Source organism: Gemmiger sp. An50 (assembly GCF_002161595.1).
In the GTDB taxonomy this organism is placed as follows: domain Bacteria; phylum Bacillota; class Clostridia; order Oscillospirales; family Ruminococcaceae; genus Allofournierella.
Window position 1 is genome coordinate 223,384 of record NZ_NFID01000002.1, and the last position, 56,924, is coordinate 280,307.

Here is a 56,924-nt window from a genome sequence, read left to right on the forward strand (position 1 = left end):
TCATTGATGCTGTTGCCATCCAAGGCGCCGGCATAGATGTTCCGTTCGCGGGAGTCCATTTTGGCAATGATGCTCGAAAGCTGATTCAGCTGTGCAAGCTGCGTTCTGGAATCAGGATCGAGTCCGCCGAGGTACGACGGCAGATTGGCGATCACGCTTTTGATCTCGACGATCTCTGTTTTTCCTGCTCTGCTGGCCTCATCAAGCTGGCTGGCCGCTTCTGTCATGGCGTCATGAGATGCGGGCAAATTGAGTGGGACAATGACAGGACTCCCACTTCGTTTCATGAAAAGTTGGATCATGTCATTCCTCCCATTTGAACCCCCTGTTCCCGCTGGCACTGATCTACCGGATCTTCTGCCATCAGTTCCTCCAGATCTACTGTGCCAACATAGGCGATGTAGCCTCGGTCGGTAAACACGCCCGACTGATAGTCCATGTGCTGCAGGCCATACCGCTCGTAGTCATAAAACTCGTCCAGATTGGGGTCATACTCAAAATGGCCGGATCTCTGAATCATGTATTTCCCATATTCTTCGGGGGTATGAGCGCCGGGGGCGAATTCAAACAGATCCATGTTTTCCGCCAAACGACGGATCTGGCTGGCGTTTTCCGGCTTGGCCATGCTTACTGCCGCCCCCAACTTCTTGCGGTCATGAATCGAAAACTTCTCCACAGCCAGCGCCAGCTCATTGAGTTCGTGGATGTTATTGCACTGGAAGTCCAGTGCTACATCCACTTCCTCTGGGAATGAACTGTCAGCTATAAAGAGGCGCATATCCTTTGGGTCAGCAATGCCGGAACGCTGCATGGCGCGCTCAATTTGTCCTTTTGATGCAGGGAGATAGATCCAGGTCACATTCCTGCTGTTCTCCGGCTCCCACCGGGAGGATATCCCGACAGCAGTCATATCGGCCTCATAGTGGTAGCAGGGCAGGTGCTTCCCATCATAGAGCTGTGAAAGCTGCATACCGTTGTCATAGACCACGCCATAGCGGGTGACGGTTCCCTCATTGTCCTCAATCAGCAGAATGGCGGTTTCCACTCCGTCCAGCTGTTCCAGTTCTTCCATGCTGGCACATCCGCCGTGGATGTTCATGTAGTGATCATGGCCAACCTCTTTCAAATTTGTGAAGTCCGTGATCACCGTCGCCTGCTGGCAGCAGAAGGTCAGGTTGATGAGATCCTTCATGCGAGTGAGATTCAGCTTTTCAGCCATCGCCTGAAATTGCGAAAACTCGCCCACAGTAAAGCTGTCCAGCCGCTTTGCCAGATAGTCCAACTCATCAAGGTTGACCTTGGTGCATACCAGCCGATTCAGCACAGGCCAGGCACTGTCGAGCGAGTCCAAGCGGCAGTCGGCTTCAGAGGCATCGCCGATCTCCAGTGCCTCCAACAGCGAAACGCAGTGGTCGTACTGATTTCTGGGAATGGGAAGAGGGATCGTCGCAACACCGTATTCCGGGTGGTCGGCGTTGCTCAGAACTGCTTCCATCATCACATTGCATCACCTTACTTTCCTTCAAAATTCAAAATCGCATCTCCGTACTTGGCCAGAAGCAGAGCGCAGACAATCAGGTGGAACGCCTCATCTGTGACCAATTGGGGGGATGCGAGATCGGCAAGAGTGATATTGCGGCTACCGGTGGAGATGGCTTTGGCCGCTTGATAAACACTGTACAGCTCCGGTTGGATGCCGGCGAGCTGGACAGATTGGAAGTCAAACCCACTGGCATCAAACTTCCAGATCATCCTGCGCCAGATATCCCCATACGCCGTGAGGAGAAACAGCGCGGCCAGATCACGGTCTGACATTCGATAGCAACGCGCACGCCAGTGCTGCCAACGCTCCCGATGACTATCGCTCAGGAAAAATCCAATGGAGCAACCATTGAAACTCCTCTCTAAGCGGGCCTGAAGCTGCACTCCCGCTTCAGGGAAGAAGCAATCCCTGACAAACTCGTTGAGGTCAATCGCACCGGCCACGATCCGTTCATCCAGACAGACGCACTGCTCCAAAGGGCAGGGATGCTTTCGCCTGAAGTTCATGCAGTATGGGCATTCCATGTCATCTCTGCTATATTTGAAACTGGGATAGTATCGGCCATGGCCCCTGGGCTTGAAATAGGGCGGGGTCATCATCTGCTGTTCCATCTGGCACAGCGGTGTATCCCGCATGAAGTAGCGTGTCATAAGGTCATACTCATCCCTTCCTGCTTGATTTCGCAACCGTCTTCTCTGATTTCCTCATCCTCCTCCATATCGCTTTTCTGGCCGGGAATAAGGCATTCGCCCGGATAAAGCTCCATTTCGTACAGCACGCTGCCATCACCGCTTCTGCGGTCAAGGACTTTGATGGTCGTGCCCTCAAATAAATAGTTGGATGCCTTTTCGAAATCAGAGCGGAATCCCTTCCCGTAATTACAGGTCGAATACTGATGAGACGGCTGATCCTTGACCACGGAATAGTAAGCGTTGGTCTGAACCTCAGTCACCACCCGCACAAGCCCGACCAGGGCAGGGTGCTTGCTATGGCTGGTTGCCACCAACTCTGTCCCGGGGCGGATACAGCGTTTCAACTCAGCCAGATTTTTGATGCGCAGCGGCGCTTTTTGTTCGTTCTTTTGATCCAATCTTTAATCCTCCTGTCTGGTTTGAGGCAATAAAAAAGCGCCGGAGTCTTATTTCTAAAACTCCGGCGCCTGAATATTACATGATCGGTTTCTGACTGTAGGGTTCCATGGGGTGCTGCTCCTGCTCCCTTATGCGATTCAGAGCATCGGGAGCTGCAATGGCAATCTGCTCCTGAACGCCCCGGATGCACTTTTCCTGCTCAGCAGTCAAGTCAAAACCAGCGTCCAAGGTGTCGGAGCAGCAGTGGTAGATTTCGATAAGCTGTTCCTGATTGAAGATTTGCTGTTTGGAAATGAGGCCGGCGCGGATGGCGAAGTCCTGCTTGGCACCTGCATAGTTTTCCTGAAAGTAATTGCCCTGGTTGAGACCTGTACGGTCGAAGCTCCAGTCCCATGTGACGAATTGGACGCCAAGCCGGGTGGGATGGGCAGCCAGCACGGCTCCGTTGAAGTCAGCCAGCAGGCGGTAGTCACCGGTCAAGCTTTGAGCTTGCAGGGGCGGAGCCTGTTCCAGCAGCGTCATGTACTCCCGCACGGTGCAGGCCAGATCGGTGGCTCGCTCACAGGCTCGTTCCCGTTCTGGTGTCGCTACATCCTCCTGCCAGTAGCGAACGCCTCCGTCCGCTGTGATCCGGCAAAGGGGGAGACCATCCCACTCCACAGGAAGCAATTCATCCTGTTCCGGCTGCGGAGTGAATCCCTCACGGTGAAGAGCGGTGCGAAGCTCCTGAAAAAACTGTTCTTGATTCATTTACTACCTCCTGATATTTAGTGCCCTTTTTGAAATTGCCTGAAAACGAAAAAGGGCGCCAACCTATTGGTCCATCACGACCAACAAATTGACGCCCCAAACTTTGTGTATTCTATTGGCAGAAAAATAGCGCCCTTTTTGAAGCATCAATTTTCAAAAAGGGCGCTACATGGTTTCTGGTGTTGCCAACCTTCGAGAAGAGGGGGTTCGAATCCCACCAGTTAGGGGGAAACAGCGGTTGGCATCTATGGAATCATCCGTAAATTTTCGAGCTGAAAAAGCCCGGAAACGGTTGATGCCACTGGCTTTTCTCCAGTGGCATCTATACCGTTTTGATTTTATGGTGCAGTTGAGCAATCCAAATCCGAACCTGTTTTTTCCTTATCCAGCGCCGCTTTCAGGTCATCAAAAGAGATGGTGTCCGTCCCGTCCTTGTAGTTGAAGGTTATCACCATCTTGTCATCATACAGGAAAATGGCGTTGACAAAGGTATCAATCAACATCTTCCTGTGGGACTTCTGCCGCACATCCAGCTTGCGGAAACGGTGGAGCCAAAAGGTCATAAACTCGGCGCTGACTTTGGGCTTCGCCAGCTTCTCACAGGCAATCTTGGTTTCCAGTTCCTCTTTCGTGGCTTCCAGTTCTTCCAGCCGCCCTTTCGTGGACTTGGTCAAGATACCCTGCTGGATGGCGTTCAGCAGGTTTTGAATGGCTGTATCCGCCTCCCGCAGCTGCTGTTCATAGAGGGGCAGGTTGACATTCTCCCTTTCCTGCAAATCCATCAGCATGGACACAATGGCTTCAATGGCGGTATCGTCCATCACCATCTTCATGGTTTCGCTGACCACCAAATCTTCAATCCATTCTTTCCTGACGGACTTCTTGTGGCACTCGGTGCGCTTCTTCTTCACCGACACGCACTTGTAGTAGTGGTGGACATTCCCCGTGTGGCTGGTGCCGCTCTCGCCGCAGAGATAGGCCCCGCAATAGCCGCAGAACAGCTTGGTCGTTAGTAAGTAATCGTCCTCGGCCTTGTGGCGGGCCGGGGCTTTCTTGTTCTTCGCCAGCTTCTCCTGCACCCGGTCAAAGAGGTCTTGGGGGACGATGGCGGGAATACCGTCCGGCACTACAATGTCCCGGTAGGTGTATTCCCCAATATAGCGGCGGTTGTTCAGAAGGTGCTGGACGCTGTTATAGGTCATTTTCTGGCCTCGTGTGTTCTTTACGCCCTGCTCATTGAGCCAGTCCCGGATTTGGGTCATGGTGGCCCCCTCGTCATACCGCTGGAACGCCTCCCGGACAAAAGGGGCGGTGAGCGGGTCAAGCTGGAAACACTGGTCACTGTCGATCTGATAGCCGATGGGCAGGGTGCCGCCGTTGTACTTGGATTTCAAGGCGTTCTCCGTCATGCCCCGGACAACCTTTTCGGACAGGTCGGCGGAGTAGTATTCAGCGTAGCCCTCCAGCACGCTTTCCAGAATGATACCCTCGGCCCCGTCTGAAATGACCTCGGTGGCAGACACCACCTTGACCCCGTTCTTTTTCAAAGCGGCCTTGTAGCGGGCGCTGTCGTAGCGGTTGCGGGCAAACCTGTCCAGCTTCCAAACGATAATCATATCGAACAGGCGCTTGCCGCTGTCCTTAATCATGTTCTGAAATTCCGGGCGGTTGTCGGTCTTGGCGGAAAAGGCCCGGTCAATGTAGTGGCGCAGGATGGTAATACCGTTCTTCTCGGCAAAGGCGGTACACTCCCGGATTTGTCCTTCTATGCTTTCTTCCCGCTGGTTATCGGAGGAATAGCGGGCGTAAATCACAGCTTTCATTTCTTCCCCTCCCGCAGCATGGTCAACAGGGTTTCTTTCAAGCGGCTGTTCATGGGGGACTTGGGGTCAAAGCACATCTCCACAAACTTTTCCAGCTCCGGGTCGCTGTCGGCAAACTTGGGCTTGCACCCGTACAGCTTGCCCCGTGGGTCATCGGTACGGCCCAGAATATAGTCCAGCGACACATCAAAATAATCCGCATAGCGCACAAGGGTTTCATAGCTGGGGGAAGTCTGGTCTTGCTCATAGCGGTTTAGGCTGGACTGCTTCGCCCCTACGATTTCACCCATTTTCACCTGTGACAGCTTCGCACTCTCCCGCAGGCTCCGTATTCGTTCCGCAACTATTTTCAAAAAATCGCCCCCTATCTGTTACTATGATTATACCACAATACGACATAACACGCAACAGCAAAACGCCATAATTAAAACGCAAATTTTGCACTTCAACAGTCCACGTAAAACTCCCGTCCCGGCCCGCAGGCCGAACAAAGAAGCGGCGCAGATCAGCCCGTGGGGTTGGGCTGGTCTGCGCCGCTTCTTTGCGTTTTGGAGGGGTGGGGACACGGGCGCAGGATTGCGGACTGTGGCCACACTCCGACAAAACCGGGGGTTTCCAAAGGGGGGCAACGGCACCCCCTTGGCACACGACCTTGCTTGCAAGGTGTAGTGTGTTATACCTGCTGGCGTGGCTGACGGGGGAAGCGGGGGGGCGGTGCTGTTTGCGCCCCGCTTGCACCGGCAGGGAAACGGGCGGGGTTTTTGTGACCGGGAGGGAACAAAAAGCCCGTTCGTTTTCAGAGAGCGGCGGCAGGTATATAAGCCCCCGTCCCCCGTCTTTCGTCCCCCGCTGGTGGGACAAAGTGTCCCGAAGTAGCGGAGCGCCGGGCGTCCGTCAAGGCTGAAACAAGCGGGCTTGCGCCCGGCCTTGACCGCCGCCCGTCCCTCCGCTTGCAGGTGGGCAAGGGCGGACAAGCCCCTTGTCGGCGCTTGTCCGCCGCCTCTTTCAGCTTGGGGCCGTTCCCTCCCAAAATCCAAAAGGGGCTTGCCCGCCTTGATTACCCTAAAGCAAGACCGGGCGGGGCGGTCAATGGCGGCGCACTTGTGCGCCGTTCATCTTGACCATTGACGGCCCCGGCTGGGATTGCTGCCCCGCCGCTGTCAGTCCTCCCACTCGCCCTTGTGGGCCTCCCACCATGCCGGGAACGCCGGGTCTTTCGGGGAGAGGGTGGACTTCAATCGTTCAACTCCTAAAGAAGTAGCGTCAGTTTTTGCATTAAATGGTGAGATCAGGACAGTTTCCATCGTACAGCCTAAGTATAACAATTCCAGCATATGGGCTCTATTGTCTGTCCACTTTCTTCCCTGATACTGGTAGACAGCATTCTCCATACGCATATATTCGTTTTTCTCATGGGCGTTTTTCAACTGTCCAAAAAGATATTCAATATTCTTCTTGTTGCCCAGTAGTTTGTCTTTATCAAAGTAGAACACGATTTCATCTTCCGGTTTATATCCCATCGTTCTGGAGAATAAAATGCTGCGGGATACTTGTTCTTTCGGTGTATGGTCCGTCGCCAAGCACCGATTGAAGATGGCCTGGACATTGCCCTCGTTGAGTTCTGCAACGCAAGACGGATATTTCTTTACAGCGTCAAGCAAAGCGTCTAATTCCAAATCATCATCGTCAAACAGTCCCACGATACAAGCCCCCTTGTCGCGCCAGAACGGCGCAGAATTTTAGTCAAGTTCATTATACCGGCTGCCGCCCCAAAAGACAAGGGCAGGGGTGGGATTTGCCGCCCATCCCTGTCAAAAAGTTTTCCCCTGTCCAGCGGGCTGGGGCAAGGCCCCGCCCCGCCGGACAAACTTTCTCCAAAATTCTTTTTGAGATTGTGGAACAAAAGGTATATACTTATGCCGTAAATAAATATAGAGATAGAATAATCTGCTCGGAAAGGAGGTTTCTTTCGTGTCCACTATCTACCGTTTCCCCTATGACAGCCCCGTCCGCTACCTGCCGCTGGTCTACCTGCTCCCCTGTGACTTGATTTCCCGGTTTCCCACCCTCCGCCGCCTGCCCCGGAGCATGGGGGCGCTGAACGCCTCCCCGGAATGGGGCGAGGTCATTTTGAGCCAGCAGTTTCTCAACGAGGTCATGGACGCCGTGGCCTCGCTGGTGTTCCCCCACTTCGGCTTCGGCGGCTGGAAGGAGCATTACACGGGCTATTCCCCGGTGTGGCGCTTGTCCTACGCCCTGCCCCTGTGGGCCAAGGGGGTGGAGCAGGTGGGAAAATGGGGTGCGCAAACGCTGTTCAGTCTGCCCGCTGACTATATCATCCCGTTTCCAGACCCGGAGAAGGTCAGGGGGCTGATGAAGCTGGTGGTGGAGCAGACCATCCAGGAACAGGGCTGGGGGCCAATGCTGGAGGTCATACGGGAAATGCCCTGCGACGAGGACTTCGAGAAGTGGGACACCAATGTCCGCAAGGACTTCCTCCGCAAGTGGTATCACACCCGCTCCAAGCGGGTGCAGACCGTTTCGCTGGAGGAATGTATGGAGGACGAGGACAACAAGATCCATTCCCTCCCCGCCCCGGAGGGGGACTTCACGGGGCAGGTGGAGGGGGAGGACTTCTGCCAGCGGTTCAAGGAAACCTTGTCCCAAAAGGACATGGCGATTTTGGAACTGCGGGTGGAGGGGTACACATTCGGGGAGATAGCGGACAAGCTGGGGTATAAGACCCACAGCGCCGTGGTCAAGCGCATGGAGGCCATCAAAAAGCGGTTTATCCAGTACGAGAACGAAACAGGGCGGTAAAGCCACGCAAGCCGGGAAACGGCAGGCGTGGCTTTTCTGTACCCTAAATGCGAACAGGCCAGCGTTACCATTTAGGGGTTGAAAACGCCCTGTTTTCAAGGCTTTCCGGCCTCGGAACAGAGGGGGCCTGTATCCTATCATTCCCACCCCCGGAAACGGGGAAACGCTGTCAACAAGGAGGTAAAATGGCACAAAAGGCACAGCACGCAATCCTACGCTTCGCCAAACACAAGGCGGGGCCGGCCGGGGCGCTGGAGGCTCACCACGAGCGCACCAAAGAGCAGTACGCCAGCAACCCGGACATTGACACCAGCAGCAGCAAGGACAACTTCCACATCATCCAGCCAACGCAAAAGTACCGGCGGGAGATCGACAGCCGTATCAGGGCGGCGGGGTGCCGCACCCGGAAGGACAGCACCATGTTCGTTGATACGCTGATAACCGCCAGCCCGGAGTTTTTCACGGGCCGGAGCAGACAGGAGGTACAAGCCTACTTCACCGAGACCGTGGCCTTTATGGAGAAGAAGGTGGGCCGGGGGAACATCTTTTCCGCCGTGGTACACATGGACGAGAAAACGCCCCACCTCCATCTGTGCTTCACCCCTATCACGGAGGACGGGCGGCTGTCGGCAAAGGAGATTTTGGGCAACCGGGCGCAGCTCTCCCAGTGGCAGGACGAATTTCACGCCCACATGAAAAAGGCGTTCCCCGTCCTCAAGCGGGGCGAGAGCGCCCTTGTCACCCGGCGCAAGCACATTCCCACATGGCTGTTCAAGCAGTCCGTAGACCTCACCCGCCAGCAGCAGGCCATAGAAAAGGCGGTGTCGGAAATCGGGGTGCTGAACGCCGGGAAGAAGCGGGACGAAATTTTGGAGATGGTGGGGCCGTACTTCTCCCGGCTGGAAAAGCACTTGGGGCAGATGAAGAAGTATCAGGCCACCATTGACTATCTGACGCAGGAGAACGAGGGCTTGAAGGAGAAGGTCAACAGCGAAAAGAGCATACAGAAGCAGATGGAAGTCCTCATGCTGAAAAAGGAAAACGAACAGCTCCGGCGGTTTGTCCAGCGCATACCCCCGGAGGTCAGGCAGGCGCTCAAAGAACAGCAACAGGGCCAGCGGCGGGGCAAAGACCGCCAGCGGTAAATCTTTAGAAACACGGAGGTACATTTGGGAAGAAGAAAAAAGCTCATCAACAACTCCGACATTCCCCAGCACCAGATTGAAGCAATCGCCCGCTGTATCATGCCGGACATTCTCGCTTTCTATGAGAGCGAGGAGGGACAGCGGGAATTTGCCGAATGGAAGAAGCAGCGGGAGGCGGAGAGGCAGGAGGCTGAAATGAAGAAGTGACGAAAAGGGCGGGCGCACCGTGCAAACGGCTGCGCCCGCCCTTTTTGCGTTTATGGGGTTGCTTTCTTCTTCCGTGGGCCTCTCGGCTTGGAGGTGGGCTTGCGCCGCACCCCGTTGCGAAAATAAATGCTTTCGTAACGGTCAAAGAAAACAAATAATCCGAACCCATCACCGATTGGAAATAGGTTCGGATTATATTGTTTTGGTGCCGGTGGTGGGACTTGAACCCACACGGTGTTGCCACCAACGGATTTTGAGTCCGCATCGTCTGCCATTCCGACACACCGGCTTATTTGTAACAGGGTTTATTATACTATAGCACCGCAAAAAAAGCAAGCCCTTTTTCTCGGTATGCAGCGGCGGACCAGCTTCGCTTTGCGCAAAACTGGTCCGCCGTTTTTCTGTCTGTTTCTATTTGCTTGCATCTGCTTACCGCCGGGCGTTTTTCAGGCGGTTTTCCTCCAGGATTCGTCGAATCTCCCCGTTAGTGCGCTCCACCTCTTCCTGGAAGGAACGGGCCGAGATGCGCAGTGCGCCATGGCCCAGGATGATCAGCTGCTCCGCGCCGTCCGAGGTGACCACTCGCACCCGACGCTTTTTTGCCAGCTGATAGGTGGTCTTTTCGATGTACATATCGGCAGTTTCTGCCTCCTTGGTATAGACGATGTGGATGTTATGATACCGGCTCACCTCACCCGTGCCATGGGGCACCTTGTAGGCGTCAAACACCAGGATCACCTGGCAGTCGTGGAAGCCCTTATAATTGCACAGCAGGTCCGCCAGCGCCTGACGGGCACCCGCCAGATTATCCGCCGCCAGCTTTTTCAATTCTTCCCAGGCGAAAATCAGGTTATAGCCGTCCACCAGCAAATACTCGGGCCCGCTGGGCTCAAAGTGATACTCCGCCTGCTTCACCGGCGCGGGACGGAACAGCTCCCGCCCCTTGGAGGGGCCATAGGTGCGCTCGAAGATGGCTGCCAGCTGCTTGTCCTCCTCCAGCGAGGATACCGGCGCACTCTGCCGCCGGGTCTGTCGGGGTGCGGGCTGTTCCTCCGGTTCCGGCTCGTTCAGGTGCACACCGCTCTCCACATGGGCATGGTCGGGCACCTCGTTCCACTTCACAGTATAGCCTGCGCCGTGGGCACAGAACACCGAGTCCGGCGGGTTTTCGGTATCCCGCTCGGGGTCATAACCCATCGCCTGGATCACGGCGGGGGCATCGTGGCAGGGCCGGTAGCCCGCCAGCGTACAGGACAGCCGCCCTTTGCCCCGGGTATACCCGGCCAGCTCCATGGCATAGCCCCGCATCTCGGCCACCGGTACGCTGCCGGTGAGCACCGAGGTTTCCCCCAGCAGCTCGGGCGGCTCAAAACTGCCGCCCATCCGCTGCACATCCGCCATGGCCCGTCCCACCTGCTCGGCCGGCACCTCCAGCCGGAACTCATACCAGGGCTCCAGCAGGATGCTGTCCGCCTGCATCAGGCCCTGACGCACCGCCCGGTAGGTGGCCTGGCGGAAATCACCGCCCTCGGTGTGCTTCAAATGCGCCCTGCCCGCGGTAAGAGTAATCTTCATATCGGTGATGGGGCTACCGGTGAGCACTCCCAGATGCTCCTTCTCCTCCAGGTGGGTGAGGATCAGCCGCTGCCAATTCCGGTCCAGCACGTCCTCGCTGCAAATCGTATCGAACTGCAGACCTGCACCCCGGGGCAGCGGCTCCAGCAGCAGGTGCACCTCGGCATAATGACGCAGGGGTTCAAAATGGCCTATGCCTTCCACCGGGCCCGCGATGGTCTCCTTATATACGATGCTACCGGGACCAAAGCCCACAGCCAGGCCGAACCGCTCCCAGATCAGCCGTTTGAGCACGTCCAGCTGCACCTCGCCCATCATCTGCAGATGAATCTCGGCTAGCCGCTCGTTCCACACGATGCGCAGCTGGGGGTCCTCCTCCTGCAGCTGGGTCAGCTTGGGCAATACTGCGTGGGCATCGCAGCCCTCGGGCAGCAGCAGGCGGCAGCTCTGCACCGGCTGCAACACCGGGGCCCGGCCCATGGTCTCCTCGCCCAGGCCCTGGCCCGCCCAGGTACGGGTCAGACCGGTGACGGCGCACACGGTTCCCGCCGGAGCCTGTTCTACCATCTGGAATTTTGCTCCAGAATATACGCGCAGTTGGTCTGCTTTTTCCTGCCAGCTCTGGCCGTCCGGGTCCTCGCCGGTAAGCAGCGCCTTCACCCGCAGGCTTCCGCCGGTGACTTTGAGCCAGGTGAGCCGGTTGCCCTGCTCATCCCGGGAGATTTTGAACACCCGGGCGGAGAACTCCTCGGCCGCCTTGGGCTGACGGGTATAGGCCTGCAGCGCTTCCAACAGCTCATCCACTCCCTGCAGCTTCAGCGCCGAGCCGAACAGGCAGGGAAACACCTGCCGCCGGGCCACCATAGCGGTAATCAGATCGGCAGGCACCTGGCCATTTTCCAGATAGGCATCCATGGCCTCCTCGCTCTGCATGGCCAGTGCTTCCGCGAAGGCATCCGGGTCCAGGGAGCCGTCGAAGGGCACAATGCCCTCTTCCAGGTGGCCCAGCTGCTCCAGCACCGCCTGCCGGTCCGCTCCGGCCAGGTCCATCTTGTTCACGAACACAAACACCGGCACGCCATAGCGGCGCAGCAGCTTCCAGACGGTCTCGGTGTGGCTCTGCACGCCGTCGGTGCCGCTCACCACCAGCACCGCATAATCCAGCACCGAGAGCGTGCGCTCCATCTCGCCGGAAAAGTCCACGTGGCCGGGGGTGTCCAGCAGGGTGATCTGCACTTGGGGCAGGCTGAGCACCGCCTGCTTGGAAAAGATGGTGATGCCCCTCTCCCGTTCCATGGCATTGGTATCCAGAAAAGCGTCCTTATGATCCACCCGGCCCAGCTTTTTCAGGCAGCCGCCCCGGTACAGCAGCGCCTCGGACAGGGTGGTCTTGCCTGCGTCCACATGGGCCAGCAGACCAGCACAAATTCGTTTCATCGCGTTTTTCTCCTGTGATCATACTGCCTTTTATTGTATCACAGAATCCGCAAAATTCCGAGTCGCTTTTTCCCTCTTTACCTGATCACTGTCTTCGCTGCCGTTCCTCCCGGCGCTCTTCCCGGCCGGACACACAGGCCCCCGCATAGCACACCAGCGCGCTGCCCAGCATCGCTCCAAGCAGCACCAGCAATACAATCGCTCCCATGATCCCACTCCCCTTTTCTGCTTGTTGGTGACACCATGCTAACACGGGCGGCATGCTGTTTTTGCTGTAATATGCCGGGCAGCATTTTTCACAAAGAAAACGGCACGCCGGTCTTTCTGAAAGCTTCAAAAGCTTCGCAAAACCGGCGTGCCGCCGTTTATCTCTTTATTCGTACCGGTCGGCAAAGCAGACCCGGCGCAGGCCCAGCAGCTCCGCGCTGCCCGCCAAGGTGATGCCGAAGAACACCACCGGCACCGGCAGCTCCATGTAGTCCACAATGGTACCGTTGCACAGTGTGCTGCCGGTACACAGGATCAGATCCGCCCACTGCACTAGGTCTTCCTTTGCCCGGGCTCCGTCCTCCACCAGCGTATCAAAGCGGGTAGCCCCCACATTCTCCGGGTTCAGGTCCAGCACCCGCACCTGGCGGCCGCTGCCTGCCAACATCTCCAGCAGGGCGGGCTGATAGCCCACCAGCCCCACCCGCCGGGCATCCGGGTATTCCCGGTCCAGCCAGGTATGCATATCCGCCGCGCACTGCTCCGGCCCCTGGGTGCGGCAGTGCACTGTTCCCACGCAGCGGCCCAAATGTGCCATCACTGCGTTCATGCAGGCGATGAACAGGCCCCGGGCATGGGCATCGTGCAGGATGTCCAGTTCCAGCACCTGGGCCAGCGTACCGGAAAAAGCGGCAGGCGCATCGGTGAATGCCTGCCCCTTACCGCCCCGGTATTCCGCCTGAATCATCACGTCCTTGCCCTCGAGAATGGGGAAATCCGTGCGGCGGGTCCGGCCGATGGCTTCTTCCGGAGTCAGGGCGCGGCAACGCACCTCCACCGGCTCCTCCGCCAGCTCGTTCTCGTTCACAATGCGGGTAAATTCCATTTTCAGCCGTTCATACAGCTCGGTTTGCGTCATGTGCACTCTCTCCTTTCTGTTGTTCCACAAGCCCCAAAAATTCCCGGGCCGGGGCGGGCCAGGCCGCGCTGTAAAGCCCTGCGGCAGGGGCAACGCCGCACAGCCTTCCCCCTGCAAGCACACCCGCCCGGTCCGCCAGGCCCTGGGCTTCGGCAAAATCGTGGGTCACAAACAGCACCGCACAGCCAAATTCCTCCCGCACCTGGCGCAGCAGACCATATAGCTGCCGTTTGGTCACCGGGTCCAGGGCAGCAAAGGGCTCATCCAGCAGCAAAAGTGCGGGCCGCAGCGCCAGGGCGCGGGCCAGTGCCACCCGCTGCTGCTCACCGCCGCTCAGGGTACCCGGGTACTGATTCAGCACCCGTTCCAGACCAAATCGCCCGGCCAGCTGCTCTACCTGCTGGCGTATCTCCTCCCGAGGCATGCGCCGCATCCGCAGCCCGTAGCCAATATTCTGCGCCGCGGTCAGATGGGGAAACAGGCTGTATTCCTGATACAAATACCCAATGTTCCGCCGGTGCAGCGGGATGGAACATACCTCCCGCCCATAAAACAGCACCTGCCCGCAGGAGGGGGGGCAGAAGCCTGCGGCGGTCTCCAGCAGCAGGGTCTTACCCGCACCGGTACGCCCCAGCAGGGCCAGAATCTCCCCTTTGGCCAGAGCCAGGTCAATCCCCTCCAGCGAAAAGCTTCCCCGCCGCAGGGTCACATTCTTCAACTGCAATACCGGTTCACACATAGCGCCCCCACCTTTTGTCCACACGGGTAAAACGGGAGGCCGCCGCCAGCGACGCACCCGAAATGACCAGCAGCAGAAACGCGCTGGCCAGAGCGCCATCCAGATCGTTGGCACTCACGTTCAAATAGATGTTTGCCGGCAGCGTCTCGGTCTTCATCCGGGTCACGCCCACCAGCATCAAAGTTGCGCCGAACTCCCCCAGCGCCCGGGACCAGACCAGTACCAGCGCCCCGGCCAGGCTGTGGCGGCACAGGGGCAGCAGAATGGTGAAAAACCGCCGTGCCTCGCCTGCGCCCAGCAGGCCCGCCACATATTCCAGCTTCCGGTCCGCCCGGCGAAAGGCCGTGGATGCCAGCTGAACGGCAAAGGGCAGGTTCACCGTGAGCTGGGCCAATACGATGCCGTTCTGGCTGAACACCACCGGCAAACCGGCCTCCTTCAACGCCTTGCCCGCCGGGGAGGAGAACAAAATCAGCAAACTAACGCCCAGCACGATGTAGGGCAGCGACAGGGTGAGTTCCAGCAGCATCTCCACCGCTGCCCGACCGGGAAATTCCGTGCGGGTAAGCAGATAAGCGGTGGGCACCGCCAGCACAAAGCAGAGCACCGTGGAGATGCTGGCAGTCTTCAAACTGGTGACCAGGGCAAACAGGGTCTCCGGCTGGGTCAGAGCTTCGGGCAGGCTTTTGGCTCCACGCACCAGAATCACCGCCACATTGCTGCCGATCAGCGCCAGCGCGGCCAGGGCGGCCAGGCCGCAAAGCAGCCGGAATACACTGCGCCCGCTGTTCATTGCACCTGCTCGTAGCCGTATTCTGCCCAGATACCGGCCGCCTCCTGCCCTGCCAGATATTCCGCAAAGGCATCCGCCGCCGGGTCATCGGCCGCAAAGCTCAGCCGGGCCGCCGGGACGGTTTTCACATACTTGTCCAGATCTGTGGTCTGGCAGATTTCCACCCCTTCGGTGTTGCAGTTTTCCTTCCAGATGATGGCCGCATCCGCCTCGCCCAGCGCAATCACAGTGGCCAGCTGAGGTGCGGTGGTGGTAGTAGCCGCCAGGGTGACCTGATCGGTCACGCCGAAATCCTGGAAGGCCTTTTTGGCGATCTTGCCGATGGGAGTGGCCTCCGCATCGCCGGTCACGGTGGTCACATCCTCCCGGGCCAGGTCCGCAATACCTGTGATGCCCTTATGGTTGCCCTCAGCCACCGCCAGCACCGGGATGTGCTTGACCAGGTCGGTGCTGGAGACCACATATTCCTCCACCGGCTTCACCTCGTCGGCCGAACCGGCGATAAAGAATGCCCCCTCCTGGGACTGGGTGATCTGGGTCTGGAGCTGCGCCGCGTTGGCGTAGGTCACATTCATCTCGCAGCCGGTCTCCTCCGAAAACGCCGCGGCAATCTCTTCAAAGGGCTGCTGCATCCCGGCGCCGCAGTAGATCATCAGGTTCTGGCCGGTCAGATCCTGCGCTGTCTCGGCAGATGCCGCCTGAGAAGACACTGCCTGCGAGGATGCCGCAGATGTGGCAGTGGACTCCGCCGTGGATGCGGAAACAGAGGACGGGGCAGCGGAAGCGCAGCCCATCAGCGCCAGAACCAGACCCATGCACAGGGCCGTCATGCGAAACATGTTTTTTGCTTTCATCACCAAAACGCTCCTTTTCCGGCCTTGCGCCGGGACTTTTTTCGATTTTAACATTCTTTGACCAAAAAGTAAGTTGGCCTGCCAACTTTTTGTTATAATAAGAAAAAGTTGTATTGTACGAAATCGGAGGAACGAATATGGAGGAATGGCTGGAATATCTGAAGCGGGACCGGCTTCTGGGAAGCCTGGGGGAAGAGACTCTGCGCCGGAAACTTCTGCCCCTGGCGACAGAACGCTGTTATACCGCCGGGGAGGAGCTGCTGCGCCCACAGCAAACTGAAAATCGGCTGGGCCTGATTCTGGAAGGGCGGGTACAGATCCTGCAGCTGTTCCCCAGCGGAGCCAGCAGCCTGATGGCGGTGCTGCGGCAGGGCGGTCTTCTGGGGGTAGACCTGGTATTCACACGCACCCTTTCCTCCCCCTACCACGCGGTGGCCAGTGAAGATACCCGGGTGCTGTATCTGCCCGCCACGCCGCTTACCCGGCCGGACCCGCTCACCCCAGAGGAATGCCTGGCAGTGATGCGCCGGGCGCTGATGATCCTCTCTCATGATAACATGAAAAAACACTACCGGCTGACCATTCTTTCCCAGCGCGGGCTGCGCCAGCGGGTGCTGGCCTATCTGAGTATGCAGGCTGCCCGCCGGAAAAGCGCCAGCTTTTCCATCCCCTTTTCCCGGGAGGAACTGGCCAGCTACCTGTGCGTAAACCGCAGCGCGCTTTCCCACGAGCTGCGCCAGATGGAGCAGGACGGGCTGATTCGGTTTCAAAAAAACCGCTTTACCCTTCTCACACCACCGGAATAAACAAAGCCAGAGCCGCCGCAAGAAAAATTCTTGCGGCGGCTCTGGTTGCTTGAATGCTGATTTATTCGGCGGAATCCGCCTCACTTGACACTGCTTCGCTGGCAGCTGTTTCACTGGAGGTCACCTCACTGGTCACCTCCTCGCTGGAAGCGATGTCACCGGTGGCGTCGCTGGTGTCGCCCAGCTCCATCCGGCCCTTTTCAAATATGGTCACCTTGTTGGTGTGCACCAGATAAACGGTATCCTCGCCCTGCTTTTGCAGGTAAACGGTACCGGTCATATCATTGGTGGCACCGCAGCTCCAGGTGGTGGTCTCACCGTTTGCGGTCATCCAGAAGGTGAGGGTGGGCTCTTCCAGGCCGTATTCCTCGCTGGTCTCGGTCAATTGGCGGCTGGCCTTCAGATTCACAAACGCGGTGAGCATGCTGTTCACGGTGCTTTGATCCAGCTTGTATTCCGGGTCTTCCACCAGATACCAGACGGTCTCAGTCTCCGGCTCGGTCTCCTCCGAGCCCGCAGTGCTGGTGGAATCACTGGCAGCTTCGCTGGTGTTGTCGCTTGCGCTCTCGTCCTCCACGACTTCCTGCCGCTGCTCAAAGGTCAGGGTATCCCCCTCGAAGGTATAGCCGAAGCTTTCAATTTCAGAGGATGCGGTGATGGAGGTGAGGGAGATGGCGGCGTCCGCCGAAGCGCTGGCCGCTGCGTCCTTGTCACTGATGGTCTTGGCGGCGAACACTCCGGCGGCCAGAATCACCAGCAGGATCACCAGACCGATCATCAGGTTTCGCTTTGCTTTCATTATTGGCGCCTCCGTTTGATGGTGATGGCCGCACCGGCGATCAAGCAGATCACCGGCAGCACGATGGTGGTCAGGTTGCCCCAGAAGGCGGCATCCGCCGCGCTCACGCTGAGCACATCACTGCTCAGGCTCTTGGCGGCAATCAGGATGCTGCTGTCCTGCCCGCTGAGCCAGCTCACGCAGCCCAGCAGGAACTGGTCGTTGCCGCCGCCCACCGAAGCATTCACGTTCTGGTCCAGCAGGGCCACGCTGCTCACCCAGATCACCTGGGACTCGATGCCCTCGTCCTCATTTTCGGTTTTGGTGGCTGCAACCGCCAGATCGAAGGGGCCTTCCTGGTCGCCCTCCTCCTTGTCGGTGGTGGCCATATCATAACCAGCGGCCTTGTTGTAGGCGGAGGAACTGGTGATCAGCAGGCTGTCCACCGTCACGTTCTCCAGCTCACTGGTCTGGATGGCCTGGGCATAGGGCAGCATCACATACAGGTTGGAAAGGCCGCTGGTAGCTTCATGGCTCTGAATCTGGGGCAGCAGATAGTAATTGTAGCCTCGGGCATGGTAGGAGGAGTTGCCCTCCACCACCAGGCCGTCCAGCGTGGTCAGACCGTAATCCGCCATCAAGGCATTCAGGTTGGGGGTGCTGGCGGCGCTGTCGCTCATCAGGATCAGCTTGCCGCCGCTGCTCAGGTAATCCCGCAGGATCTGCACATCCTCGGTGGTGTAGTCCACGGTGGGGCCCGCGATCAGCACTGCCGCCGCATCCTCGGGGATGCCCTCGCTGGATACCAGGGCCAGATCCTCCACCTCGATGTTCTGCATATTCAATGCGCTCTCCTGGTCGCCGGTGAGCTGCTGCTCGCCGTGGCCGGTGAGGGTGTACACCTTCGGCAGATCCTGGGTGGTCACATAATACACCGCGCTGGTGAGCTGCTGCTCGCCGTCGAACAGCACATCGTAGGAGCCGGTGGTGTAGTAATTGCTGTAATCGTAGGTGTAAAGATCATTGGAGTCGATCACCTTGCTGCGGTCGCCGCTCACCACAATGATGTTGCCCTCGCTGGCATTTTCTGCGCCATACTGCTGGGCAAAGGTGGGGTAAACCGCCGGGTCCTTCTGTTCCCAGCGCAAATGCTTGCTCTCCTGGGTGTAACGGTCCAGGAAGGTGACCACGCTCTGGCTTTCGTAGCCGCTCTGGGCCAAATAATAGAAGATCACGTCCTGCTCAAGGCCTGCCAGCAGGTCCTTGGTGGTGTCGCCAATGGAGTAGATGCCGTTCTGGCTCATATCCCACTGGGTATATTTGCTGGGCAGCATGCCCACCATCAGGTTCACCAGAATCACTGCCACCAGCACCAGGGCGGTGAGCACACTGGCCATGGCGCCGTTTTGGAACACCGCCTTGCTGGCGGGCTGTCCCTTCAATGCGGACACCGCCATCGCCGCCTGCTGCCGGAGACTGCGCTTTTCCTTGGCGGGTTCTTCCTGCTTCTTTTTGAAAAACTTCATCGCTCGTTTCCTCCTCTCAGTTCCAGCGTCGCTTTTCCAGCGCCTGCCCGGTGAGGAACAGGAACAGCACGATCACGCCCAGATAATACACCAGCGCCGTAACGCTGAACAGCCCGTTCACGAATTCCAGGAAGGGCTCGAACAGAGCCAGCGCACCCAGCACGCTGGTGAAGGCACTGGTAAGCGCGGCGCTCTTGGTGTTGAACAGGATGGTCAGCAGCACAAAGCCCACCAGGAACACACCGGCGCCCAGGGTCAACGTGCGGCTGCGCAGGCCCACAATCACGCTCGCCGCCAGCAGGATCACCACAAAAGCGGTCATGGCAAGGCCGCTGCCGGTGGTGAACAGGGTCTGGATGCTGGCCAGCAGATAGGCCACCAGCAGCACACCAAAGCCGGACAGTGCCGCAATGATCTGGTTCTCGGTGAGGGTGGAAAGATACATGCACACGGCAATGCAGGCCGCGCCCATGAAGAAATAACCCAGAATACCTGCATAGCTGGCCACCAGGTCCACGCCGCCCAGCAGCAGCATGATCAGCGGGTAGAGGGAAAAGATGGCCACCGGCACCGCAAACATGGCCAGCAGCGCCAGATATTTGCCCATCACGATACCGCTCACGCTCACCGGGCTGGTGAGCAGCAGCTGGTCGGTCTTGCTGCGTTTTTCCTCCGCAAAGCTGCGCATGCACAGCAGCGGGATAAAAATCAGCAGCACGATCACAAAGCTGTAAAGAGAGATGGTAAAGTTGGTGTAGCCGCCCTGCAGGTTGGCCGCGGTAAAATACAAACCGCCGAACAAAAGCATCACACCGGTGAGCAGCCAGCCCATCATGCCGCTGTAATAGCTCTTAAATTCCCGTTTAAAAATCGCGATCATTTCTCGTCCGCCTCCTCTTCTTCCGCCTGGGCGGACGCATCCTCCTGCCAGGGTTCTTCCTCGTCAGGCTGCGCGGTGCCCTCCACCGCGTTCTGCACAAAGTCCAGGTCCTCCGGACGCAGGGACTCTTCCTCCTGACTTTCCAGGACCTCCATGGCCTCTTCGTCGCCTGCCTGTGCGGTGAGCTGCAGGAACACGTCCTCCAGGCTCATGGAGGCGGTGGTCAGCCCCAGAACCGGGCATCCGGCCGCTGCCAGCGCGGCGCTGACCGCCGCCCGCAGGTCCTCCCCCTGAGGCACCTGCACGGTCGCACTGGTCTCGCCATTCTGATGGCCGGTGATCTGGACCTCGCTCACGCCGGGCACGGTGAGCAGTGCATTCATCACCGCATCCGACTCTCCCAGCGCGGTAATATTCAGCGACGAACCGGCGGTGAGCCGCTGGGCCAGCTCCTCGGGGGTGCCCTGCGCCACCAGCTTGCCCTTGGCGATGATCAGCACCTTGTCACACAGGGTGCTCACCTCGCTGAGAATATGGCTGGAGAGGATCACGGTGTGGTCCCGGCCCAGCTCCTTGATGAGGCTGCGGATCTCGATCACCTGAGCCGGGTCCAGGCCCACGGTGGGCTCATCCAGGATGATGACCTTGGGACTGCCCAGCAGCGCGGCGGCCAGGCCCACGCGCTGGCGGTAGCCCTTGGACAGGTTCTTGATCAGCCGGTGCTCCATCTCCGCAAGGCCGGTGCGGTCCATGGCCTGCTCCACCTGGGCGGCGCGCTCGGCCCGTTTGACCCTTTTCAGCTCGGCCACAAACATCAGATATTCCCGGGGCGTCATGTCCACATACAGGGGCGGCTGCTCCGGCAGATAGCCCACGCAGGCCTTTGCCGCGCTGGCTTCTTCCAGGATGTCGTGCCCGTCGATGGACACGGTGCCGCTGGTGGCGGAAAGATAACCGGTCAGAATGTTCATCGTGGTGGATTTGCCCGCGCCGTTGGGGCCCAGCAATCCATATACGATGCCCTCCTCCACTTCAAACGAAATGTCATCCACCGCAAGATGGCTGCCATAACGCTTGGTGAGATGCTCCACTTGAATCAAAAAAGCCACACTCCTTTTGTTCCGCCGCCCGGTCGGGCAACGGCTGCAACATAAAAAAGGCGGCCTCAGTCCACTCCGCCCGAGGCCATTTCCGGGCGCACTGCGCCCGCCTTTCCCTGGTTTGAGTGTATCTTTCAGCTGTGAAAATTCTGCAAAAGCTCTTTGAAAATCGTGAAAAAATTACCGGCATTTTCCAGCAAAAAAGCAGCCCTCCGGGAAAGTCTTCCCGAAGGGCTGCCGAACGTTTTGGTTATTCGTCCTTTTTCTTTTCGCCGAAGCGGTATTCCGTGCCGTTCAGCAGGCGCTGAATGTTGGCCCGGTGCATCCATACCACCAACACCGCCATCAAAACGGTGCACACGCCGGTAAACAGCAGACTGCGCTGGGTGTACCAGGACCAGAGCAGCGTGAGGATGGGATACAGCACCGCCACGGTGACCGATGCCAGGCTCACGATGCGGGTGGTGAGGGCAATGGAGAAAAACACCACCAGCAGTGCCAGCAGGACCACCGGCTCGCTGGCCAGAATGGCGCCCGCGGCCACCGCGATGCCCTTGCCGCCCTTGAAGCCGAACCAGACCGGCCACAGATGGCCGCACACCGCGCCGATGGCAGCCAGATACCCGGCATACACGCCGTTCACATCCGCACCGGTGAACGCGGCCACGCCCCAATGGCACAGCCATACCGCCACCGCACCCTTGGCCATATCACCGGCCAGGGTCAGGGCCGCGGCCTTTTTGCCGTAAGTGCGCAGGATGTTGGTGGTGCCCGCGTTGCCGCTGCCCTTGGTGCGCACATCCTCGTGGTAGAGGCCCTTGCTCACCACCACGCCAAAATTGATACTGCCCAGCAGATAACCGATCACAACGGAGACGGCCATCATCAAAACAAACGCTTGTTCAAACGCCATGGATTCACACGCTCCTTTGTTGTTTCCCGCTTTGCGGTAGGTTTATTTGGTGCTGCCGTCGCCCCGTTCCCGCACGACCATGCGCACGGGGGTGCCTTCCAAGCCGAAGGTCTCACGGATCTGGTTTTCAATGTAGCGCTGATAGGAGAAATGGAACAGGTCCTTCCGGTTCACAAAGCACACGAACGTGGGCGGCCGGGTGGAGATCTGGGTCATATAGTAGATCTTCAGGCGGCGGCCCTTGTCGCTGGGGGGCTGCACACGGGCAGTGGCACGGGCCAGCAGCTCGTTCAGCATGCCGGTGGTCACCCGCAGGGCGTTCTGGCTGTCCACATACTTGATCAGCTCAAACAGACGGTCCACACGCTGGCCGGTCTTGGCGCTGATGAAGATGATGGGCGCGTAGCTCATGAAGCTGAAGTCGTTCATCAGCTTTTTGCGCTGGGCGTCCATGGTCTTGTCGTCCTTTTCCACCGCATCCCACTTGTTCACAGCGATGATGCAGGCCTTGCCCTGTTCATGGGCGTAGCCCGCCACCTTGGAATCCTGCTCGGTGAAGCCCACGGTGGCGTCGATCATGATGACGCACACCCGGCTGCGCTCCACGGCGGCCAGGCTGCGCAGCACGCTGTAGCGCTCCACGCCTTCCTCCACCTTGCCCCGCTTGCGCAGGCCCGCAGTGTCGGTAAAGATGAAGCTGCCGTATTTGTTGTCCACCTGGGAGTCGATGGCATCGCGGGTGGTGCCTGCCTGGTTGGCAACGATCATCCGGTTCTCGCCCAGGATGTAGTTGATCAGGCTGGACTTGCCCACGTTGGGACGGCCGATCACCGCAACGGTGATGCGCTCGTCCTCCTCGCCGTTCTCATCGTCAAAGTTCAGGTACTGGCACACCGCATCCAGCAGATCGCCGGTGCCGTGGCCGTGTACGCTGGAGATGGGGTACAGCTCGCCCAGACCCAGGCTGTAGAAGTCGTACAGCTCCATGGGGGGCTCGCCGATCCGGTCCACCTTGTTGACCGCCAGCACAACGGGCTTGCCGCTGCGCATCAGCTGATTGGCGATGTCCTGGTCCTGGGCGGTCACACCGGCCCGCAGGTCCACCACCATGATGATGCACTCCGCTGCGTCGATGGCCAGCTGGGCCTGGTGGCGGATGTGGGTCTGGATGTCGTCCTCGCCCATCTCGATACCGCCGGTATCCACCAGCAGGAAGGTGTGGTTCTGCCATTCGCAGTCGCCAAAGATACGGTCGCGGGTCACGCCGGGAGTATCCTCCACGATGGCCAGCCGCTGGCCGATCAGTTTATTGAAGAGGGTGGATTTGCCCACGTTGGGGCGGCCCACCACTGCAACGATTGGTTTTGCCATAAGAGCCTCCTTTTCTCAGTTCTCTTCGCCCATTCGGGCACGGGGGTTCCATATCGGACGGTCAGGCCAGCTTGGGCGCCAGCAGCGTCCGCACCAGGTCGCCGCCGCCGCTGGGCAGGATATGCACCTTCACCCCCAGGGCGTTTTCCAGATCGGCGATGGATTTTGAATCCAGGAACAGGTCCTTTTCATCCCGCAGCATCACTTCCGGTACGCCCAGATGTTTGCTTCTCAGCTTGCCCTTGCACTGGTCGATGATATCGGTGGCGGTGACCAGACCGGCCACGCTCACGTTGCCGCCGAAGAAATTGTTTTTGATGGGATGCACATGCACCTTCACGCTGCGGTGACGGTGGGTCAGCTCGGCCATCATCTCCTGGATCAGCGGCGCCGCCAGGGTGCCGGTGACCACGTCGATGTTCCGTGGAATCGGCAAACGCCGGTGGGCGAAGGTCAGCTCCGCCAGGAATTCATCCCGGAACATCCGCCACATGCCCACGCCGTTTTCCAGCTGGGGGAAATCCTCATAGAACTCGCCGCCGGGAATGGGCCGCCCGGCGCACAGATACCACTCGTCGCCGGGGTAGACCATGCGGCAGCCGTTCTGCGCCTTGCAGCGGTCGCCGTATTCCTCCAGGATGTCCAGCACGGCGGCGCTGGTGGCCGCATCATAAGGCTCCAGCTTATACAGGCCCTTGCGGTAGTCGGTCAGACCGCTGGGCACCGCCGCGATGCTCTGCACCGCCGGATACATACTGGTGAGCTTGTCCAGCGTGCGGCGCAGCTCGTCGCCATCGTTCACGCCCCGGCACAGCACCAGCTGGCAGTTCATCTGGATGCCCGCCTCGGCGAATTCATCCAGATATTTGAGCACCTCGCCCGCCCGCTTGTTGGCCATCATCCGCACCCGAAGCTCCGGGTTGGTGGTGTGCACCGAGATGTTGATGGGCGAAATGTGCATCTTCTTGATGCGCTCCACCTCGTGCTCGTTCAGATTGGTCAGGGTCACATAGTTGCCGAACAAGAACGACAGACGCTCGTCGTCGTCCTTGAAATACAGGGTTTCCCGCAGGCCCTTGGGCAGCTGGTCGATGAAGCAGAACATGCAGTGGTTTGCACAGGAATGCTTCTGGTCGATCAGATAGGTCTCGAACTCGCAGCCCAGCGGCTCGTATTCGCCCTTTTCCACCTTCAGATAATCCAGCTGGCCATCCTTCATCACGGCCAGCTCGAAGCGTTCGCCGGCGGTGTAGAACTGGTAATCCAGCATATCGTTGATTTCGTTGCCGTCAGCCGAATAGAGCATCGACCCGGCGCTCAGGCCCAGCGCTTCGGCTGCCGAGCCCTTCTGCACGCTTTTCACGCGTACTGCCATGCCAGTTTTGCACCTTCCTTTTTTAACAGGTTTTGCACCGCACAAGAAAAAGGGGAAGGCGTAAGCCCTCCCCTAGCTCTTACGGAAAGCGGATTACGCTTCCTTCTTGATGATTTCCTTGCCCTTGTAGTAGCCGCAATTGCCGCATACCTGGTGGGGGAGCTTGTACTCGCCACACTGGCTGCACTTTACCAGTGCAGGGGCTTCCAGCTTCCACACAGAGGAGCGACGCTTGTCACGCCGTGCCTTGGAAACCTTTCTCTTGGGTACTGCCATTTTAGCACCTCCTCAATGTGAATGAAGTTAATTCAGCAGTTGTTTTAATATAGCAAGCCGTTCGTCTACGGGGGTAGTGGAGCCCCCCTCACAGCAGGTGCAACCTGCCGCTTTGGGTTGACCGCAAACATGGCATAGCCCTTGGCAATCCGCACTGCACAGCAGTACGGTGGGAATTTCCATCACAAGTTCTTCGCAAGCCAGTTCCTTCACGGAAAGCTTGCCCGCCTCGTCGATGGGCAATTCCTGATATTCATCGCTCAGTTCACTCTCGCGCACCAGCCATTCCCGTTCCAGCGAACAGGGATATTCCACCGGTGTGAGGCAGCGGGCGCATTCCGCCTGTGCCAGCGCATTCAAGCTGAGCCGCAGCACAACGCCCTCGCCATTCAGCGCAGCGTCAAAGGTGCCCGTGACCGGCTGCGTGATCTGGTAACCCGGGAAGTCATAATCGCTCAGGTCCAGCTGCAGCTCCGCGTGATAAGGCACACGGCCGGTCTGAAAAAACTTTTTCAGGTCGAATTGCATAGTACACCTCTAAAAGACTGCCTACCTAGTATACCGAATCCCAGAGGGTTTGTCAATACCAAATTTCGGGCGGGAACCAATTTTTTTGGCTCCCGCCCGTTTATGGAACGATTACAGGTATTTCTTCACATCCTCGGGCAGAGTCTCGAGGGCGGCGGAAATGGTAATGGTAACGTTCACGTTCTCGCCAGCGATGGCCTGCACGTCATCCAGGAACTTGCCCAGACCGCTCAGATCGTGGTCGCCGACCTTCAGGATGCCGTCCACAAACAGCTCGGTGATGTCGTAGTTGCCGGCCAGAACGCCTGCAACGAAACCGTACATCATGTTGTAGCCGGTGATGTGATACTCATCCAAGTCGATCAGGCGAGCGGCATGATCGATATCATAAGTCAGCTTCATGGACTTTTCCAGAACGACAACATTGCCACTGGTGGTTTTGGTAACTGCGTTGATGGCCTCGATCATCGCTTTGGTTTTGCCGGTGCCTTTCGTGCCAACGATCAGTTTAATCATAAGAGGGTACCTCCTTCTATTTTGCGAAATGCGGCATGCCGCAATTTCCCTTTCCATTGTTCCCCGTTTCCCGTCGGGGTACGGGTGCTCAGCCCAGCTTTGCTTCCAGCTCGGCCTTGCGGTCCTCGTAGCCGGGCTTGCCCAGCAGCGCGAACATGTTCTTCTTGTAGCTCTCTACACCGGGCTGGTCGAAGGGGTTCACGCTCAGCAGGTAGCCGCTGATGGCGCAGGCCCGCTCGAAGAAGTAGATCAGGTAGCCCAGATCGTACTCGTTCAGGCTGGGAGTCTCCAGCACGATGTTGGGAACATCGCCGTCGGTGTGGGCCAGAATGGTGCCCTGCATGGCCTTTTCATTGACCACGCTCATGTTCTGGTTGGCCAGGAAGTTCAGGCCGTCCAGATTCTCCTCGTCGGCCTCAATGAACAGGTCCTGAGAGGGCTTGTGGATGTTGACCACGGTCTCGAACATCACACGGGCACCCTCCTGCACGAACTGACCCATGGAGTGCAGATCGGTGGAGAAAACAACGCTGGTGGGCATGAGGCCCTTGTTGTCCTTGCCTTCGCTCTCGCCGAACAGCTGCTTGTACCACTCGTTCATCATGGTGAAGTTGGGCTCGTAGGCGGCCAGCAGCTCCACAGCCTTGCCCTTGCGGTACAGGATGTTGCGGGCGGCGGCGTACTTGTAGCAGTCGTTGTCCGGAGTGCAGTTGGAGTACTCAGCACGGGCATCGGCAGCGCCCTGCATCAGAGCGTCGATGTCACAGCCGGCGCAGGCGATGGGCAGCAGGCCCACGGCGGTGAGAACCGAATAGCGGCCGCCAACGTCGTCGGGTACCACGAAGGTGGGCCAACCCTCTTCGTCAGCCTGCTTCTTCAGGGTGCCGCGGCTGCGGTCGGTGGTGGCGTAGATGCGCTTGGAAGCGCCTTCCTTGCCGTAGCGCTCCTCCAGGTACTTCTTGAATACCCGGAACGCCAGTGCGGGCTCGGTGGTGGTGCCGGACTTGGAGATCACGTTCACGCTGACTTCCTTGCCCTCACAGCAGGCCAGGATGTCCTGCAGGTAGGCGGGAGAAATGGAGTTGCCTGCGAAGAAGATCTGCGGAGTCTTCTTGCAGGTGCAGTTGTACATCTGGCCCTTGATGGCCTCGATGGCGGCGCGGGCGCCCAGATAGGAGCCGCCGATGCCGATCACCACCAGCACGTCGGAATCCGAGCAGATCTTCTCGGCCGCGGCCTTGATGCGGGCAAACTCCTCCTTGTCGTAATTTACAGGCAGGTCCACCCAGCCCAGGAAATCGTTGCCGGGGCCGGTGCGGCCTTCCAGCATCTCGTGAGCAGTTTTCACCTGCGGCCAAATGGCTTCAAATTCAGAGTCCTTTACAAATTTTGCAAGATATTTACCGTTAAATTTAACGCTCATATCGCTGCCTCCCACCATGTGTTTTCTTTGTTATAACTATACCGTTTTGCCTGCTAAAAGTCAAGGGCAGCATACAATCCGCACAAATATTTCGCAGCAAAACCACAGCCCGGGCGGCAGGGCCCGGGCTGCGGCTTTGCGCTTTGTTTTTCAGTGTGCCAGCAGACCCTGCCACAGGCGCTCCATGGCCAGCTTCCAGCTCATGGCCGGCACTTCGGCAGCCGCGGTCACCGGCCAGCTTCCCAGCTCGGTCTGACCGGCGTACAGCACCACCCGGCCCACCTCGTCCCCCACGGTCACCGGGGCCTGGGCGCTCTCGTTCAGCTTCAGCTCGGCCTGCAGGCTCTGCTCCTCCCCCTTCTGCAGCAGCACCGTGCCCGGCGTCTGGTACTGCAGAGGCACCTCCTCCAGTGCGCCGCCGGTCACCGGCAGGCTTCCCGGTGCGTTTTCCGGCGCAGGGGCCTGGGCCCGGGTAAAATTGGCAAAGCCGTAATCCAGCAGCGCGGTGGCTGCGTCGAACCGCTCAGTGCTGCTGGAAGCCCCCAGCACCACCGCGATCAGGGAAAGTCCGTCCCGGGTGGCGCTGGCGGAAAGGCAAACTCTCGCGCCGCCGGTAGTACCGGTCTTCAGACCGGTGATGCCCTGGTAGCGGCGCAGCAGTTTGTTGGTGTTCACCAGCTGGGTCTGACCGCCGCGCAGGCTGTCGGTCCAGATGCCGGTGTAGTTCAAAATCTGGGGGTGATTGTTCAGGATCTCTCGGCTCATGATCGCCACGTCCCGGGCGGTGGAGAGATGCCTCTCCTGGTCCAGCCCGCAGGCATTCTGGAAGGTGGTATTGCTCATCCCCAGCTGGGCGGCCTTCTGATTCATCTGCTCCACGAACACCGGCTCGCTGCCCCCCACCATCTCGGCCAGGGCCACCGCCGCGTCGTTGGCGCTGGCCACGCAGACCGCCCGCAGCATCTCGTCCACGGTGAACTCCTCCCCCGGCTCCAGCCAGATCTGACTGCCGCCCATGCTGTAGGCATGCTCGGTCACCGGCACGGTGTCCTCCAGGGTAAAGCGGCCCTCCTCCAGCCCTTCCATTACCAGCAACAGAGTCATTACCTTGGTGATGGAGGCAATGGGCATCTGGGTGTCCGCCTCCTTTTCATACAGCACGGTACCGCTTTCCTGGTCGATCAGGATCGCCGCCCGGCAGGGCACGTCAAACTGGCCCAGGGCAAACCGCCCCGCCTGCACATCCTGGGCATGGGCCGGCAAAGCCAGCCCCACAAGCAATGCCGCCGTCAAAACAAGCGCCGCCGCCCGTCGTTTCGCCATAAAACCTCCACCCTTCTTCCCGGGGTCTTTTCGCCGGCCCGCGGGCGTTGTTCTTTCGTTTATCTCTATGCTTTCGCCCGCCGGGAATATGCTTGCCTTTTTGCCATTCTCCCCTATAATATAAGAGAAGTATTTTCCTATCAGAAAAAGGAGCGAATCCATGCGCGTAAGTTTTTATACGCTGGGCTGCAAGGTCAATCAGAATGAGACCGGCGCGCTTGCCCAGCTTTTCCGTCAGAACGGATATACCCTGGCCGGCCCCGACGAGGAGGCCGACGTCTTTGTGGTGAACAGCTGCACCGTCACCGCCGGGGGCGACAAGAAAAGCCGCCAGTGGCTGCGGCGTGCCAAGCGTCAGTATCCCGGTGCGGTCACGGTGCTCACCGGCTGCTATCCCCAGGCCTTCCCCGAGGAAGCCGCCGCTGTGATGGAGGCGGACGTGGTGATGGGCAATGCCAACCGGCATGCCATCCTGCGCAACGTGGCCCACGCCCTGGAGGGCGAACGGGTGGTGGACATCGCCGCTCACGAAAAGGGCGAGGCCTTCGAGGAGCTGCCCATGGAGCGGTTCGAGGGCCATACCCGGGCCTTCATCAAGGTGCAGGACGGCTGCAACCGTCAGTGTGCCTACTGCGTGATTCCCCGCGCCCGTGGCCGGGTGCGCAGCCGCAGTGAGGCCAGCATCCTGAAGGAGCTGGAAGCCCTGGCAGCCGCAGGCTACAAGGAAGTGGTGTTCAGCGGCATCAATCTGCCCAGCTACGGGCAGGACACCGGCACCAACCTGATCGAGCTCATCGAACACAGCGCCCAGGTGGAGGGCATCGAGCGCATCCGTCTGGGCAGTCTGGAGCCGGATCTGCTCAGCGATGATGACATCGCCCGCATGGCCCGCACCGAAAAGCTCTGCCCCCAGTTCCACCTTTCGCTGCAGAGCGGCTGCACCGCCACTCTGCGCCGGATGCGCCGGGTCTACACCGCCGAGGAATACGCCGCCGTGGTCAAAAAGCTGCGGGCGGCCTATAACGGGGCGTGCAGCTTCACCACCGACGTGATCGTGGGCTTCCCCGGCGAGACCGAGGAGGAATTTGCCGAGAGCGTGCGCTTTGTGCAGGAAATGGAGTTTTTGAAGGTCCATGTGTTCCCCTACTCCCGCCGGGAGGGAACCCCTGCCGCCACCTTCCCGGACCAGATCCCCGAAGAGGAAAAAGCCCGCCGGGTGCACATCCTGCAAACCGCCGCGGATGACGTGCGCGGTCAGCTGGCCAACGCCTGGACCGGTTCGGTGGACACCGTGCTGCTGGAAAAACCTCTCAGCGCCAATCTGTTCACCGGCTATACCCGGCTGTATCTTCCGGTGGTGGTGAGCGCCCCCGGCGCCGAGGCCGGTCAGATCCTGCCCTGCCGTCTGGGCGAGTGGGACGGCGAACGCTGCCGGGCCGCCGCCGTACAGCTTTGATCGCAAACACAAAAAATATCCGCATTCTTTCCCGTGCTTGTTTTCCCGCGGCGCTTGCCCCAAGGGAACGAGTATGCTATATTTTTATTGTATGCGAACCCCAACGCATTTTGGAAGGAGTTATGTGATTATGAGCAACATGCGCGGTATCTACACCTCGGTCACCGACATCCGCCGTCGGGTCTTCACCGAAGTGGCCCGTCTCTCCTACGAGGGACAGAACTACGCACAGGAAGTTTCCCGCCTGCCCTATAAGATTATCCCGGGCGAGGTCAACAGCTTCCGCAACAGCATTTTCCTGGAGCGCGCCATCGTTTCCGAGCGCATCCGCCTGGCCATGGGCCTGCCCCTGCGTCCCATGGATGAGCAGGCGCCCACCAATTCGGGCATGGAAAACAGCGTGATCGCCCAGAAATACTACGATCCCCCGCTGGTGAACATCATCAAGTTCGCCTGCAACGCCTGCCCCGAGAAGAAAGTTGAGGTGACCAACCTCTGCCGCGGTTGCCTGGCTCACCCCTGCGTGGACGTGTGCCCCAAGGAGGCGCTGACCTTCACCCCCGGCGGCCAGACCGTGATCGATCAGGACAAGTGCATCAAGTGCGGCAAGTGCGTGGATGTGTGCCCCTATCACGCCATCGTCAAGATGGAGCGCCCCTGCGCCGCTGCCTGCGGCATGAACGCCATCCATTCCGATGACCTGGGCCGCGCTCAGATCGATCAGGACAAGTGCGTTTCCTGCGGCATGTGCCTGGTCAACTGCCCCTTCGGCGCCATCGTGGACAAGGGCCAGATCTTCCAGCTGATCCAGAGCATCCGTCAGGGCGACCGGGTATACGCCATCATGGCTCCCGCCTTCGTGAGCCAGTTCCCCGGCCTGACCGTGGGCAAGCTGAAGGCTGCCATGCGTCAGCTGGGCTTCGCGGACACCTTCGAGGTTGCCGTGGGCGCCGACCTGTGCACCATCGAGGAAGCCAAGGACTTCATGCGTGAGGTTCCCGAGCATCAGCCCTTCATGGCTACCAGCTGCTGCCCCAGCTGGAGCGTGATGGCCAAGAAGCTCTTCCCCGAAATGGCCGACTACATCAGCATGGCTCTGACTCCCATGGTGCTCACCGCCCGTCTGGTGAAGAAGCATCACGGCAAGGACTGCAAGGTGGTCTTCGTTGGCCCCTGCGCCGCCAAGAAGCTGGAGGCCAGCCGCCGCACCATCCGCAGCGATGTGGACTTCGTGCTCACCTTTGAAGAACTGATGGGCATGTTCGAGGCCCGTGAAGTGGACTTCGACAGCCTGGAGGTAGATCCCGCCGACGACTTCAACAAGGCCTCTGCCGACGGCCGCGGCTTCGCGGTGGGCGGCGGTGTCGCTCAGGCGGTCGTGAACGCCATCAAGAAGATGGACCCGGACCGCGAGGTCAAGGTTGCCAGCGCCCAGGGCCTGGCCGAGTGCAAGAAGCTGCTCATGATGGCCAAGGCCGGCAAGTACAACGGCTACCTGCTGGAAGGCATGGGCTGCCCCGGCGGCTGCATGGGCGGCGCCGGTACTCTGACCGATCCCGTGAAGGCTGCTGCCGCACTGGCCAAGTACAAGAAGGAAGCTCCCATCGAGACCTCGGTGGAAAGCCCCTACGAGAACGATCTGGCCTTCCTGAACTGATCGTTTTCTCCCCTGATTCGGAATGGGAAGCTGCCCGTTTTTCTCTGAGCGCAACTCCCCTTCCCTGAACACAGAACAAAAAGCAAAGGAGCGGTACAGCCCAGGCTGTGCCGCTCCTCTTTTTCTTTGCTCGAATCCCCTTCATACAACGACAGTCCCCCCCTGACGCAGGGCATGTGCCTTCTGCATCAGGGGGGGACTGTGTGTTTTCCGTTAGAGCGGGCGTTTTCCAGAGGGATTCCGGCCCGCTTTGTTCCCGGAACGATTACTTAACGATCTCGCCCTCGTTGGCGCCCAGGCAGGCGTTGGACTCGTCGGTGTCGATGTGCATGGCGGTGGCGAACTTCTCGCTCACGCGGATCACAACGTCGTCGAATACCAGCTTACGGCCTTCCTTGCCGCAGGCTACCTTCACGATCTCCTTGTCCTGCACGCCCAGCTTCTCGGCGTCCTCAGGAGTCACGTGGATGTGGCGCTTTGCAACGATCACGCCTTCCTTCAGCTCAACCTCGCCGCAGGGGCCAACCAGCTTGCAGGCGCCGGAACCGGCGATGTCGCCGGACTCACGCACGGGAGCGGCGATGCCGATGGAACGGGCGTCGGAAGCGGACAGCTCCACCTGATCCGCATTGCGGCAGGGGCCCAGGATGGACACGTTAGCCAGCTCCTTCTTGGGGCCAACAACGGTCACGCGCTGCTCGGAAGCATACTGGCCGGGCTGGCTCAGCTCCTTCTTAACAGTCAGCTCAAAGCCTTTGCCAAACAGGGTCTCCAAGGTCTCTTTGGTCACATGTACGTGACGGGCAGAAGTCTCTACTAAGAATTTCATATGTCATTTCCTCCCTTGGGTCGGATACGTTCCGGCCGCTCACATTTATTGTAACAAGGGCAAACTAAAACTTCAAGACAAAAAGCGGCCTTTTGTGCTATAATATTTTTATAACAAGTGATACTCAGCAAAGCGAGGTGCCATGGATGGATTTTGAAACCTTGAAGCAGGAATGTCTGACCTGCCGCAAATGCGGCCTGTGCGAGACCCGCCACAATGTGGTGTTCGGTATGGGCTGCCCCACCGCCGAAGTCATGTTCATCGGCGAAGGCCCCGGCCAGAACGAGGACGAGCAGGGCCTGCCCTTTGTGGGCCGCAGCGGCAAGCTGCTGGATCAATATCTGGAAGCGGTGGACCTCTCCCGGGAGAAAAACGTCTTCATCGCAAACATCGTGAAGTGCCGGCCTCCCCAGAACCGTGACCCTCTGCCGGAAGAGTGGGACGCCTGCCTGCCCTGGCTGCGGGAGCAGTTCCGGATGATCCGGCCCAAGATCGTGGTGTGTCTGGGACGCATTGCCGCCCAGCGGCTGATCGATCCCAAATTCTCGGTGACCCGCGACCACGGCCTTTTCTTTGAAAAGAACGGCGTCTGGTTCATGGCCACTCTTCACCCTGCCGCCCTGCTGCGCAATCCCAAACAGAAGCCCATGGCTTTTGGGGACTTCGTGGCACTGCGGGAAAAAATCAGCCAGGTTTGCGACCACACCTACGAAACCGCTTCTTCTTAAAGTAACACGAACATCTCAAAGCGCCTCCCATGCTTCAACCGGCACGGGAGTCTTTCTTTTTTCAAAACACAGCACACAGCAGCGTAAAAAAGCCCCCCGCTTTAACAGCGGGGGGCTTTGAAGCTCACAAAATCAGAGAATCAAAGATTACTCGTAGATCTTGGAAACAACGCCGGAACCAACGGTACGGCCACCCTCACGGATAGCGAAACGCAGGCCTTCGTCCATGGCGATGGGGGTGATCAGCTCAACGTTCATATCAACGTTGTCGCCGGGCATGCACATCTCGGTGCCTTCGGGCAGAGTGATAACGCCGGTAACGTCGGTGGTACGGAAGTAGAACTGAGGACGGTAGTTGTTGAAGAAGGGGGTGTGACGGCCGCCTTCATCCTTCTTCAGGATGTAAACGTGACCCTGGAACTTGGTGTGAGGATGAATGCTGCCGGGCTTAGCCAGAACCTGGCCACGCTCGATGTCGGAGCGCTGAACGCCACGCAGCAGAGCACCAACGTTGTCGCCAGCCTCGGCGAAGTCCAGCAGCTTGCGGAACATCTCCAGACCGGTAACGGTGGTCTTGCTCTTCTCGTCCTTCAGGCCAACGATCTCAACTTCCTCGCCAACCTTGATCTGGCCCTGCTCAACACGACCGGTAGCCACGGTGCCGCGGCCGGTGATGGTGAACACGTCCTCAACAGGCATCAGGAAGGGCTTGTCAGCCATACGATCGGGAGTGGGGATGTAGCTGTCAACAGCGTCCATCAGGTCCAGAATGCACTTGTACTCAGGAGCGTTGATGTCGGTGCTGGTGCTCTCCAGAACGGCCAGAGCGGAACCCTTGATGATGGGGGTGTCGTCGCCGGGGAAGTCGTACTCGCTCAGCAGATCGCGGATCTCCATCTCAACCAGATCCAGCAGCTCGGGATCGTCCACCTGGTCAACCTTGTTCATGAAAACAACGATGTAGGGAACGCCAACCTGACGGGACAGCAGGATGTGCTCGCGGGTCTGAGGCATGGGGCCGTCAGCGGAAGAAACCACCAGGATAGCGCCGTCCATCTGGGCAGCACCGGTGATCATGTTCTTAACGTAGTCGGCGTGGCCCGGGCAGTCCACGTGAGCGTAGTGACGGTTGTCGGTCTCGTACTCAACGTGAGAGGTGTTGATGGTGATACCACGCTCGCGCTCCTCGGGAGCCTTATCGATGTTGGCGTAATCGGTGAACTCGGCGTCGCCCTTCATCGCCAGAACCTTGGTGATAGCGGCGGTCAGAGTGGTCTTGCCGTGGTCAACGTGACCGATGGTGCCAATGTTAATATGAGGCTTGCTGCGCTCAAACTTAGCTTTTGCCATTTTAATTGTCCTCCTTTTTTTAAACCATAGAGCCTAAGGTTATAATACTAAAACCAACGTCAAAAATCAAGAGATTTTTGATGATTTGCCGCATGGATCAGCCCATGCGGCAAATCTTTGGTCTTATTTACTCCTTGTTGCGGCCAGCCATGATGCTCTCGGCAATATTCTTGGGTACCTCAGCGTAGTGGCTGGGCTCCATGGAATACTGACCGCGGCCCTGGGTCTTGGAACGCAGGTCGGTGGAGTAACCGAACATGTTGGACAGGGGAACGAAGGCGTTGATCTGCTGAGAACCAGACAGAGCCTCCATGCCCTGGATCTGACCGCGACGGGAGTTCAGATCACCGATAACGTCGCCCATGTACTCGTCGGGAACGATAACAGCAACCTTCATGATGGGCTCCATGATAGCGGGGTCTGCCTTAGCCATAGCGTCCTTGAACGCCATAGAACCGGCAATCTTAAAGGCCATCTCAGAGGAGTCGACCTCATGGTAAGAACCGCCCTTCAGGGTGACCTTCACGTCCTCCACCGGATAACCGGCCAGGATACCGGCCTTCATAGCGCCCTGGATACCCTGATCGATCGCGGGGATGAACTCCTTGGGAACATCACCGCCAACAACGGCGTTGATGAACTCGTAGCCCTTGCCAGCCTCGTTGGGCTCGATGTCGATGATACAATGACCGTACTGGCCCTTACCACCGGACTGACGGGCGTACTTGGTGTTGGAGCTGGCCGCACGGCGGATGCACTCGCGGTAAGCAACCTGGGGAGCACCCACGTTGGCTTCTACCTTGAACTCACGCAGCAGACGGTCAACGATGATCTCCAGATGCAGCTCGCCCATGCCAGCGATGATGGTCTGGCCGGTCTCCTCGTCGGTCCAGGTACGGAAGGTGGGGTCCTCTTCAGCCAGCTTGTTCAGCGCAATGCCCATCTTCTCCTGACCAGCCTTGGTCTTGGGCTCGATGGCAACGCGGATAACGGGCTCGGGGAACTCCATGCTCTCCAGGATGACGGGATGCTTGGGATCGCACAGGGTGTCACCAGTGGTGGTGTTCTTCAGGCCAACAGCGGCGGCGATATCACCGGCGTAGCAGACCTCGATGTCCTGACGATGGTTCGCATGCATCTGCAGGATGCGGCCCATACGCTCGTTGCTGTCCTTTACGGAGTTGTAAACGGTGGTGCCGGCTTCCACGATACCGGAGTATACACGGAAGAAGCACAGCTTACCAACGAACGGGTCGGTCGCGATCTTGAATGCCAGAGCGGCAAAGGGAGCGTTGTCGTCGGAAGGACGGCTGGTCTCCTCGCCGGTCTCGGGATCAACGCCCTTGATATCCTCGATATCGGTGGGCGCGGGCATGTAATCCACGATAGCGTCCAGCAGCTTCTGAACGCCCTTGTTGCGGTAGGAAGTACCGCAGGTAACGGGAACCACGGTGTTAGCAATGGTTTCCTTACGCAGAGCCTTCTTGATCTCTTCCTTGGTCAGCTCCTCGCCGTCCAGGTACTTCATCATCAGCTCTTCGTCGCCTTCGGCAATCGCCTCCAGCATCTCGGCACGATACTGCTCGGCCAGCTCACGCATATCCTCGGGGATGGGCTCCACGCGGATATCCTTACCCATATCGTCGTAGTAGACGTCCGCCTGCATATCGATCAGATCGATGATGCCCTTGAACTCGTCTTCCTTGCCGATGGGCAGCTGGATGGGCACAGCGTTGCACTTCAGACGCTCGCGCATCATCTTCACAACGCGGTAGAAGTCCGCGCCCATGATATCCATCTTGTTCACGTAAGCCATGCGGGGTACGTGATACTTGTCGGCCTGGCGCCAAACAGTCTCGGACTGGGGCTCAACGCCGCCCTTGGCGCACAGAACGGTAACAGAACCGTCCAGAACACGCAGAGAACGTTCTACCTCAACGGTGAAGTCCACGTGGCCGGGGGTGTCGATGATGTTGATCCGATGCCGGTTCTTCTTGGCCTTGGCGGGATCGCCCAGCAGCTCCGTGTGGCTCCAGTAGCAAGTGGTCGCAGCAGAGGTGATGGTAATACCACGCTCCTGCTCCTGCGCCATCCAGTCCATGGTAGCCGCGCCATCGTGCGTTTCACCGATCTTGTGGTTAACACCAGTGTAATACAGGATACGCTCGGTGGTGGTGGTCTTGCCGGCGTCGATGTGCGCCATAATGCCGATGTTTCTGGTCATTTCCAGAGAAACGTCTCTTGGCATATTAACCTCCTATATATACAGGGCGGATCAATAACGGTAATGGGCGAAAGCCTTGTTGGCCTCGGCCATCTTGTGAGTGTCTTCACGCTTCTTCACGGCGTTACCGGTGTTGTTCACGGCATCCATGATCTCGTTGGCCAGACGCTCGCGCATGGTGCGCTCGCTGCGGGCGCGAGAGTAAGCGGTGAGCCAGCGCAGACCCAGGGTCTCGCGGCGCTCGGCACGAACCTCAACAGGTACCTGGTAGGTGGAACCACCAACGCGGCGGGCCTTAACTTCCAGGCTGGGCATGATGTTCTCCAGAGCTTTTTCGAACATCTCCAGGGGATCGTTACCGGACTTCTCCTTTACGATCTCGAAAGCATCGTAAACGATTTTTTGAGCGACGCCCTTCTTGCCGTCCAGCATGATGCTGTTGATCAAGCGGGTCACCATCTTGGAATTGTACAGCGGGTCAGCCAGAACGTCCCGCTTAGCAATGTTACCTCTTCTAGGCATCTTTCTTCCCTCCTTCACAGAATGATATCATCGGTACTCGAAAGCAATAAACTCCCGTTGTGCCATACAAAGAGGTCTTATATAAAGACGCCTTTGATGGCGGGGTAAACGTTAATTACTTCTTAGCACCGGCCTTGGGGCGCTTCGCGCCGTACTTGGAGCGGGCCTGGTTACGGTTGGCCACACCCTGGGTATCCAGAGTACCACGGATGATGTGGTAACGAACACCGGGCAGGTCCTTAACACGGCCGCCACGAATCAGTACTACGCTGTGCTCCTGCAGGTTGTGGCCGATGCCAGGAATGTAAGAGGTTACCTCAATACCATTCGTGAGCTTTACACGGGCTACCTTACGCAGAGCAGAGTTGGGCTTCTTGGGGGTCATGGTACGAACAGCGGTGCATACACCACGCTTCTGGGGGCTGTTAGCGTCGCTGTAGGACTTGTCCAGAGAGTTGTAGCTCTTCTGCAGAGCAGGAGCGGTAGACTTGCGGACAGACACCTCACGGCCTTTGCGTACAAGCTGGTTAAAAGTAGGCATTTTGTTCTCCTTTCTTCAAATTATTTATGTTAAAGCGGCAAGCCGCCATAACATCAAACAGGCATAGTTGCGCCTTAGCCGCGCAACAGTTTTATTTTACACACAAGCTTTGTGTATGTCAACAGTATTTTCGAAAAAAACTTGGTTGATTCACTGAAATTTTATTTTGTACGCCTGTAAAGGTCAATTCCCTGCCCCTTACCGCTTCAAAACAGCGGTTTTCGCAAAAGAAGTGCCGCCCCGAAACGGGGCGGCACTTGCAAAAACAAAGCGGATGCCGAAAGAAAACGCTTATTCGGCGGCGGTCTCAGCGACCGGCTCCAGCACTTCCTCAGCAGGGTCAGCGATCTCGGGAACGATGCCGTTCTCCTCCTGCTCGCGGCGGATCAGCTCGTTCTCCACCTCGTCCAGACCGGTACCGGCCGGGATCAGCTTACCGATGATGACGTTCTCCTTCAGGCCCATCAGCGGGTCGACCTTGCCCTTGATGGCGGCTTCGGTCAGCACGCGGGTGGTCTCCTGGAAGGAAGCGGCAGACAGGAAGCTGTCGGTGGACAGAGAAGCCTTGGTGATACCCAGCAGCACGTCGGTGTACTGAGCCAGCTTCAGGCCCTCCTCGCCGGCGGCGATGCGCTCCATCAGAGCAGCGTTCTGCTGCTCCACTTCCATCTTGTCGGCCAGAGCGCCGCCAATCAGGGTGGTGGAGCCCGCGTCGTCCACGCGGACCTTGCGCATCATCTGACGCACGATGACCTCGATGTGCTTGTCGTTGATTTCTACACCCTGCAGGCGGTATACCTTCTGAACTTCCTGGATCAGGTAGTTCTGAACGGCGATACGACCCTTGATGGCCAGGATGTCGTGGGGGTAGGCATGACCCTCGGTGATCATGTCGCCCTTCTCCAGCTGCTGACCATCGGTCACGCGGATGCGCTGGCCGAAGGGGATCAGGTAGCTCTTCTCAGCGGGAGCGCCGTTCTCGTCCACACCGGAAACCACCACATGGCGGTTCTTCTTGCTGTCGTCGATGTGAGCGGTACCGGCAATCTCGGTCATGATGGCCAGAGCCTTGGGCCGGCGGCTCTCGAACAGCTCCTCAACACGGGGAAGACCCTGGGTGATATCCTCAGCAGATGCGATACCGCCGGTATGGAAGGTACGCATGGTCAGCTGAGTACCGGGCTCACCGATGGACTGAGCAGCGATGATACCAACAGACTCGCCCACATGCACGGGATCGCCGTTGGCCAGGTTGGAGCCGTAGCAGTGAGCACATACGCCCACCTTGGCGCGGCAGTTCAGCACGCTGCGGATCTGCAGCTCGGTGATGCCGGCAGCCTCGATCTTCTCAGCGTCGAACAGGTCCATCATCTTGCCCTCGGGCACGATGACCTCGCCGGTGGCGGGGTTGCACACATCGCCCACGGCGTAACGGCCGATCAGACGCTCGCGGAAGTTCTCGATCTCTTCCTTGCCCTCGCGGATATCGGATACCCAGATACCCTCGGTGGCGCCGCAGTCCTCCTCACGGACGATCACGTCCTGAGAAACGTCGACCAGACGGCGGGTCAGGTAACCGGAGTCGGCGGTACGCAGAGCGGTATCCGCCATGCCCTTACGGGCGCCACGGCAGGAAACGAAGTACTCCAAGATGTTCAGGCCTTCACGGTAGTTGGCGCGAATGGGCATCTCGATGGTCTTACCGGCGGTGTTGGCCAGCAGACCGCGCATGCCGGCCAGCTGCTTGATCTGGTTCATAGAACCACGGGCACCGGAGTCCGCCATCATGAAGATGGGGTTGCGGTCCTCCAGGTTGTCGGCCAGAGCCTTGGAAACCTTGTCTGTGGTCTCCTGCCAGATCTGAATCACGCCGTTGTAGCGCTCCTCGTTGGAGATCAGGCCTCGGTTGAACTGCTTGATGACCTTGGAAACCCGCTCGTCGGCCTCAGCCAGCAGCTCGGGCTTCTGGGGCGGGATCACGGCGTCGCACACGGCAACGGTGATACCGCTGATGGTGGAGTACTTGTAGCCCTGGGCCTTGATGCGGTCCAGCATCTCGCTGGTGGCCTTGGTGCCATGCACCGCCAGGCAGCGGCTGATGATATCGGGCAGGTTCTTCTTGGTGACCTGGAAGTCGACCTCGTAGCCGAACATGGCCTCGGGATCGTTGCGGTCCACGTAACCCAGATCCTGCGGGATGGGCTGGTTGAAGATGATGCGGCCCACGGTAGTGTCCACCAGCTTGCTCTTCAGCTCGCCGTTCACTTCCATGGTGCGGCGGACCTTGATGCGGGCCTGCAGGGTGATGACCTTGTCGCTGTAGGCCATGATGGCTTCTTCCTCATCGCGGAAGACCTTGCCCTCGCCCTTGTCGCCATTGTTGACCATGGTCAGGTAGTAGGAGCCCAGGATCATATCCTGAGTGGGCACGGCAACGGGAGCACCATCGGAGGGCTTCAGCAGGTTGCCGGAAGCCAGCATCAGCATGCGGGCCTCGCGCTGGGCCTCCACGCTCAGAGGCAGGTGCACGGCCATCTGGTCGCCGTCGAAGTCGGCGTTGAAGGCGGTACATACCAGGGGATGCAGCTTAATGGCGTGGCCCTCAACCAGCACAGGCTCGAAGGCCTGGATACCCAGACGGTGCAGGGTAGGCGCACGGTTCAGCATGACGGGATGACCCTTGATCACGGTCTCCAGGCTGTCCCACACTTCGGTGCGGGCGCGCTCCACCATCTTGCGGGCGCTCTTGATGTTGTTGGCCAGGCCCTTTTCCACCAGATCCTTCATCACGAAGGGCTTGAACAGCTCCAGAGCCATCTCCTTGGGCAGACCGCACTGATACATCTTCAGCTCGGGGCCTACAACGATAACAGAACGGCCGGAGTAGTCAACACGCTTACCCAGCAGGTTCTGACGGAAGCGGCCCTGCTTACCCTTCAGCATGTCGGACAGGCTCTTCAGGGGACGGTTATTGGGGCCGGTGACAGGACGGCCGCGGCGGCCGTTGTCGATCAGGGCGTCCACAGCCTCCTGCAGCATGCGCTTCTCGTTGCGGACGATGATGTCGGGAGCGCCCAGCTCCAGCAGGCGCTTCAGACGGTTGTTGCGGTTGATGACCCGGCGATACAGGTCATTCAGGTCGCTGGTGGCGAAGCGGCCGCCGTCCAGCTGAACCATGGGACGGATATCCGGCGGAATCACGGGCACAACGTCCATGATCATCCACTCGGGGCGGTTGCCGGACAGGCGGAAGGCCTCCACGACCTCCAGGCGCTTCAGGATGCGAACGCGCTTCTGGCCGCCGGCATCCTCCAGCTCGTTGCGCAGCTGGGTGCGCAGCTCTTCCAGATCGATCTCCGCCAGCAGCTCCTTGATGGCCTCGGCGCCCATGGCAGCCTGGAACTCATCCTCGTAGCGCTCGCGCATCTCGTGGTATTCCTTCTCGCTGAGCAGCTGCTTCTTCTCCAGCGGGGTGTAACCGGGATCGGTCACGATGTAGCTGGCGAAGTACAGCACCTTCTCCAGCTGACGGGGGCTGATGTCCAGCATCAGGCCGATGCGGCTGGGAATGCCCTTGAAGTACCAGATATGGGAAACGGGCGCGGCCAGCTCGATGTGGCCCATGCGCTCACGGCGCACCTTGGACTTGGTGACCTCAACGCCGCAGCGGTCGCAGATCTTGCCCTTGTAGCGGATGCGCTTATACTTACCGCAGTGACACTCCCAGTCCTTGGTGGGTCCGAAGATGCGCTCGCAGAACAGGCCGTCCCGCTCAGGCTTCAGGGTGCGGTAGTTGATCGTTTCCGGCTTTTTGACCTCGCCGTAGCTCCATGCGCGGATCTGGTCGGGAGAAGCAAGGCCGATCTTGATCGAATCGAAATCGTTATATTCCATTAAACGAACCCTTCCTTTTCTTATGTTTCGATGAATGAGGGCTTGGGAGCGCGGCGCATCTTACGCGCGCCGCACTCCACTCTCGGCTTGATCAGAATTCGTCGTCCAGGCCCAGGCCGTCGTCGGCAAACAGGCTGCCGTCCGGCTCAAAAACATCCTCCGGCTCATCGAAACCGGCATCTGCATCGGGATCAGCGTCCTCGATGCTGTAATCGTTGCTCAATTCGTTCTCCACCAGAACGTCCTCGCCCATGGGCAGATCGCGGGTATCGAAGCCAGTCTCCTCGTCGTCGAAGTTCTGCTTCAGATCGATCTCGTCGCCATTGGAATCCTGCACACGCACATCCAGACCCAGGCTCTGCAGCTCCTTGATGAGCACGCGGAAGCTCTCGGGGATGCCGGGCTTGGGAACGGGCTGGCCCTTCACGATGGCCTCGTAGGTCTTCACACGGCCGACCACGTCGTCGGACTTGACGGTCAGGATCTCCTGCAGGGTGTAGGCTGCGCCGTACGCCTCCAGGGCCCAAACCTCCATTTCGCCGAAGCGCTGGCCGCCGAACTGAGCCTTACCACCCAGAGGCTGCTGGGTAACCAGGCTGTAGGGGCCGGTGGAACGGGCGTGGATCTTATCGTCTACCAGGTGATGCAGCTTCAGGTAGTACATGTAGCCAACGGTGACACGGTTGTCGAACTTCTCACCGGTGCGGCCGTCGTAAACGGTGCTCTTGCCGTCCTCATCCAGCTCGATCTTGGAGAAGTCGATCACGTGGCCGATCTCCGGGCGCATGATCTTGTCCAGCTTGGTGGGATACTCGGGAGCGTTCTCGCCATGGTTGGTCTCATAGGCCAGGTGGTAGCATTCGCGGATGTCCTGCTCGTGGGCGCCGTCGAATACGGGGGTCATGATCTTCCAGCCCAGCGCCTTGGCGGCGTAGCTCAGATGGATCTCCAGGACCTGACCGATGTTCATACGGGAGGGAACGCCCAGGGGGTTCAGCACGATGTCCAGCGGGGTACCGTCGGCCAGGAAGGGCATATCCTCCTGGGGCAGGATGCGGGACACAACACCCTTGTTACCGTGACGGCCGGCCATCTTGTCGCCCACGCTGATCTTGCGCTTCTGAGCGATGTAGCAGCGCACAACCTGGCGCACGCCGGGCTGCAGCTCGTCGCAGTTGTCGGGAGTGAAGACCTTCACGTCCACGATGATGCCGTACTGGCCATGGGGAACGCGCAGCGAGGTGTCGCGCACCTCGCGGGCCTTCTCGCCGAAGATAGCGCGCAGCAGGCGCTCCTCAGCGGTCAGCTCGGTCTCGCCCTTCGGGGTGACCTTACCCACCAGGATGTCGCCGGCCTTGACCTCGGCGCCGATGCGGATGATGCCGCGCTCGTCCAGATCCTTCAGGGCATCCTCGCCCACATTGGGGATGTCGCGGGTGATCTCCTCGGGTCCCAGCTTGGTCTCGCGGGCCTCGGTCTCGTACTCCTCGATGTGGATGGAGGTGTAAACGTCCTCACGAACGATCTTCTCGTTAATCAGAACGGCGTCCTCGTAGTTGTAGCCCTCCCAGGTCATGAAGCCGATCAGGGCATTCTTACCCAGGCTGATCTCGCCGTTCTTGGTGGCGGGGCCGTCGGCGATGACCTGACCGGCCTTCACCTCTTCGCCCTTGTCCACGATGGGGCGCTGGTTCACGCAGGTGCCCTGGTTGGACCGCATGAACTTGATGAGCTCGTACTCGTCGGTGGTGGTCTTGCTGGTGCGGATCACGATCTTGTCGGCATCCACATGCTCCACAACACCGTCGTTCTTGGCCAGAACGCAAACGCCGGAGTCACAAGCAGCCTTGTACTCCATGCCGGTGGCCACGATGGGCTGCTGGGTGACCAGCAGAGGCACAGCCTGACGCTGCATGTTCGCACCCATCAGAGCACGGTTGGCGTCGTCGTTTTCCAGGAAGGGAATCATGGCGGTAGCCACGGACACAACCATCTTGGGGCTTACGTCCATGTAGTCCACGCGCTCGCGCTCGATTTCCAGAATCTCGTCACGGCGGCGGGCATTGACGCGGGCCTTGGTGAAGTGGCCTTCCTCGTCCAGAGGCTCGTTGGCCTGCGCCACCACGTACTCGTCTTCCACGTCGGCGGTCATGTAGACCACCTCGTCGGTGACCACGCCGCGCTCCTTGTCCACCTTGCGGTAGGGAGCCTCGATGAAGCCGTACTCATTGATACGGGCGAAGCTGGCCAGGTAGGAGATCAGACCGATGTTGGGACCTTCGGGGGTCTCAATGGGGCACATGCGGCCGTAGTGGCTGTAGTGCACGTCTCGAACCTCGAAACCGGCGCGGTCACGGCTCAGACCGCCAGGGCCCAGAGCGGACAGACGGCGCTTGTGGGTCAGCTCAGCCAGGGGGTTGTTCTGGTCCATGAACTGAGACAGCGGGCTGGAACCGAAGAACTCCTTGATGGCGGCAACCACAGGACGGATGTTGATCAGGCTCTGGGGAGTGGCCTCGTTCATATCCTGAGCCTGCAGGGTCATGCGCTCGCGGATGACGCGCTCCATACGGGAGAAGCCGATGCGGAACTGGTTCTGCAGCAGCTCGCCAACGCTGCGGATACGGCGGTTGCCCAGGTGGTCGATGTCGTCGGTGACGCCGATGCCGTGGTCCAGGCCGTTCAGGTAGTTGATGGAGGAGAAGATGTCATCCAGGGTGACGGTCTTGCTGATGAGGCGGTCGTGGTTCTTGACCAGCAGCTCCTTCTGCTCGGCCTCGTCGCTGGTGGCATCCAGGATGGCCTTCACCTCGGCAAAGGTCACGCGCTCGTTGATGCCGCACTCCAGAACGTCGAAGTTGAAGAAGTTCTGGGCGTCCACGGTGCCGTTGGTGATAACCTTGCGCTCCCGGTCGTCGGCCATGATGAAGGCCACGGATACACCGGCGGCCTCGGCGGCCTCGGCGGCCTCACGGCTGATCTTCTCGCCGGCGGCAATCAGCAGCTCGCCGGTCAGGGGGGCGATGATGTCGCGGGCGGCCACAAAGCCGGTGATGCGGCGGGCCAGAGCCAGCTTCTTGTTCATCTTGTACCGGCCAAACCGGGACATGTCGTACCGGCGGGGGTCGAAGAACAGGTTGTTCAGATGGGTCTGGGCGCTCTCCACCGTCGGGGGCTCGCCGGGACGCAGCTTGCGGTAGGTCTCCAGCAGGCCCTCTTCCTCGTTGTGGGTGGTATCCTTGTCCAGAGTGGCCAGGATGCGCTCGTCCTCACCGAAGAACTCCCGGATCTGAGCGTCGCTGCCCATGCCCAGAGCACGCAGCAGCACAGTGACGGGCAGCTTGCGGTTCTTATCGATGCGCACATAGAACACATCGTTGGAGTCGGTCTCGTACTCCAGCCAGGCGCCGCGGTTGGGGTTCATGGTGGCGGTGTACAGCTTCTTACCGGTCTTGTCGTAGCTGGCGCCGAAGTAAACGCCGGGGCTACGAACCAGCTGGCTGACGATGACACGCTCCGCACCGTTATTGATGAAGGTACCTGCGTCGGTCATGAGCGGGAAATCGCCCATGAAGATCTCCTGCTCCTTTACCTCGCCGGTCTCCTTGTTCAGCAGCCGGGCGGTAACGCGCAGGGGCGCCGCGTAGGTAGTGTCGCGTTCCTTGCACTCTTTGATGGTGTATTTGGGCTCTCCCAGATGGTAATCCACGAATTCCAGAGCCAGATTGCCGGTGAAGTCCTCAATGGTGGCAATGTCGCGGAAAACCTCTTTCAGACCCTCGTCCAAAAACCAGCGGTACGAGTTCTTCTGCACCTCGATGAGGTTGGGCATGGTGATAACCTCATCGATGCGGGAAAAGCTCATGCGTTCGGTTTTGCCAAGGGTTGTGGGCTTGACCTTCATCATAAAAAGCTTCCACTCCTATCCTGTTTCTACTTACATGATTGAGCACGCCCCGCCGGGGCAGCCATGCGGCTCGCAGAATTTTGTGTAACTTTCACAAACTTTTGCAAGTTTTTTGTACATGCTGCCTTTTTTAGGGCGTGTTGATCCAATTATGGTATACCATAACAGTATAATGGCCAAAAAGCCCGGTGTCAAGCCATTTTTTCGCTTTTTTCAAAAACACCGGCCCGAGCGCGATACGCCCGGGCCGGTGTTATGTTTTTGATGATTCTCAGCGGCACTGCTCCTCGCTGGCCACGATCTGGGCGAAGTCCACCGCCCCCAGCTCCCGGTTCACCTGCTCGCTGATGCGCCGGAAGACCTGCTGGAAGGCGCAGATGCCGGAAGCGCCCCGGTTGCACTCGCCGCATTCCTCCAGGCAGCGGGAAAGCTGATAGGGCCCCTCCACCGCGCGGATCACATCCAGCATGGTGATCTCACTGGCAGGCCGTGCCAGCTCATAACCGCCCCGGTTGCCCTTGAAGCTGGCCACCAGACCGCTGGCCACCAGCTTGCCCAGAATCTTCAGCGAAAAGCGCAGCGAAACGCTCATCTCCTGGCTGATGGAACGGGCGTCCATCCGCTTTTGATTTTTTGCCAGACAGTAGATGATACGGATGGCGTAATCCGATTCCTGCGTGATGTGCATAACGCCTTCTCCTTTCCCGCGGGTTTCGGGCCCGCTGCGCGGGGTGCGCCCCGCAATAACTATACTTTAATGATATAGTTAAATATATCAGGTTTGGGTGGATTTGTCAAACCTGCCCGCATGCAGAACGCCCGGGCAGCTCCTTTATAGGAACTGCCCGGGCGTTCGTCTTTGATTATGCGTTGGCTGCCGCAGCCTTCTCGCCCCGTCGGAACAGCACCCGGAACACCAGGCGCACCAGCGGACCGGCGAAGAACACCTGCCAGCACAGAGCCATGGGGAAGTTCATCACCGCAGTCTGCAGCCAGACAGCCACGATCTGGCTGCCGGGATTCTTGAACAGGATGGTGGCCACCAGGCTCATCATGGGGCACATCAGGCAGACGATCATGCAGGAGATGGCCAGGATCACAAAGGCGGGCTTATCCACGCCGGGCGTGACCAGGCGGAAGGCCAGCTTCTGGGACAGGCGTTCCACCACGAAGAACTCCAGAAGAAAGGCCACCGGCCACATAATGACCATCTCACCAAAGGCCATGGCAAAGACCTGATTGCTCATGCCGCCCACATTCAAAGCGATGTTGTAGCAGATCATGGCATAGACCATCACAAAGGCCATCAGCAGGGTGAATACGACATTTTCCAGTTTGGTTTTCGGCATAACGAATACTCCTCCACATTGTTTTCTCGGATGTTTGTGTGTCCGCAACGCTGTGTTGTTCGTTTGCCGCGCGGCCCCACGAAAAGCATGGCCGCTCCGGTGTCGTTTCCAATAAAACCAAACGTTTTGCGTGCTGCCCGTTTTTGGGCAGCGTCGACTATGGTATCACATTTTTCGTCTCGGCGCAAGCTTTTTCTGGACAGTGCCCTCCCCGCCTTCTATAATAGAGGAATACCACAGCAAAACGAAACGGAGGCGACTGCCATGAACCACTCCCCTTTCCCCATTCTGGAGTTTGACCCGGACCGCCGGGCCAAGCTCTGCCCCGAGCGCCCGGATGCTCCCCTGCTGCCAGAGCGCTGTGTGATCACCTTCTTCCGGGAGGCGCTGGAGGAGCTGGTCCGGGAGCAGAGTCTCAAACCCATTGCCCACCTTCATTCCGAGATCGTGGACCTGCCCATCTACCGGCTGGAGCGGGATGTCAAGCCGGTGTGCGTCGCGCTTCCCTTTGCCACCTCGCCCGGCGCGGTCTGCACCTTGGAGGAGCTGCACGCCCTGGGCGCGGAAAAATTCGTGGTCTGCGGCGGCGCGGGCTGCCTGACTCCGGGCCTGGAGCTGGGGCGGATCATCCTGCCGGTGAGTGCCGTGCGGGATGAAGGGGCGTCCTATCACTACCTGGAGCCCGGCCGTGAGGTGGCCTGCCCGGCCGAGGGCCTTGCCTCCGCCCGCCGGGGACTTGCCGCGCTGGGGATTCCGGTGCTGGAGGGAAAAACCTGGACCACCGACGCCCTTTACCGGGAAACCGAGGAGAAAATTGCCCGCCGGGCTGCCGAGGGCTGCCTGACAGTGGAGATGGAATGCGCGGGCTTTTTTGCGGCGGCACAGTTTCATGGCCTGCCGCTGGCTCAGCTGCTCTATGCAGGCGACGATCTGAGCGCTGACACCTGGGACAGCCGGGGCTGGGACCGGCAGCACACCGTACGCCGCAACCTGCTGGAAACCGCACTCGATCTGGTCACCTATTTTTAAATCACACAAAAAAGCCGTCTGGAATACTCCCAGACGGCTTTTTCTATGTTCACTTATTTCTTCTGCCCCTTGAAGATCTCGATCTCGGTGGCGGGCAGCTCGTGGCGGAATTCCCGCTCGGTGCGCTTCAGGTTGCCGCAGATGCAGGTCTCCTCACCCTTGCCGTCCAGCGGCATGTAGTAGCCGCAGGTGGTGCAGCGGGCATACAGGCCGGGCTTGCGCTTGAATTCCTTGGATAAAAAGCCGGTGGCCTTGGGACCGTGGCCCACATAGGTAAAATTCATCTTCGCTTTCAGCTCTTCCTGCTGTTTGCGGATCTGCTCCTCATTCACATTCCAGTTCGCCAGCATATACGGTTCTCCTTTTCTCTTTTACTGCCTGTTTGCTGCCGTTCGGCGATCAATCCAGGAAATCCCGCAGCTTCTTGGAGCGGCTGGGATGACGCAGCTTGCGCAGGGCCTTGGCCTCGATCTGGCGGATACGCTCACGGGTAACCTCGAACTCGTGGCCCACTTCCTCCAGGGTACGGGGACGACCATCCTCCAGACCGAAGCGCAGGCGCAACACCTTCTCCTCACGGGGGGTCAGGCTGCCCAGCACGGTGGACAGCTGCTCCTTCAGCAGGGTGTGGCTGGCAGCCTCAGCGGGCACGGGGGCATCCTCATCGGGGATGAAGTCGCCCAGATGGCTGTCCTCCTCCTCACCGATGGGGGTCTCCAGGCTTACAGGCTCCTGGGCCACGCGCATGATCTCGCGCACCTTCTCCACCGGCATGTCCAGCGCCTCGCTGATCTCGTCGGCGGTGGGCTCATGGCCGTTCTGGTGCAGCAGCTGGCTGGACACCTTCTTCACCTTGTTGATGGTCTCCACCATGTGCACCGGGATACGGATGGTACGGGCCTGGTCCGCAATGGCGCGGGTGATGGCCTGACGAATCCACCAGGTGGCGTAGGTGGAGAACTTGAAGCCCTTGGTGTGGTCGAACTTCTCCACCGCCTTGATCAGGCCCAGGTTGCCCTCCTGGATCAGGTCCAGGAACTGCATGCCGCGGCCCACATAGCGTTTGGCAATGGAAACCACCAGACGCAGGTTGGCCTCGCTCAGGCGCTGCTTGGCACGCTCGCCCTTGCGGATGGCGGTCTCCAGGTTGCGCAGCTCGATGCGCTCCTCGGTGGGCAGCGCATCCTTGGTCTGGGTCAGCCAGATGCGGCGCTCGTCGTTGGAGAGCTCTTTGTCCTCCTCGATCTCGCAGATCTTGGCGAACTTCTCCTTCTTTTCCTCAATGGCCTTGTTGCCGTCCAGAATGTCCAGCGCCAGGCGGATCTCCTCGTCGCCGCTGAGCAGGGGCACACGACCGATCTCCTTCAGGTAGACCTTCACCGGGTCGTCGATGGCAACGCCCTCGGCGGACAGGGCGGTCTCGAACATATCCACACTGTCTTCGGTGAGGGTGAAGTTATCGGAATCGGCATCCGGCTCATCCACGATCTCCACATTGTGGCCTTCCAGCGTCTCATACAGCTTGTCGATCTGCTCCACATCGAAGCCGGTTTCCTCAATGGCGTCGTTGATCTCCTTGGTGGTCAGCTTGCCGTTGCGCTTGCCGGTTTCGATCAGTTCGCGGATGGTGATTTTCTTTTCTGCCATAGCTTTTACTTCCTCCTGGTTTGGATACATTTGGACTTTTGACCTGTGTAATATGTAATTCTGCCGAGGTTCACGCCTTTTGGCGGCGCAGCCCGGCAAGGTAATCTTCCAGTTCCTGGCCGCTCATGCGGGCGGCCTCGGTGCTTTTCGGAGCACTCTGCTCGATGCGGTTCAGATACATCTCCACATCCCGGGGGCCGATGCCCACGTCATAGTTGCGGGCCAATAGATGGGAAATGCGGTTCACGGTATCCTCCGGCAGCTGGGTGGTCAGGGCCGTCAGGTCCGGCCGGATGCCCTGGGCCTTGCAGCGCAGGATGGCCCGGTAGGCCTCGCCCATGTCCTCCATGAGGAACTGCTCGGGGGCAAGGCGTTTTTCCACCGTGGCGATGAAATCCGGGTTCTTGACCATGGCCGCCACCAGCTGCTGCTCGGCACTGGCCACGCCCAGCGCTTTTTCGCTGTTCATGGTGTTATAGGGCAGCTTGATGTCCGACCCCAGGCCCTGGTTCAAAAGGTCCCGCTCGAACTGGCGCTGCTTGCGGCGGCGGCCCGCCTTCACTGCGGCGTCCAGCTGGTTCAGGATCGCGGCCTTGGCCACGTCGGTCTCCTCTGCCAGACGTCCGGCATAAATGTCCCGCTCGGTGGGCGAGACGCCGTCCGCCAGAATGCGGATGACTTCCTTGATGTATTCCACCCGATCCGCTGCCCGGGTGATGTCGTATTTGCTCTTCACCTTCTGGATCTTGTACTCGATGGCGTTGCTGGTGCCGTTGAGCAGCCGGTCGAAGGCGTCGCGCCCGAACTTTTTGATAAACTCATCCGGGTCCTTTGCGTTGGGGATATTCAGCACCGACACCTTCACCGGGCTTTCGCTGAACAGGCCCAGGCTGCGGGCGGTGGCCTTCTGGCCTGCCTCGTCCGAGTCGTAGCAGAGCACCACCTCGTCGGCGTACTCAGCCAGCAGCCGTACCTGCTCGGCGGTGAGGGCGGTGCCGCAGGCGGCCACCGCCGTATCGAATCCGGCCTGGTGCAGGCTGATCACGTCCATATAGCCCTCGCACAGAATGTAGCGGCGGCTGGTGCTCTTCTTGGCGATGCTCAGCGCGAACATGGCCTTGCTCTTTTTGTAGACCAGCGTTTCCGGGCTGTTGATGTACTTGGGCTTTTCGTTGCCCAGCACACGCCCGCCGAAAGCGATCACGTTTCCCCGCAGATCGAAGATGGGGGTCATCACCCGACCACGGAAGGCGTCGTACACGTTGCCCTTTTCGCTGCGCTTTTCCACACCGGCGGCCAGCATCTCCTCCTCGGTGAAACCCTTGGCACGCAGATGCATGCGCAGCGCCCGGAAGTCGTTGGGCGCGTAGCCCAGGCCGAACCGCCGGATGGTGGAGTCGGACAGACCGCGTCCCCGCCAATAGGCCCGGGCGGCAGCCGCCTCCTCGGTGGGGGCGTTCAGCTGCTCGTAGAAAAAGCGAGCGGTCTCCTTGTTCACCGAAAGCACCCGGCTGCGCAGGCGGCCCACCTTGTCGTCCTCCTCGGGCATGGGCATGCCCGCCCGGCCCGCCAGATACTTGACCGCCTCCACATAGTCCAGGTTGTTGATCTTCTTGATGAAGGTGATCACATCGCCGCCCGCTCCGCAGCCGAAGCAGTAAAAGCTCTGAGTCTCCGGGTAGACCACAAAAGACGGGGTCTTTTCGCTGTGGAAGGGGCACAGCCCGGTGTGGGTACGGCCCCGGTGGCGCAGCTGCACATAGCTGGCTACCACATCGGTGATGTCATTGCGGCGCACCACTTCCTCCACATATTCATGGGGAATCACAGGCAGCCCCTCCTTTCCGGATCAAAATTATCAGGCGCCAAAGCTGCCCTTACAGAACGTGCCACTTGCGGGGCACGAAAAACTCTTCAAAGGTGCGGATGGCGAACTCGTCGCTCATGCCGCTGATATAATCGCTCACCGCCCGGTCCACGCCTTCCTGGTAAGCGATCTGCAAAAAGCCCTCCGGCAACAGGTCGATGTGAGTGCTCAGCCGCTCGTACAGCGCGCCGATCACTCGCTCCACCTTCTCCTCCTCCCGTTTCGCGGTCTTATCCACATAAACGGTGGAATACATAAAGGCGTGCAGCGCCTCGTAGGCTTCGCCCACCTCCGGGCTGAAAGCCAGCTGAGTCTGGCTGCTGTGGGCCACCAGATCGGCGATCAGGGTGGAGATACGGCGGCTCTTGGTGTCACCCAGCACCTCCACCACGTCACGGGGCAGCTGCTCCGGGCGCAGCACACCGGCGGTGATAGCGTCCTCAATGTCGTGGTTCATATAGGCGATGCGGTCTGCATAGCGCACCGCGCAGCCCTCCAGCGTGGCGGGCCAGGCCCCCTTGGTGTGGCACACCAGTCCGTTGCGCACCTCCCAGGTCAGGTTCAGCCCGGCAAAGCGGCGCTCCAGCCGGTCCACCACCCGCAGGCTCTGCTGGTAATGGCGAAAGCCGTGGGGGCTCAGCTGGTTCAGCGCTCGCTCCCCCGCGTGGCCAAAGGGGGTGTGCCCCAGATCGTGACCCAAAGCGACAGCTTCGGTTAGGTCCTCGTTGAGCCGCAGCGCCCGCGCAATGGTGCGGGCGATCTGACTCACCTCCAGGGTATGGGTCAGCCGGGTGCGGTAGTGGTCCCCCTCCGGAGAGAGGAACACCTGGGTCTTCTGCTTGAGCCGCCGGAAGGATTTGCAATGGATCACCCGGTCCCGGTCCTGCTGGTAGCAGGTGCGCATGGGGCAGGGCTCCTCCGGCCGCACACGGCCCCGGCTTTTCTCGCTCAGCGCCGCACCCGGCGCCAGGATCTGCCGTTCGATCTGCTCGGTATGCCTGCGGATCTCATCCATGCCGTATCCCTCCCCTGTGCACGCTCCACTCCTTGGCGAATGCGTCCTGTAATAATATATACGACACAAAGGCCCAAAACCCTTTTTCAATTTTGTGAATTTTTTGCAAAAGCCCCAAAATTACGGCAGCAGCTGCTTTTTCTATAACCAGGCTTAAAAAGGAGTGTAGAAGGGCTGAGAGATCGTGGGAGTCACCGCGCCCCGGCTCAGCTCCTGAAACGCGGTGGGCAGGCCGACCTCCTGCCCGGCGGGCAGGGTGGCGGTGAGGGTCACTTTATCGGCAAAGACCGGCTCATCCACCTGGGCCCCCGCGCCTTGCAGCAGCAGCATGGCCCGCTCATAGAGGGCGTAGTCCACCTCCACGGTGAGCTTCACGCAGGAGCGCACCGTGACGATCTTCGCAGCCCGCAGCCCGCTGGCCGCGCTTTCGGTGTAAGCCCGGACCAGACCGCCGGTCCCCAGCAGAATACCGCCGAAGTACCGGGTCACCACCACGATGCAGTCGGTGAGGCCCGCATGCTGGATGCTCTCCAGCACCGGCAGACCCGCGGTCTTGGCAGGCTCGCCGTCGTCGGAATAGCGCATCCGGCCGCCCTCCCGCAATACATACGCATACACGTTGTGGCGGGCGGTGCGGTGCTGGGCGCGGATGCTGTTCAAAAATTCCACCGCCTTTTCCTCAGTGTCGGCAAAGGACACATTGGCAATGAACCGGCTGCGTTTTTCCTCGATCTCGGCCGTGGCAGTGCCCTGAATGGTGCGGTAATCCTGCATGGGCGGCGCTCCTTCTTTTTATGATTTACAGACAACAAAAAAGGCGGTTTGAAACAAACCGCCTTTTTGGCTTTTGGATCTTACTTCTTGAGACCGAAACGACGGTTGAAGCGATCAACACGTCCGCCGGTGTCAACCAGTTTCTGCTTGCCAGTGTAGAAAGGATGGCACTTGGAGCAAACTTCAACGTGGATCTCAGGCTTAGTGGAACGGGTGTGGATGACCTCGCCGCAAGCGCAGGTGATGGTGCAGTCCACATACTTGGGATGGATGCCCTGTTTCATTCTTTTCACCTCTTTCTGGTTAATGACTAAAGGGGCCATGCTTGATACATGCGCCCATCACAACCTTCAATAGGAGGCCACCAGCATACACCATCCTGTGCGTATGGAGCGGCCGTCGGAACGATTGCCAAGATAGTATAGCACGCCGGACTTCAAAATGCAAGCTTTTTTGCTTGCTGCCTGCAAAAAAACAGGAAGAACACGGTTTTCGGTGTTCTTCCTGTTCAAACTCAATTTACATATTGTATTTTTCAGCTCAGATATTGCTCGTGGTGCTCTTCCAGCGTGAGATTCTGCTCTTTTAAAAAGGACGCCAGCTCTTTGCCAACATAGCGCCAGTGCCAAGGCTTGAACTCCACGCCGGTGACCTCTTGCTTGTCCTCCGGGTAACGCAACACGAAGCCGTATTCCGCCGCGTGCTCGCTGAGCCACTGGTATTCCGGGGTCTGCACGATGGTCGCGGCATCCTTGGTCTGGCTGTACTGAGGAACAAGGTCCACCGCAAGGCCGGTGTTGTGGTCCGACTCGTAGGCCCTCTGCTCCACACGCTGGGCCTGCTCTTCCGCGGTTGTCTGGTCCAGACCCTGCCCCAGCAGCGCCTGCACCTCCTGGTCATAGAGCTGCTGCTGGCGCTGGGTGCTTCGGAAGCCGGAAATGATCTTCAGCTGCAGTCCAGCGTCCTGGGCGGCCTGCTCCATGGCGAAGAAATCCTCCACAGCCCGGCTGTCCAGATAATAACCCGCCCCGTCGATGGCGTCGGTCTGCGGGTCAAAGTCCTCCGGCAGCGGATTGCCCGGGCCGTTCAGCACCGCGAACCAGTCCTCTGCCGTCACTGCGGGACCGGGCACCGGTGTGGGCGAAGGCTCTGCCGTGGGCTGCGCCGAAGTGCTCTGCGCCTGTGAGGAAGCGGGCAGGCTGTCCGCCGCATCTTGCTGCTTTCCGCTGCCGCTCCAGATAAGGGCAACAGCCAAGGCCGCAGCGGCCAGCAGGAGCACCGCAAGCGCAGCAATCCAGCCTTTGCGCCCTCCGGAACCGCGTCGTTCCGGCTCCGGTCCCCCTTCAGCGGACCAGCGAACCTTCTGCGACGGGTCTGCGGGCTGCGCAGCGCTCTGCTGCATTTTTTCCTCCTCTTCCGGAGTAAAATATTTCATCTCATGCGGCATGCTTTATTTTCCCCCCTGTGCCTGCTTGCGTAAGCTTATCTTACGCTTCTTCCCGCTCTTCCTTTGCGCGGCGGTAAACCATGCGGTATTTCTTGAGACCCGCACGCCAGGCAATGGCCAGCGCAATCACCACAACCACATAAATCAGCGCAAAATAGAAGAATACCTCGACCGCACCGTGGGTATAGGAAGCCACCAGCATTTTCAGCGTTGCCGGGCTCAGGTTCAGCCGGTCCATCTGGACCAGTGCGTTGAACACCAGCGGCACCGCCACACTAAACATCGCTGCGGCGGAAAATGCGTTGATGCACCAGCGCAGCCGGGCCGCGCCGGAGGGCTGGAGCCGCATCAACAGCGCCAGCGTAATTAGACTCACCGCCGCCAGCACTGCAAAGCCGATCCAAACCATCTGGGTGACGCGGGCGATGTAGGGCGCCACATAGGGCGTCACAATGAGCTGCACATAGTTGTCATAGTCCACCTGGCAGCCGTTGGCCATCTCCTGTACTGCCTGCCGGATCGCATCCGTCAGCTGGACGCCCCGCTCCTCCAGGTTGCTCTCGATCGCTTCCACCGCAGCCTCGGCCACCTCCGGGTGCGCGATCAGTCGGCGGTCGCCTTCGTAAAGGCGCTCCACTGCCTGGAACATATCCTGCTGGATCTGAGCCTCGGTCACGATGCTGGTCATCACCTCTTCCGGGATGCCGCCCGCGTTGCCGTAACTGGTATAGTTTTCATTCAGCTGCTCCAGAGTCACTTCACAAAAGCCGCTCTCCAGCACCTGATTGCGCAGATAGCGCGAATTGCACACCGTGCAGGCCACAACACCCAGCACCGTGAGCAGCGCCAGCAAAAAGCTGAGCACCCATGCCACCGCGCCGGTGATCACCGGACCGGCAGCTTTTCTTCGGATCTTTTTTTGTTTCATCCTTGCCGCCTCCCCGTTACTTGCTCTTGTCGATCATCGGACCGGACACATACTCCGCGTACACAAAGTATCGCTCCGGTGTGAAGCCGAATGCGTCGAAGGGGTAGCAGGTATACAAAATCAGATTTTCGTCCGTGCGGGTGAAATCGTAGGTGGTGGTATCCTGATAATCTGCCAGCTTCATTTCTGTCACACGGTACACATAGCTGCCGTAATGGGTGTCGATGTGAATGAGACTTCCCTCCTGCACATCCTGCAGGCCATTGAAGAAGGTGTTGTTATGCCCGGCCAGCAGAACGGTCATGTTTTCGCCGGGGATTCCCGCGCCCACAGAATCCGCATAGGTGGCCACGCCCCGGTTCAGCTCGCGGGTGGAGTCGCCGTAGTACAGCGGCGCATCCACACTGGTGCCTTCAATGGTGATCTGACCGTACTGGTCGCCTTTGGACGGGTACACCAGCTGGCTAAACGGCACCGAGGTGGCGTTTTCGATGCTGTTGGCCAGCTCCTCATACAGGTTGGCGGGCTGGCTCTCCTCCTGCTTGCTGAACATATACTTGGCAAGCCCCACATAGGGGCCCACTGTGGGCGCAGCAGCCAGATAAAGCACTCCGGAAGTGAGCGCAAAGAACAGAACCGGCACCCCCACAAAGCTGAGCAGCTTGCGCCACAGCGGCGCTTTGGGCCGGGAAGAGGCCGGGCGGGCAGGCTGATAATTTTCCGGCCGATGGTATACGGGCATAAAATAGCCCCCTTTCAAAAGATACCTGCCCCGCCCCGCGCCCCTCTTCAGGGCAAACCGGCGGTGGCAAAAAAATATATATCAAAGGCAAAAAGCCTTTATAAACAGAAAAAACAAGGAAAGTTAGCACAACGGGGTCCTTTCCTTGTTCGCGGGCAAATTATGTGGCAAACACATCATTTGCCTTGTTCGAGTGATCACTCACCCAGCTTGCGAGCCTTCACAGCAGCAGCGCCCAGAACGGAAGCCACAGCCAGAGCCACAACGGCAGCGCCGGTGGTGTTCAGGCCGGTAGCCTTG

Annotated in this window: 53 protein-coding genes and 1 tRNA gene (2 of these 54 only partly in view); 8 read left to right on the plus strand and 46 right to left on the minus strand. The window is 59.2% G+C overall.

Annotated features, from left to right (window positions below; all coding sequences use genetic code 11):
* The 8 genes from B5G03_RS03210 to B5G03_RS03255 form a co-directional block, all read right to left on the minus strand.
* On the minus strand, window positions 1-302 hold the start of the coding sequence (locus B5G03_RS03210; protein WP_087180329.1) for a DUF6329 domain-containing protein. 820 nt of this gene lie to the left of the window's left edge; only the first 302 of its 1,122 coding nucleotides appear in the window; it begins with the start codon at window positions 300-302; its stop codon lies beyond the left edge, outside the window.
* Window positions 299-1,498, minus strand: coding sequence for an antirestriction protein ArdA (locus B5G03_RS03215; protein ID WP_087180330.1), 1,200 nt, complete (start codon window positions 1,496-1,498; stop codon window positions 299-301). The genes B5G03_RS03210 and B5G03_RS03215 overlap by 4 nt, the downstream gene beginning before the upstream one ends.
* A 14-nt stretch (window positions 1,499-1,512) precedes the next feature.
* The gene (locus B5G03_RS03220; protein WP_087180331.1) at window positions 1,513-2,193 is read right to left on the minus strand and encodes a hypothetical protein; all 681 of its coding nucleotides are present in this window, start codon (window positions 2,191-2,193) and stop codon (window positions 1,513-1,515) included.
* Entirely contained in the window at window positions 2,190-2,633 is a 444-nt protein-coding gene (locus B5G03_RS03225; RefSeq protein ID WP_087180332.1) for a hypothetical protein, read from the minus strand. The genes B5G03_RS03220 and B5G03_RS03225 overlap by 4 nt, the downstream gene beginning before the upstream one ends.
* A 76-nt stretch (window positions 2,634-2,709) precedes the next feature.
* Window positions 2,710-3,384 carry a hypothetical protein gene (locus tag B5G03_RS03230; RefSeq protein ID WP_206423598.1) on the minus strand — a complete coding sequence of 225 codons (675 nt, stop codon included), beginning with the start codon at window positions 3,382-3,384 and terminating at the stop codon, window positions 2,710-2,712.
* A 338-nt stretch (window positions 3,385-3,722) separates the two neighbouring features.
* Entirely contained in the window at window positions 3,723-5,207 is a 1,485-nt protein-coding gene (locus B5G03_RS03235; protein ID WP_087180333.1) for a recombinase family protein, read from the minus strand.
* Window positions 5,204-5,560 (minus strand): helix-turn-helix domain-containing protein, encoded by a 357-nt coding sequence (locus B5G03_RS03240; RefSeq protein WP_087180334.1) that lies wholly within the window; start codon window positions 5,558-5,560, stop codon window positions 5,204-5,206. Before B5G03_RS03240 ends, B5G03_RS03235 begins: the two co-directional genes overlap by 4 nt.
* Before the next feature lie 807 nt (window positions 5,561-6,367).
* Window positions 6,368-6,907, minus strand: a complete 540-nt coding sequence (locus B5G03_RS03255; RefSeq protein ID WP_087180335.1) for a hypothetical protein — start codon at window positions 6,905-6,907, stop codon at window positions 6,368-6,370.
* A gap of 271 nt (window positions 6,908-7,178) precedes the next feature.
* On the opposite strand from B5G03_RS03255, the gene B5G03_RS03260 reads away from it, so the two are divergent.
* The 3 genes from B5G03_RS03260 to B5G03_RS03270 all read left to right on the plus strand — a co-directional run bounded on the left by B5G03_RS03260 (window position 7,179) and on the right by B5G03_RS03270 (window position 9,379).
* A complete protein-coding gene (locus B5G03_RS03260; protein WP_087180336.1) occupies window positions 7,179-8,027 on the plus strand; it encodes an RNA polymerase sigma factor in 849 nt (282 codons plus the stop codon).
* A gap of 185 nt (window positions 8,028-8,212) precedes the next feature.
* Window positions 8,213-9,172, plus strand: coding sequence for a MobV family relaxase (mobV, locus tag B5G03_RS03265; RefSeq protein ID WP_087180337.1), 960 nt, complete (start codon window positions 8,213-8,215; stop codon window positions 9,170-9,172).
* Between the two features lie 24 nt (window positions 9,173-9,196).
* Window positions 9,197-9,379: a hypothetical protein gene (locus B5G03_RS03270; RefSeq protein WP_087180338.1), complete on the plus strand. Its 183-nt coding sequence runs from the start codon at window positions 9,197-9,199 to the stop codon at window positions 9,377-9,379.
* Window positions 9,380-9,582: 203 nt separating this feature from the next.
* Here the strand turns inward: B5G03_RS03270 and B5G03_RS03275 are convergent.
* The 7 genes from B5G03_RS03275 to modA form a co-directional block, all read right to left on the minus strand.
* Window positions 9,583-9,668, minus strand: a tRNA-Leu gene (locus B5G03_RS03275).
* 140 nt (window positions 9,669-9,808) lie between these two features.
* Window positions 9,809-12,391 carry a translation factor GTPase family protein gene (locus B5G03_RS03280; protein ID WP_087180339.1) on the minus strand — a complete coding sequence of 861 codons (2,583 nt, stop codon included), beginning with the start codon at window positions 12,389-12,391 and terminating at the stop codon, window positions 9,809-9,811.
* 85 nt (window positions 12,392-12,476) lie between these two features.
* Window positions 12,477-12,599: a hypothetical protein gene (locus B5G03_RS17970; protein ID WP_275539292.1), complete on the minus strand. Its 123-nt coding sequence runs from the start codon at window positions 12,597-12,599 to the stop codon at window positions 12,477-12,479.
* A gap of 165 nt (window positions 12,600-12,764) precedes the next feature.
* Window positions 12,765-13,517 carry a Rossmann-like domain-containing protein gene (locus B5G03_RS03285; protein WP_087180340.1) on the minus strand — a complete coding sequence of 251 codons (753 nt, stop codon included), beginning with the start codon at window positions 13,515-13,517 and terminating at the stop codon, window positions 12,765-12,767.
* Window positions 13,495-14,256 carry an ABC transporter ATP-binding protein gene (locus tag B5G03_RS03290; protein ID WP_087180341.1) on the minus strand — a complete coding sequence of 254 codons (762 nt, stop codon included), beginning with the start codon at window positions 14,254-14,256 and terminating at the stop codon, window positions 13,495-13,497. The genes B5G03_RS03285 and B5G03_RS03290 overlap by 23 nt, the downstream gene beginning before the upstream one ends.
* Window positions 14,249-15,049 carry an ABC transporter permease gene (locus tag B5G03_RS03295; RefSeq protein ID WP_087180342.1) on the minus strand — a complete coding sequence of 267 codons (801 nt, stop codon included), beginning with the start codon at window positions 15,047-15,049 and terminating at the stop codon, window positions 14,249-14,251. Before B5G03_RS03295 ends, B5G03_RS03290 begins: the two co-directional genes overlap by 8 nt.
* Window positions 15,046-15,903, minus strand: coding sequence for a molybdate ABC transporter substrate-binding protein (gene modA / locus B5G03_RS03300; protein ID WP_242962276.1), 858 nt, complete (start codon window positions 15,901-15,903; stop codon window positions 15,046-15,048). The genes B5G03_RS03295 and modA overlap by 4 nt, the downstream gene beginning before the upstream one ends.
* 137 nt (window positions 15,904-16,040) lie before the next feature.
* On the opposite strand from modA, the gene B5G03_RS03305 reads away from it, so the two are divergent.
* Window positions 16,041-16,709, plus strand: a complete 669-nt coding sequence (locus tag B5G03_RS03305; RefSeq protein ID WP_087180343.1) for a Crp/Fnr family transcriptional regulator — start codon at window positions 16,041-16,043, stop codon at window positions 16,707-16,709.
* 61 nt (window positions 16,710-16,770) lie between these two features.
* On the opposite strand, the gene B5G03_RS03310 is transcribed toward B5G03_RS03305, so the two are convergent.
* From B5G03_RS03310 to B5G03_RS03365, 12 genes are all read right to left on the minus strand, one after another.
* A complete protein-coding gene (locus B5G03_RS03310) occupies window positions 16,771-17,508 on the minus strand; it encodes a DUF4340 domain-containing protein (protein WP_087180344.1) in 738 nt (245 codons plus the stop codon).
* Window positions 17,508-19,013 carry a GldG family protein gene (locus tag B5G03_RS03315; RefSeq protein WP_087180345.1) on the minus strand — a complete coding sequence of 502 codons (1,506 nt, stop codon included), beginning with the start codon at window positions 19,011-19,013 and terminating at the stop codon, window positions 17,508-17,510. Before B5G03_RS03315 ends, B5G03_RS03310 begins: the two co-directional genes overlap by 1 nt.
* Before the next feature lie 16 nt (window positions 19,014-19,029).
* Window positions 19,030-19,893 carry an ABC transporter permease gene (locus tag B5G03_RS03320; protein WP_087180346.1) on the minus strand — a complete coding sequence of 288 codons (864 nt, stop codon included), beginning with the start codon at window positions 19,891-19,893 and terminating at the stop codon, window positions 19,030-19,032.
* Window positions 19,890-21,002 carry an ABC transporter ATP-binding protein gene (locus B5G03_RS03325; protein ID WP_343286885.1) on the minus strand — a complete coding sequence of 371 codons (1,113 nt, stop codon included), beginning with the start codon at window positions 21,000-21,002 and terminating at the stop codon, window positions 19,890-19,892. The genes B5G03_RS03320 and B5G03_RS03325 overlap by 4 nt, the downstream gene beginning before the upstream one ends.
* Before the next feature lie 241 nt (window positions 21,003-21,243).
* Window positions 21,244-21,906 (minus strand): glycerol-3-phosphate 1-O-acyltransferase PlsY, encoded by a 663-nt coding sequence (plsY, locus tag B5G03_RS03330; RefSeq protein ID WP_087180348.1) that lies wholly within the window; start codon window positions 21,904-21,906, stop codon window positions 21,244-21,246.
* A gap of 42 nt (window positions 21,907-21,948) precedes the next feature.
* Window positions 21,949-23,277, minus strand: a complete 1,329-nt coding sequence (gene der, locus B5G03_RS03335) for a ribosome biogenesis GTPase Der (RefSeq protein ID WP_087180349.1) — start codon at window positions 23,275-23,277, stop codon at window positions 21,949-21,951.
* Between the two features lie 61 nt (window positions 23,278-23,338).
* The gene (locus B5G03_RS03340; protein ID WP_087180350.1) at window positions 23,339-24,652 is read right to left on the minus strand and encodes a DUF512 domain-containing protein; all 1,314 of its coding nucleotides are present in this window, start codon (window positions 24,650-24,652) and stop codon (window positions 23,339-23,341) included.
* A 93-nt stretch (window positions 24,653-24,745) separates the two neighbouring features.
* Window positions 24,746-24,928, minus strand: a complete 183-nt coding sequence (gene rpmF / locus B5G03_RS03345; protein WP_058967140.1) for a 50S ribosomal protein L32 — start codon at window positions 24,926-24,928, stop codon at window positions 24,746-24,748.
* Between the two features lie 27 nt (window positions 24,929-24,955).
* Window positions 24,956-25,456: a YceD family protein gene (locus tag B5G03_RS03350; protein ID WP_087180351.1), complete on the minus strand. Its 501-nt coding sequence runs from the start codon at window positions 25,454-25,456 to the stop codon at window positions 24,956-24,958.
* Window positions 25,457-25,567: 111 nt separating this feature from the next.
* Entirely contained in the window at window positions 25,568-25,972 is a 405-nt protein-coding gene (locus B5G03_RS03355; RefSeq protein WP_087180352.1) for a hypothetical protein, read from the minus strand.
* An 88-nt stretch (window positions 25,973-26,060) separates the two neighbouring features.
* The gene (locus tag B5G03_RS03360; protein ID WP_087180422.1) at window positions 26,061-27,395 is read right to left on the minus strand and encodes a glucose-6-phosphate isomerase; all 1,335 of its coding nucleotides are present in this window, start codon (window positions 27,393-27,395) and stop codon (window positions 26,061-26,063) included.
* 150 nt (window positions 27,396-27,545) lie between these two features.
* Window positions 27,546-28,718 (minus strand): D-alanyl-D-alanine carboxypeptidase family protein, encoded by a 1,173-nt coding sequence (locus B5G03_RS03365; protein WP_087180353.1) that lies wholly within the window; start codon window positions 28,716-28,718, stop codon window positions 27,546-27,548.
* Window positions 28,719-28,878: 160 nt separating this feature from the next.
* Here B5G03_RS03365 and mtaB point away from each other — a divergent pair, with 160 nt between their 5' ends.
* Together mtaB and B5G03_RS03375 are read left to right on the plus strand one after the other, a co-directional pair.
* Window positions 28,879-30,174 (plus strand): tRNA (N(6)-L-threonylcarbamoyladenosine(37)-C(2))-methylthiotransferase MtaB, encoded by a 1,296-nt coding sequence (mtaB, locus tag B5G03_RS03370; protein WP_087180354.1) that lies wholly within the window; start codon window positions 28,879-28,881, stop codon window positions 30,172-30,174.
* Window positions 30,175-30,313: 139 nt separating this feature from the next.
* Window positions 30,314-31,831, plus strand: coding sequence for a 4Fe-4S dicluster domain-containing protein (locus tag B5G03_RS03375; RefSeq protein WP_087180423.1), 1,518 nt, complete (start codon window positions 30,314-30,316; stop codon window positions 31,829-31,831).
* A gap of 265 nt (window positions 31,832-32,096) precedes the next feature.
* On the opposite strand, the gene pduL is transcribed toward B5G03_RS03375, so the two are convergent.
* Window positions 32,097-32,660 carry a phosphate propanoyltransferase gene (gene pduL / locus B5G03_RS03380; protein WP_058965817.1) on the minus strand — a complete coding sequence of 188 codons (564 nt, stop codon included), beginning with the start codon at window positions 32,658-32,660 and terminating at the stop codon, window positions 32,097-32,099.
* Window positions 32,661-32,806: 146 nt separating this feature from the next.
* On the opposite strand from pduL, the gene B5G03_RS03385 reads away from it, so the two are divergent.
* Complete coding sequence (locus tag B5G03_RS03385) at window positions 32,807-33,388, plus strand: uracil-DNA glycosylase (protein WP_087180355.1); 582 nt, start codon at window positions 32,807-32,809, stop codon at window positions 33,386-33,388.
* Window positions 33,389-33,535: 147 nt separating this feature from the next.
* On the opposite strand, the gene tuf is transcribed toward B5G03_RS03385, so the two are convergent.
* From tuf to B5G03_RS03425, 8 genes are all read right to left on the minus strand, one after another.
* Window positions 33,536-34,738 (minus strand): elongation factor Tu, encoded by a 1,203-nt coding sequence (gene tuf / locus B5G03_RS03390; protein ID WP_087180356.1) that lies wholly within the window; start codon window positions 34,736-34,738, stop codon window positions 33,536-33,538.
* Window positions 34,739-34,865: 127 nt separating this feature from the next.
* Window positions 34,866-36,986, minus strand: coding sequence for an elongation factor G (gene fusA, locus B5G03_RS03395; protein WP_087180357.1), 2,121 nt, complete (start codon window positions 36,984-36,986; stop codon window positions 34,866-34,868).
* Window positions 36,987-37,013: 27 nt separating this feature from the next.
* Entirely contained in the window at window positions 37,014-37,484 is a 471-nt protein-coding gene (rpsG, locus tag B5G03_RS03400) for a 30S ribosomal protein S7 (protein ID WP_140401627.1), read from the minus strand.
* Window positions 37,485-37,599: 115 nt separating this feature from the next.
* A complete protein-coding gene (gene rpsL, locus B5G03_RS03405) occupies window positions 37,600-38,025 on the minus strand; it encodes a 30S ribosomal protein S12 (RefSeq protein ID WP_087180359.1) in 426 nt (141 codons plus the stop codon).
* Between the two features lie 291 nt (window positions 38,026-38,316).
* Window positions 38,317-41,919: a DNA-directed RNA polymerase subunit beta' gene (gene rpoC / locus B5G03_RS03410; protein ID WP_087180360.1), complete on the minus strand. Its 3,603-nt coding sequence runs from the start codon at window positions 41,917-41,919 to the stop codon at window positions 38,317-38,319.
* Between the two features lie 91 nt (window positions 41,920-42,010).
* The gene (gene rpoB / locus B5G03_RS03415; RefSeq protein WP_087180361.1) at window positions 42,011-45,826 is read right to left on the minus strand and encodes a DNA-directed RNA polymerase subunit beta; all 3,816 of its coding nucleotides are present in this window, start codon (window positions 45,824-45,826) and stop codon (window positions 42,011-42,013) included.
* 271 nt (window positions 45,827-46,097) lie between these two features.
* Window positions 46,098-46,514: an RrF2 family transcriptional regulator gene (locus tag B5G03_RS03420; protein ID WP_087180362.1), complete on the minus strand. Its 417-nt coding sequence runs from the start codon at window positions 46,512-46,514 to the stop codon at window positions 46,098-46,100.
* A gap of 175 nt (window positions 46,515-46,689) precedes the next feature.
* Window positions 46,690-47,175 (minus strand): DUF2798 domain-containing protein, encoded by a 486-nt coding sequence (locus B5G03_RS03425; protein WP_087180363.1) that lies wholly within the window; start codon window positions 47,173-47,175, stop codon window positions 46,690-46,692.
* Window positions 47,176-47,439: 264 nt separating this feature from the next.
* Between B5G03_RS03425 and B5G03_RS03430 the strand changes: the two genes are divergently transcribed.
* On the plus strand, window positions 47,440-48,204 hold the full coding sequence (locus tag B5G03_RS03430; RefSeq protein ID WP_162613318.1) for a nucleoside phosphorylase: 765 nt from the start codon (window positions 47,440-47,442) through the stop codon (window positions 48,202-48,204).
* A 53-nt stretch (window positions 48,205-48,257) separates the two neighbouring features.
* Here the strand turns inward: B5G03_RS03430 and B5G03_RS03435 are convergent, their stop codons facing one another.
* The 10 genes from B5G03_RS03435 to B5G03_RS03480 all read right to left on the minus strand — a co-directional run.
* On the minus strand, window positions 48,258-48,554 hold the full coding sequence (locus B5G03_RS03435) for a hypothetical protein (RefSeq protein WP_087180365.1): 297 nt from the start codon (window positions 48,552-48,554) through the stop codon (window positions 48,258-48,260).
* A gap of 49 nt (window positions 48,555-48,603) precedes the next feature.
* Window positions 48,604-49,851, minus strand: a complete 1,248-nt coding sequence (gene rpoD, locus B5G03_RS03440) for an RNA polymerase sigma factor RpoD (RefSeq protein WP_087180366.1) — start codon at window positions 49,849-49,851, stop codon at window positions 48,604-48,606.
* Between the two features lie 70 nt (window positions 49,852-49,921).
* Window positions 49,922-51,679 carry a DNA primase gene (gene dnaG / locus B5G03_RS03445; RefSeq protein WP_087180367.1) on the minus strand — a complete coding sequence of 586 codons (1,758 nt, stop codon included), beginning with the start codon at window positions 51,677-51,679 and terminating at the stop codon, window positions 49,922-49,924.
* Between the two features lie 49 nt (window positions 51,680-51,728).
* Window positions 51,729-52,733 (minus strand): deoxyguanosinetriphosphate triphosphohydrolase, encoded by a 1,005-nt coding sequence (locus B5G03_RS03450; RefSeq protein ID WP_087180368.1) that lies wholly within the window; start codon window positions 52,731-52,733, stop codon window positions 51,729-51,731.
* Between the two features lie 153 nt (window positions 52,734-52,886).
* Window positions 52,887-53,507 (minus strand): IMPACT family protein, encoded by a 621-nt coding sequence (locus B5G03_RS03455; RefSeq protein ID WP_087180369.1) that lies wholly within the window; start codon window positions 53,505-53,507, stop codon window positions 52,887-52,889.
* 80 nt (window positions 53,508-53,587) lie between these two features.
* Entirely contained in the window at window positions 53,588-53,791 is a 204-nt protein-coding gene (gene rpmE / locus B5G03_RS03460; RefSeq protein WP_087180370.1) for a 50S ribosomal protein L31, read from the minus strand.
* Window positions 53,792-54,042: 251 nt separating this feature from the next.
* Entirely contained in the window at window positions 54,043-54,909 is an 867-nt protein-coding gene (locus tag B5G03_RS03465) for a M15 family metallopeptidase (RefSeq protein ID WP_162613319.1), read from the minus strand.
* An 85-nt stretch (window positions 54,910-54,994) separates the two neighbouring features.
* Window positions 54,995-55,882 carry a hypothetical protein gene (locus tag B5G03_RS03470; protein WP_087180372.1) on the minus strand — a complete coding sequence of 296 codons (888 nt, stop codon included), beginning with the start codon at window positions 55,880-55,882 and terminating at the stop codon, window positions 54,995-54,997.
* A 16-nt stretch (window positions 55,883-55,898) separates the two neighbouring features.
* Entirely contained in the window at window positions 55,899-56,624 is a 726-nt protein-coding gene (locus B5G03_RS03475; RefSeq protein ID WP_087180373.1) for a class D sortase, read from the minus strand.
* A gap of 197 nt (window positions 56,625-56,821) precedes the next feature.
* Window positions 56,822-56,924, minus strand: the 3' portion of a protein-coding gene (locus B5G03_RS03480) for a hypothetical protein (RefSeq protein WP_087180374.1). It continues 539 nt past the right edge of the window; 103 of the gene's 642 nt are visible here — the last part of the coding sequence; the start codon falls outside the window, past its right edge; the stop codon is at window positions 56,822-56,824.

Coding starts and splice junctions, on each gene's coding strand:
- mtaB (WP_087180354.1), top strand. CDS start 28,879: ATGCGCGTAAGTTTTTATACGCTGGGCTGCAAGGTCAATCAGAATGAG.
- rpmF (WP_058967140.1), bottom strand. CDS start 24,928: ATGGCAGTACCCAAGAGAAAGGTTTCCAAGGCACGGCGTGACAAGCGT.
- B5G03_RS03465 (WP_162613319.1), bottom strand. CDS start 54,909: ATGCAGCAGAGCGCTGCGCAGCCCGCAGACCCGTCGCAGAAGGTTCGC.
- B5G03_RS03470 (WP_087180372.1), bottom strand. CDS start 55,882: ATGAAACAAAAAAAGATCCGAAGAAAAGCTGCCGGTCCGGTGATCACC.
- B5G03_RS03340 (WP_087180350.1), bottom strand. CDS start 24,652: ATGGCAGTACGCGTGAAAAGCGTGCAGAAGGGCTCGGCAGCCGAAGCG.
- tuf (WP_087180356.1), bottom strand. CDS start 34,738: ATGGCAAAAGCTAAGTTTGAGCGCAGCAAGCCTCATATTAACATTGGC.
- B5G03_RS03230 (WP_206423598.1), bottom strand. CDS start 3,384: ATGAATCAAGAACAGTTTTTTCAGGAGCTTCGCACCGCTCTTCACCGT.
- B5G03_RS03455 (WP_087180369.1), bottom strand. CDS start 53,507: ATGCAGGATTACCGCACCATTCAGGGCACTGCCACGGCCGAGATCGAG.
- B5G03_RS03385 (WP_087180355.1), top strand. CDS start 32,807: ATGGATTTTGAAACCTTGAAGCAGGAATGTCTGACCTGCCGCAAATGC.
- rpoB (WP_087180361.1), bottom strand. CDS start 45,826: ATGATGAAGGTCAAGCCCACAACCCTTGGCAAAACCGAACGCATGAGC.
- B5G03_RS03220 (WP_087180331.1), bottom strand. CDS start 2,193: ATGACACGCTACTTCATGCGGGATACACCGCTGTGCCAGATGGAACAG.
- B5G03_RS03425 (WP_087180363.1), bottom strand. CDS start 47,175: ATGCCGAAAACCAAACTGGAAAATGTCGTATTCACCCTGCTGATGGCC.
- modA (WP_242962276.1), bottom strand. CDS start 15,903: ATGAAAGCAAAAAACATGTTTCGCATGACGGCCCTGTGCATGGGTCTG.
- B5G03_RS03215 (WP_087180330.1), bottom strand. CDS start 1,498: ATGATGGAAGCAGTTCTGAGCAACGCCGACCACCCGGAATACGGTGTT.
- B5G03_RS03295 (WP_087180342.1), bottom strand. CDS start 15,049: ATGAACAGCGGGCGCAGTGTATTCCGGCTGCTTTGCGGCCTGGCCGCC.
- B5G03_RS03320 (WP_087180346.1), bottom strand. CDS start 19,893: ATGATCGCGATTTTTAAACGGGAATTTAAGAGCTATTACAGCGGCATG.
- B5G03_RS03310 (WP_087180344.1), bottom strand. CDS start 17,508: ATGAAAGCAAAGCGAAACCTGATGATCGGTCTGGTGATCCTGCTGGTG.
- B5G03_RS03375 (WP_087180423.1), top strand. CDS start 30,314: ATGCGCGGTATCTACACCTCGGTCACCGACATCCGCCGTCGGGTCTTC.
- B5G03_RS03315 (WP_087180345.1), bottom strand. CDS start 19,013: ATGAAGTTTTTCAAAAAGAAGCAGGAAGAACCCGCCAAGGAAAAGCGC.
- mobV (WP_087180337.1), top strand. CDS start 8,213: ATGGCACAAAAGGCACAGCACGCAATCCTACGCTTCGCCAAACACAAG.
- B5G03_RS03285 (WP_087180340.1), bottom strand. CDS start 13,517: ATGACGCAAACCGAGCTGTATGAACGGCTGAAAATGGAATTTACCCGC.
- B5G03_RS03290 (WP_087180341.1), bottom strand. CDS start 14,256: ATGTGTGAACCGGTATTGCAGTTGAAGAATGTGACCCTGCGGCGGGGA.
- der (WP_087180349.1), bottom strand. CDS start 23,277: ATGGCAAAACCAATCGTTGCAGTGGTGGGCCGCCCCAACGTGGGCAAA.
- B5G03_RS03305 (WP_087180343.1), top strand. CDS start 16,041: ATGGAGGAATGGCTGGAATATCTGAAGCGGGACCGGCTTCTGGGAAGC.
- B5G03_RS03365 (WP_087180353.1), bottom strand. CDS start 28,718: ATGGCGAAACGACGGGCGGCGGCGCTTGTTTTGACGGCGGCATTGCTT.
- B5G03_RS03280 (WP_087180339.1), bottom strand. CDS start 12,391: ATGAAACGAATTTGTGCTGGTCTGCTGGCCCATGTGGACGCAGGCAAG.
- B5G03_RS03350 (WP_087180351.1), bottom strand. CDS start 25,456: ATGCAATTCGACCTGAAAAAGTTTTTTCAGACCGGCCGTGTGCCTTAT.
- B5G03_RS03450 (WP_087180368.1), bottom strand. CDS start 52,733: ATGGATGAGATCCGCAGGCATACCGAGCAGATCGAACGGCAGATCCTG.
- plsY (WP_087180348.1), bottom strand. CDS start 21,906: ATGGCGTTTGAACAAGCGTTTGTTTTGATGATGGCCGTCTCCGTTGTG.
- B5G03_RS03360 (WP_087180422.1), bottom strand. CDS start 27,395: ATGAGCGTTAAATTTAACGGTAAATATCTTGCAAAATTTGTAAAGGAC.
- B5G03_RS03475 (WP_087180373.1), bottom strand. CDS start 56,624: ATGCCCGTATACCATCGGCCGGAAAATTATCAGCCTGCCCGCCCGGCC.
- B5G03_RS03420 (WP_087180362.1), bottom strand. CDS start 46,514: ATGCACATCACGCAGGAATCGGATTACGCCATCCGTATCATCTACTGT.
- rpoC (WP_087180360.1), bottom strand. CDS start 41,919: ATGGAATATAACGATTTCGATTCGATCAAGATCGGCCTTGCTTCTCCC.
- fusA (WP_087180357.1), bottom strand. CDS start 36,986: ATGCCAAGAGACGTTTCTCTGGAAATGACCAGAAACATCGGCATTATG.
- B5G03_RS03430 (WP_162613318.1), top strand. CDS start 47,440: ATGAACCACTCCCCTTTCCCCATTCTGGAGTTTGACCCGGACCGCCGG.
- rpoD (WP_087180366.1), bottom strand. CDS start 49,851: ATGGCAGAAAAGAAAATCACCATCCGCGAACTGATCGAAACCGGCAAG.
- B5G03_RS17970 (WP_275539292.1), bottom strand. CDS start 12,599: ATGGGAGCGATTGTATTGCTGGTGCTGCTTGGAGCGATGCTGGGCAGC.
- B5G03_RS03235 (WP_087180333.1), bottom strand. CDS start 5,207: ATGAAAGCTGTGATTTACGCCCGCTATTCCTCCGATAACCAGCGGGAA.
- B5G03_RS03435 (WP_087180365.1), bottom strand. CDS start 48,554: ATGCTGGCGAACTGGAATGTGAATGAGGAGCAGATCCGCAAACAGCAG.
- rpsG (WP_140401627.1), bottom strand. CDS start 37,484: ATGCCTAGAAGAGGTAACATTGCTAAGCGGGACGTTCTGGCTGACCCG.
- rpmE (WP_087180370.1), bottom strand. CDS start 53,791: ATGAAACAGGGCATCCATCCCAAGTATGTGGACTGCACCATCACCTGC.
- B5G03_RS03355 (WP_087180352.1), bottom strand. CDS start 25,972: ATGATTAAACTGATCGTTGGCACGAAAGGCACCGGCAAAACCAAAGCG.
- rpsL (WP_087180359.1), bottom strand. CDS start 38,025: ATGCCTACTTTTAACCAGCTTGTACGCAAAGGCCGTGAGGTGTCTGTC.
- pduL (WP_058965817.1), bottom strand. CDS start 32,660: ATGAAATTCTTAGTAGAGACTTCTGCCCGTCACGTACATGTGACCAAA.